This is a genomic window from Lonsdalea populi (assembly GCF_015999465.1).
GTDB lineage: Bacteria > Pseudomonadota > Gammaproteobacteria > Enterobacterales > Enterobacteriaceae > Lonsdalea > Lonsdalea populi.
Map to the genome: position 1 here is coordinate 3,748,215 of NZ_CP065534.1, position 57,671 is coordinate 3,805,885.

Consider the following 57,671-nt stretch of genomic DNA (forward strand, 5'->3'; position numbering starts at 1 on the left):
GATATCACGGCAACCTCCGACGTCTCGGAACAACCGGTACGCGGACCGCTATATATGCAACGCCTGAAAGGCGGCGTGCTGGCCAACGGCCTGAACTCCATGCTTTCAGCGGTATTTAATACCTTTCCAAACTCCTGCTTCGGTCAGAACAATGGCGTGATCCAACTGACCGGCGTCGCCAGCCGCCATGTCGGTTTCGTCGTTGCGCTAATGCTGATTGTGCTGGGGCTGTTCCCGGCCGTCAGCGGATTAGTTCAGCACATCCCGGAGCCGGTGTTGGGAGGCGCGACCATCGTAATGTTCGGAACGATCGCCGCCTCAGGCGTGCGCATCGTGTCTCGCGAATCGCTAAACCGCCGGGCTATCATGATCATCGCCCTCTCGCTGGCCGTAGGTTTGGGCGTCGCTCAGCAGCCGCTAATCCTGCAATTCGCTCCAGACTGGCTGAAAACCCTACTGTCTTCCGGCATCGCTGCGGGCGGGATCACCGCCATCGTCTTGAATCTGGTGTTCCCGCAAGAGCAAGAAGAAAAAGAATAGGGAGCCGGCTTCCAGATATTTCGTATTTACCGTGCTAATCAGGGTCCCATGATGCAACATCGGACCCTGATTCTTGTCAGGCGTATGATTACCGACTTGAGCGGCTGCAGACATTGCGGCATAACATTTCTATCCTCGACGACAGGCACGGACTGATACGATGAAATTTATCGGGAAACCCCTTATCGCACTGCTGTTACTCATCCTATTAGCTATGGCGGCGCTCTACGTCACGATACAGAGCGGATGGGGAGCCGACTGGGTCGGCAGGTGGGTCAGCCAGCATACCGAATACAGGCTATCGCTCAAACAAGCGTCTCACGACTGGTCGTCGCCCGGCCATATTCAGTTGACGGACGTCACTTTCGGCCGTGAAAACCAACCGCCGACGCTGGTCGCCAAACGGGTATCCCTCGGGCTTAGCGTCCGCCAAATCACCACGCCCTCTCATTTCGCCAGCCTGCGGCTGGAAGGCGGGACGCTCAATCTGAGTCAAACCGGTTACGCTTTGCCTTTTAAAGCTGACGTGTTGCAGCTCAAGGACATGGCGCTACAGCTGCACGACGGCGACTGGCGGCTGAACGGGCAGAAGGTCAACGGCGGCATCACGCCGTGGGAACCGCAGTCCGATCATCTGCTGGGAAACAATGCGCGTTTCCAGTTCAGCGCCCGCTCGCTGACGCTTAATGATATCCCCGCCAGTCAGGTGTTGGTTGAAGGCACATTCGACAATCGGCGCCTGACGCTGAGCAACTTCGGCGCCAATGTCGCCCGGGGGGATCTGACCGGCAGCGCGCAGCGCGCGGATGATGGCAGTTGGCAGATTAATCGACTCAGATTGAGTAACGTGAGGCTGCAAACTGCGCGTTCCCTCTCTGATTTTTGGCGGCCCGCCGCAACGCTGTCCGCCGTCAGCGTTGACCGTTTCGATCTGATAGACGCACGCATCGAAGGGCCGGGCTGGGCCGCCAGCGATCTTGACGCCACACTGCAACACGTCACATTCCGACAGGATAACTGGCAGAGTGAGGACGGCTCGCTCTCGTTCAACGCCACCGATCTTATCAACGGCGACCTGCATCTGATCGACCCGATTATCAATCTGGACCTGTCGGCTCAGGGGATCGCCATCCGCCAGTTCTCGGCCCGTTGGGAGAGAGGGCTGCTGCGGGCCAGCGGCAACTGGCTGCGCGGCGACCACCGGCTGACGCTGGATGAGCTGGTTATCGCGGGAATGGAATACACCCTGCCGGGAGACTGGCGTCAACGCTGGCAGCAGACGCTGCCTTCGTGGCTGGAAGAAGTCTCCGTCAAAAAATTTACCGCCAACCGTAACCTGCTGATCGATATCAACCCGGACTTCCCATTCCAGTTAACCGCACTTGATGGCTATGGCAGCGACCTGATGCTGGCCCGCCAGCATCAGTGGGGAATTTGGCAGGGCTCGCTAAACCTGAACGCCAGCGATGCCACTTTCAATAAAGTGGATATTCGACGCCCGTCGCTGGCGTTGACGGCCGACAACAATCGGATCACTTTTACCGATCTGAGCGCCTTCACGCAGGGTGGTCTGTTGGAAGCAAAAGCGATTATCGATCAGAACACTGCGCGTGAATTTATGCTGGATTTGAACGGCAAATCGACGACATTCGACGCATTGCTTCGCTGGGGCTGGCCGATGCCGACTCGCATGCCATCGGGGAATATCAATTTTCAGTTAAAACTGAAAGGCCAGATGGCGAATGCCGCGCCGCTGAAACCCACCCTAAACGGCGTTTTGCAGGGGACTGACAGCGCTGGGCAACCGGTTTATCAACAGTTGAATCAGGGTATCCTGCAGGAAGGGACGCCGGCGCCCTAAGGCGAATGGGCGATACCAAGAAGGAGGCCGGACTCATCATCCGGCCTTCTGTTATTCGTAGAGAGCCATTCCCAGAACCGTCAATATCTGCGCCTTATATCAGCCACTCGATAACCCCGTGGGCTCCGGAGGAGCATCCGGCGTCGGCGGTAAAACCATGTACACACCTTCAAATAATGCGCCTTTTTGCCCTTCACCGAATAATTCGACGTTCAGATGCACCCTTGCCCGACGGCCGCGAGCCAACTTGTCTAAATCTCCGCTCAGCGACCCAAGGTTCGCCACCGCGATGGGGCGGCCAGTGATTGGCGAGCTGTAACGAATATGCGCATCCGCCAGAACGATGGCGCCGCCCAGTTGACGCTCCCGCAGCAGTAGCCAAATAAGCCCCCAGCCGGTCAAGGTCGCCAGCGAAAACAAGCTGCCGGCGAAGATGGAGTGATGGGGGTTCTGATTGACGGTTTCCGGCATCGTGGTGATGAATTTCTTGCCGGTGTACTGGCTAATTCGTACACCCATCTTTTCACTCAGCGGAATGTGATCGTGCCAGGCTTGCTGTAGCTGACCACACCAGTCTGGGCGATGCAAAATATCATCCAGAGTCGCCACGGGTTTAATCATCAGGAAATGCCGAATTGGCGTCGTCTGCGGCGTCGTGATCTCGCCCTGGTCCACAAATCCCAGTTTGGCAAAAAAGGCCTTCGCCTCTTCGCGGGCGCTACACACCACGCGCTTGGCTCCCTCCTGACGCGCCACCGACTCCAGCGCCATCGCCAGCAAGGTGCCCAACCCTTTACGTCTTACATTAGGGTGGACCGCCAGAAAACGGATAGAGGCTTCGTTGTCAGCGTTGATGTAGAGCCGCCCCACAGCGACCAAACGCCCATGAACGTCGACCACGGTCTGATGATGCGCTAGCGAGTCATAAGCGTCGCGCTCGGATCCTAATGGCTGTTTCAACGGCTTACGCAGCATCTCCCAGCGAAACTGGTAGTAGGCGTCCAGCTCTTTGGCGCTTTCCGGCACTCTCAAGTGATACATAAACGGCCTCAGTTAACCAAGAGAAGCATTGCGGTCTATGCCTGTAACCAGAAGGTCACAGGGCCATCGTTGACCAATTCAACCTGCATATCGGCGGCAAAACGACCGGTTTCAGTGACGATGCCCTGTTCCCGGCATTGACCGACAAAACAGCGATACAATCGTTCGGCTTCGGCAGGCGCCGCCCCTCGAGAAAAACTGGGACGCATCCCCCTTTTTGTGTCGGCCGCCAGCGTAAACTGCGACACCACCAGCAGGCTGCCGCCCGCCTGACGCACATTCAGGTTCATCTTATCCTGCTCATCGCCGAAAATTCGGTACCCGATCACCCGTTCGCATAACCGCACGGCGTTCTTTTGGTCATCGCCCTGCTCAATGCCCAGCAATACAAGCAACCCTGCGTCGATTTTCCCGATGATTTCGTTGTCCACGGTGACGCTGGCTTTAGAGACGCGCTGAATTAACCCAATCATAAAAACGATGCTGCTCCTGTCTGATACCGAATGGAAACTGCCTGACGCTATTCACTCACCGTGGCGGAATAAGAAGAAAAGAAGTCCGTCAGAACCTGACGATCGTTGACCTGAATAGCATGGATGCCCAACGCGGATGCAGCGGTGATATTGTCCGCATTGTCATCGAAAAAGATGGCGTCTTGAGCGCGGTATCCTTCCTGTTGCAACACGTATTCGTAGATGGCCGCCTCGGGTTTACGTATGCCAAGCTCTTGCGACAGATACAAATGGTCGGCCGCCTGTTCTATCTCGGGATAAAGCAAAGACCACTGCTGATGATGCAGGCGGTTGGTGTTCGAGAGCACCACAACACGCTGCCCGTCGCGCCGTAGCTGCTGCATGATATCCAGCACTTCAGGGCGTACCCCGATAAAGATTGATTCCCAGCCTGCGGCAAACTGCTCAAAGCTGAGGGCAATCCCCATTTCGTGGCACAGCTCAGAGGCGAATGCCTCATCATCGATCTCGCCGCGCTCGTGCTGTTCAAACGCGTGCCCCATAACGAAGCGTTCGCTCAGGCTAGCCAGGGGGACACCGCTAAGGTTGCTCCATACTCCCAGCACCCGTTTGAAATCGATATCAATGACGACGTTGCCCAAATCAAAGATATACAACATAGGTCCTCCTGATGAGTGAATAGGTTTTCACTGTAACGGTAAAAGGGAGAACTGAACAGAGAAGATCGGAGGCCGAATACACCGCTTTCAGGTGTGTTCTCGATTCGAGAAATTAGGATAACCGAAGGAAAATAAAAGAAAAAAGCCAGTCAGCTTTCGCTGGCTGGCTTTAGTGAAACAAGACCGTCGTTACAGAAAAGACACTTAGTCTTCTTTGCTTGAGCGACCGGCGCGGCGACGGTCGTTTTCAGTCAGGTGACGTTTACGCAGACGAACAGACGTCGGCGTCACTTCAACCAGTTCGTCGTCATCGATAAACTCCAGAGCCTGCTCCAGCGTCATCTTGACTGGCGGTACCAGCGTCGTGGCTTCATCCGTACCGGAGGCACGCATGTTGGTCAGTTTCTTACCGGTCAGGCAGTTCACCGTCAGATCGTTAGAACGTGAGTGAATACCGATGATTTGGCCTTCATAAACTTCGGCACCGTGACCCAGGAACAACTTACCACGATCCTGCAGACCATACAGAGCAAACGCGACCGCTTTACCCTGACCGTTAGAGATCAGTACGCCGTTCTGACGCTGACCGATATCGCCCGGACGCACATCATCGTAGTGGCTGAACGTGGAGTACAGCAGACCAGTACCAGACGTCATGGTCATGAACTCGGTACGGAAACCGATCAGACCGCGGCTAGGGATAACGTAGTCGAGACGAATACGGCCCTTGCCATCTGGAACCATGTCTTTAACGTCGCCTTTACGCTCGCCCATCGCCTGCATGACGGAGCCCTGATGCTGTTCTTCGATATCCAGCGTCACGTTTTCGAACGGTTCTTGGTTGCGACCATCAATCACGCGGTTGATAACCTTCGGACGTGAAACGGCCATTTCGAAGCCTTCACGACGCATGTTTTCAATCAGAACGGACAGGTGAAGCTCACCACGACCGGATACGCGGAAAGCATCCGCATCTTCAGTCTCTTCAACGCGCAGCGCAACGTTGTGGATCAGTTCTTTGTTCAACCGCTCAAGGATCTGACGCGACGTCACGAACTTACCTTCTTTACCGCAGAAAGGAGACGTGTTGACGCAGAAGAACATGGTCACGGTCGGTTCGTCGACGCTTAGCGCAGGCAGCGCTTCAACGTTCGTCGGATCGCAAATGGTATCGGAAATGTTCAGCTCGCCCAGCCCCGTGATAGCGATAATGTCGCCCGCTTCCGCCAGCGTAGATTCGATACGCTCCAAACCCATGTGGCCCAGGACTTTACCGACTTTACCGTTGCGCGTTTTGCCTTCGCTGTCGATAACAGTCACCTGCTGATTGGGCTTAACAGTGCCACGTTTGATACGGCCGATACCGATAACACCGACGTAGTTGTTGTAGTCCAACTGAGAGATTTGCATCTGCAGCGGGCCGTCACGGTCAACTTTCGGCGCTTCGACGTGTTCGATGATCGCTTCAAACAGCGGCGTCATGTCGCTGGCCATATCGGAGTGATCCAGACCCGCGATACCGTTTAACGCAGAAGCGTAGACGATCGGAAAGTCCAGTTGCTCGTCAGTGGCATCCAGGTTTACGAACAAGTCGAACACCTGATCGACAACCCAGTCAGGGCGTGCGCCCGGGCGGTCGACCTTGTTGATGACCACGATCGGCTTCAGACCATTGGCAAATGCTTTTTTGGTCACGAAACGGGTCTGCGGCATCGGGCCATCCATTGCATCAACGACCAGTAGTACCGAGTCGACCATCGACATAACACGTTCTACCTCACCGCCGAAGTCGGCGTGCCCTGGGGTATCAACGATGTTGATGCGGTAGTCTTTCCAATTGATGGCGGTATTTTTAGCGAGGATGGTGATCCCACGCTCTTTCTCCAAATCGTTGGAGTCCATAACACGTTCGGTGGCTTCACTACGTTCATCAAACGTACCGGACTGTTGTAGCAGCTTGTCGACCAGGGTGGTTTTCCCATGGTCAACGTGCGCAATAATAGCGATGTTACGCAAATTTTCGATCACAGCTTTGCCTCAGGCATTTAGAAATAGCGCGCTATTGTACACGGATTAATCGAGGGACTAAACAGGATCACAAACATCTCTTGCAAACAACCTCACCTCGAGGAGGTTGTGATCCCTTTCACGGTGCAATTGCGCTACAAACACATTGAAGAGCACCAATCTGGTGCTAACAATGCAAAATAAAGCACTATCTTGGTGCGGGTTACTATATTGGTGCAGCCGAAGTCCACTTAGAAAACCACAGAATAGGCTCTCAGGCACAAATACTAAAGTTGGCACAGATTTAGCTATAGTTTACGGACGGTCACAACAACATTCCACAATGATATTCGTTCCACGACGATAAATGATATAACCCGGGAGAACCAAGTATGTCAGTTGAACACGTTTTGACGCTGCTGAAAGAACATGAGGTGAAATTCGTCGACCTTCGTTTCACCGATACTAAAGGTAAAGAGCAGCACGTCACGATCCCTTCCCATCAGGTAGATTCAGATTTCTTCGAAGACGGCAAAATGTTCGATGGTTCTTCTATCGGCGGATGGAAAGGCATCAACGAATCAGACATGGTGTTAATGCCTGACGTCACGACCGCCGTTCTCGACCCGTTCTACGAAGAGTCTACGCTGATCATCCGCTGTGACGTCCTCGAGCCAGGCACCATGCAGGGCTACGACCGCGATCCGCGTTCCATCGCCAAACGCGCAGAGGACTTTCTGAGTTCTTCCGGCATTGCGGATACGGTACTGTTCGGGCCAGAACCCGAGTTCTTCCTATTTGATGACGTTCGTTTCGGCAGCAGTATCTCCGGCTCTCACGTCACCATTGATGATATCGAAGGTGCCTGGAACTCCAGCAAAGAATACGAAGGCGGCAACAAAGGCCACCGTCCATCCGTAAAAGGCGGTTACTTCCCAGTTCCGCCTGTCGACTCTTCTCAGGACATCCGTTCCACCATGTGTCTGACCATGGAGCAGATGGGTCTGGTCGTTGAAGCCCATCACCACGAAGTGGCGACAGCGGGTCAGAATGAAGTGGCAACCCGCTTTAACACCATGACCAAGAAAGCCGACGAAATCCAGATTTACAAATACGTCGTTCACAACGTCGCGCACGCTTTCGGTAAAACGGCGACATTCATGCCGAAACCGATGTTCGGCGATAACGGATCCGGTATGCACTGCCACATGTCTCTGTCCAAAGACGGCGTGAACCTGTTCTCCGGCGATAAATACGGCGGCTTGTCCGAAATGGCGCTGTACTACATCGGCGGCGTGATTAAACATGCGAAAGCCATCAACGCTCTGACCAATCCGGCGACCAACTCGTACAAACGACTAGTTCCAGGCTATGAAGCGCCGGTCATGTTGGCTTACTCCGCGCGTAACCGTTCTGCATCCATCCGAATCCCGGTGGTTGCTAGCCCGAAAGCGCGTCGTATCGAAGTTCGCTTCCCGGATCCGGCAGCCAACCCATACCTGGCTTTCACCGCGCTACTGATGGCTGGCTTAGACGGCATCATCAATAAGATCCATCCTGGCGACGCCATGGATAAGAACCTCTACGATCTGCCGCCGGAAGAAGCGAGCGAAATCCCGACCGTGGCAGGCTCGCTGGAAGAAGCGCTGAATGCGTTGAACGAAGACCGTGAGTTCCTGACCCGCGGCGGCGTGTTCACCGAAGACTCTATCGATGCTTACATCGAACTGCGTCGCGCAGAAAACGACCGCGTACGTATGACTCCGCACCCGGTAGAGTTCGAACTGTATTACAGCGTGTAAGTATTCGCGCAATGACGGCAGGCCCGAATAATAATGGTGTTGAAACTGCCGTCGCTAACAAACGTTCTTGTTTATTTTGTTGCCGTGGAAACTTTTCAGCCCATCTTCGGATGGGCTTTTTTCTCCGCGCAACATCGCACGGTTGCTAAGTCACAGTAATCAATCCAGAATGTAACGCACTAAAATAGTGCAGGAGTCTGCGTTATGGCAACAGGCACGCTGCCCGATGCTGGGCAGATCCTCAATTCTTTAATCAACAGCATCCTACTGCTGGATAAAAATCTGGCGATCCACTATTCCAACCCAGCAGCGCAACAACTTCTGGCTCAGAGCTCGCGAAAACTGTCGGGAACGCCACTGCCTGAACTGCTGGGTTATTTTTCGCTTAATATTGATCTGATGCTGGACAGTCTAAATTCCGGACAGGGATTTACGGACAATGAAGTCACCATCGTGGTCGACGGCCGAGCCCATATTATGTCGCTGACGGCGCAGCGTATTCAAAATGATTTTATTTTGTTGGAAATGGCGCCGATGGATAACCAGCGCAAACTCAGTCAGGAGCAGCTGCAACACGCGCAGCAGCTTGCGGCGAGAGATCTGGTGCGCGGGCTTGCCCATGAAATCAAAAATCCGCTGGGAGGCTTGCGCGGCGCGGCGCAACTGCTGTCCAAAGCGTTGCCGGACCCATCGCTGACGGAATACACCAAAGTCATTATCGAACAGGCGGATCGCCTGCGTAATCTGGTCGATCGCCTATTGGGGCCGCAGCAGCCGGGGCTGCATGTGACGCAAAGCATTCACCAGGTTGCTGAACGGGTTTTCCAGCTGGTTTCATTGGAAAAGGCCGATAACGTCACGCTGGTCAGAGACTACGACCCCAGCCTGCCGGAGCTGATGCACGACCCGGATCAAATTGAACAGGTCCTGTTGAACATCACCCGCAATGCGTTGCAGGCGTTGGGAGAAGAAGGCGGTTCCATCACGATCCGGACTCGCACCGCCTTCCAGCTGACGCTGCACGGCGTCCGTTATCGCCTGGTGGCGCGCATAGATATTGAGGATGACGGCCCGGGCGTTCCGGCCCATTTGCAGGATACCTTGTTTTATCCGATGGTCAGCGGACGCGAAGGCGGTACCGGACTCGGACTGTCGATAGCCCGTAATCTTATCGATCAGCACTCCGGTAAAATTGAATTTAACAGTTGGCCAGGTCACACCGAGTTTTCGGTTTATCTGCCCATTCGCCAGTGAGGTCCATGATGCAACGAGGGATAGTCTGGATTGTCGACGACGATAGCTCCATCCGCTGGGTGCTCGAACGCGCTCTCACCGGAGCCGGCTTAACGTGCGCTACGTTCGATAACGGAAATCAGGCGTTGAATGCGTTATCTACGCAAACGCCTGATGTGCTGCTTTCCGATATCCGTATGCCGGGAATGGACGGCCTGGCCCTGCTTCAGCAGATTAAACAGCGCCACCCCATGCTGCCGGTCATTATCATGACGGCGCATTCCGATCTCGATGCGGCGGTCAGCGCCTATCAGCAGGGCGCCTTCGATTATCTGCCAAAACCTTTTGATATTGATGAAGCGGTCGCGCTGGTGGAACGCGCCATCAGCCACTACATGGAGCAGCAGCAGCCGGTCCGTAATCAGCCTATCAGCGGGCCGACGACGGACATCATCGGGGAAGCGCCCGCGATGCAGGACGTATTCCGGATCATCGGACGCCTTTCGCGCTCTTCCATCAGCGTCTTGATCAACGGGGAGTCCGGTACGGGTAAGGAGCTAGTCGCGCATGCGTTGCATCGCCACAGCCCTCGCGCCAAAGCCCCTTTCATCGCGTTGAACATGGCCGCGATCCCTAAGGATTTGATCGAATCAGAACTGTTCGGCCATGAAAAAGGCGCCTTCACCGGCGCTAATCAGATCCGCCAAGGCCGCTTTGAACAGGCCGATGGCGGCACGCTGTTTCTGGATGAAATTGGCGATATGCCGTTAGATGTGCAGACTCGCCTGCTGCGTGTACTGGCGGACGGACAGTTCTACCGCGTCGGCGGCTACGCGGCGGTCAAAGTCGACGTGCGTATTATTGCCGCGACCCACCAAAATCTGGAACTGCGGGTGCAGGAAGGCAAGTTTCGCGAGGATTTATTCCACCGTCTGAACGTCATCCGCGTACATTTGCCGCCGCTGCGCGAGCGCCGGGAAGATATTCCACGCCTCGCCCGCTACTTCTTGCAAGCGACCGCCAAGGAACTGGGGGTTGAACCGAAGAACCTGCATCCTGAGACCGAAGCGGCGCTGACGCGTTTGCCGTGGCCCGGCAACGTCCGCCAGTTGGAAAATACCTGCCGTTGGTTGACTGTCATGGCCGCGGGTCAGGAGGTACTGATTCAGGATTTGCCGCCAGAGCTGTTTGAAACCACCGCGCCTGACGCCACGGTACACGTCCAACCCGACAGCTGGGCGACCCTGCTGGCGCAATGGGCTGACCGGGCGCTACGTTCCGGTCATCAAAACCTGCTGGCTGAAGCCCAGCCAGAAATGGAGAGAACACTGCTGACGACCGCGCTGCGCCATACGCAGGGGCATAAACAGGAAGCCGCTCGTCTGTTGGGCTGGGGGCGTAATACGCTCACGCGCAAGCTGAAAGAGTTGGGGATGGAGTAACGCCCGAGGGCTCTCTGGCAGGCAGAGTCGTCCCCCTGCGGGAGCAGAGGAAAAAGAAGGCCTCAGCGCAGGGATGATTGTCGTAAATTTATACTTTACATGATCATAATCAGCAGTATGATCGCTGCGCTGACAGGAGAATATAACCATGCTGGAATCACTTTTTTCGGCGTTGTCACAAGGCGCTGAAATGGGCAATGCGGTGGGACACTCCCCGCAGACAGCCATCGCAGCCGTTTTGTGTGCCGCCTTGATTAACTTTTTTAACTGATCCCGCAGGCCATCACCGTGGGTTCACGCTGGCAGGAAAGATAAAAACAGCCGCAAAGCGGCTGTTTTTATTTCTATCGGGACTTATATCACCCGTGAGAACTGGCGAGTTTGCATCTTACTGCGCAGATAAATGTCGAAACACATGCAAATATTGCGGATCAGCAAGCGCCCCTTCGGCGTCACAATCAGCTCCCGAGACGTCGCCTCAATCAGACCATCAGCCACCATCGGCTCCAGCAAGGTCAGATCCTCAGAGAAATAATCTTCGAAATCAATCTGATGTTCCGCTTCTATCGCAGCATAGCTTAGCCTGAAGTTGCAGATCAGCGTTTTAATGACATCCCGACGAATGCAATCGTCATGCGTTAATTGCACGCCGCGCCACAGCGCGTTGCCCTGGGTCTGGACCTGAGTGTAGTAGTCCTTTAAGACCTTCTGATTCTGAGCATAACTATCACCGATCATACTAATCGCGGAGACACCCATCCCCAGCAAATCAGTCTCGCCCTGCGTCGTATAGCCCTGAAAGTTTCGATGCAGTTTCCCTTCGCGCTGCGCCACCGCCAACTCATCGTCGGGGCGCGCAAAATGGTCCATGCCGATGAACTGATAACCCGAGGCGGTCAGGTCATGGATCGTCTGCTGTAAAATATCCAGCTTCTGCTCAGCGCCAGGCAAATCCGCTTCCTTTATTTTCCGCTGCGCGGCAAATAATGTCGGAAGGTGGGCGTAGTTGAACACACTTAACCGGTGCGGGCCTAACTCTGCCACGCGTTGGAGCGTATAGGCGAAACTTTCCGGCGTCTGTTTCGGCAGACCGTAAATCAAATCGATATTGGTGGAGGTGAACCCGAGCGCTTTGGCCCGTTCGATTAGGGCAAAGATAAACGTTTCGTCCTGTTCACGATTGACCAATCGCTGAACCTCTTTATTGAAATCTTGTACCCCCATGCTCAGGCGATTGAACCCTTCCTGATACAGGTGATCCACGATATCCAACTCGATTTCACGCGGGTCTATCTCCAGCGACATCTCCGCATGAGCGTCAAACGTAAACTGCTCGCGCAACAGCGCCATTAAGCGGGTGATTTGTTTTGCATTCAGGAACGTCGGGGTTCCGCCGCCCCAATGCATCTGAGTGACGATTCTTCCGGCGAACAGTGGGGCTCGCTGACGGATTTCCTGTTCAAGGACATCCAGATACTCGTCCGCCTTGTGCAGCTGACGCGTCACCAGCTTGTTGCACCCGCAGAAATAGCACAGACGATGGCAAAACGGGATGTGGATATACAGGGAAAGCGGTCTCTCGGGGTAACGAGCGACCGATTGCAGAAAAGCGGATTCATCGTAGCTTTCGGTGAATTCCAGCGCGGTAGGGTAAGACGTATAGCGGGGACCGGAGTAGTTATACTTTTGTATCAGCTCCAAATCCCAATCGATGCTCGTTCCAGACATAGTGCTGCTTACTCCTTGCGGTATCGTTTATTGCCTGACCGTCTCTGCGGTATTGGCTGCTGCCGGGAAGACAGGCTGCGTCGCAGCAATCGCGTCTTCCTGTTCGACAGACACCACAGTTTAGCCAACAGACTCAGCAAAAAACACATAACCATCAAGGTTAAAATCAGAAACACCCCTTTTAACATCAATGACCGTCTGTGGGCTGGTTGCGTTTAAGCAACTGCAGCATATCTTCCTGAGGCTTTTCCTCTTCTTCGTCGTCATCCAGCTCGATGCCCAGCAGCTCCATCAGCGCATCGATACGGTCGAGTTTCTCGTCGACCCAGGATTGATCTTTCACGGAAAGCGTCTCCCCTTTTTCAAGCAGATCGAGCAGTTCGTCCAGACGCGGATCGTTTTCCAGCATCTCCAGCTCGGCTTCCGGTGACAGCGTCGCCCGTTGTTCTAGCTCAGGCTCTGCCACGGAAACCACCGGGATTTCATCCGCCGGGGTCAGCGGGATCTTTTTCTTGCTGCCGATACGCGGATCGACAACTTTTCCCAGTCCGGAAGACGTCTTGTTATCGTTTCCGCCCTGGGCGCGGCTTCCCGCAGCCAGTCCACGACGTTTTTTCTGACGCTTACGTGCACGAGCTTCGGTATCCAATTCTTCACGGGTTTTTCTTTTGATTTTAGGTTTGGCGGCCTTACCGCCCGGCCGTTTGAAGGGCTGTTTCATGGTATCGATCTCAGATGATTAAGATTGTAGGGAATTGAGGCGGAATCTAGCAGAAAGCGCACGAATAAAAAAGCACCCAACTTCACGGAAGAAGCTTTTATTTTTTCACGATATTACGCTGATGTCGTCAAAGTGACGATACAGATAAAGACCACAGCCACGGCAAGTTACAGGTATAATCGCTGAGTAACTATTAATCCAGACAGAGACGAAAATTGTGACCCATCAATACAACTACCAGGTGACCCATTTCGTTACCAGTGCCCCGGACATTCGCCATTTGCCCGCAGATATCGGTATTGAAGTCGCCTTTGCTGGACGTTCAAACGCCGGAAAGTCCAGTGCTCTTAATACGCTAACCAATCAAAAAAGCCTGGCCAGAACCAGTAAAACCCCTGGGCGTACTCAGCTCATCAACCTGTTTGAGGTGGTCGACGGCATACGGCTGGTGGACTTGCCCGGCTACGGCTACGCGGAAGTGCCGGAAGAGATGAAGCGGACATGGCAACGCGCCTTGGGCGAATATCTGCAGAAACGTCAGTGCCTGCAGGGATTGGTGGTGCTGATGGATATCCGCCATCCGCTGAAGGATCTTGACCAGCAGATGCTGGAGTGGGCTGTTGCTGCAGAACTGCCGGTGCTGGTTTTGCTGACTAAAGCGGACAAGCTGGCTCAGGGCGCGCGCAAAGCGCAACTGAACGTGGTGCGTGAAGCCATACTGCCGCTGATGGGCGATATTCAGGTGGAGACCTTCTCGTCTCTGAAAAAGAGCGGCGTTGATAAGCTGCGCGAAAAACTGGACAGCTGGTTCAACGGCACCCCCTTCGAAGACTTCCCCGAACAGGGCGAATAATGCCTGATATCATGGGTTTAATAACCCATCGAAATTGACAGCCCCGCGTTCAGAATTTCAGCACCCCGATAAAAAACGCCCCGCTCAGAAAACCGAGCGGGGCGGCTAATATTCAGCCAAATCCGATTACGTGAAGTAAAAGGTCTGAAAGATAGAACATCTTACCTCTGTACCCTACGGCAACAACTCTACCCTATTTTTTTACGGCTACAAAGATTTTTTTGTTGTTTACTTTCACGCATTGCGTAAAGCATCGCCATAAAAGTGGACATCGCCGCATAATCTTGTAGCTTAATTACAAAACGGCCCGTTTTCTGATGAACATGACTCAAGTTTGTCAATAGTTATGCTAGATAACATAATGAATTTTGGGCATTAAGTATGCAGAGATTGCCTGCCGCAAGTCATAACAGGGCAGGGCAAATAGCACCGTTTTAGAAAGAAAAAGGAGGGTGAGTTAGTGTGCCTGATCCCAGCTAATACCGGTTCCCACGTCGACACGCAGCGGCACATCCAGCTTCATGCATCCTTCCATTAAGGCTTTGATTTTCGCCTTGGATTGCTCCAGCACTGAGTCATGGACTTCAAAGACCAATTCATCGTGAACCTGCATAATCATGGTCACCAGCGGTTCATCCTGTTGTTGCAGCCAGCCGTCGATGGCAATCATCGCTTTCTTGATGATATCCGCCGCCGTCCCCTGCATCGGCGCATTGATCGCCGCACGTTCCGCCGCCTTACGGCTCATGGCATTTCGCGCGTTAATTTCCGGCAGATAAAGGCGTCGACCATCCAGCGTGGAAACATAACCCTGTTCAGCCGCCTGCTCACGCGTGCGCTCCATATACTCCAGCACGCCCGGATATCGCTCGAAATAGAGATCCATGTATTTCTGAGATTCATTGCGCGGAATATTGAGCTGTCGAGACAGACCAAAGGCGCTCATGCCGTAAATGAGACCAAAGTTGATCGCCTTGGCGCTGCGTCGCTGCTCGGACGTCACCTTATCCAACGGAGAACCAAACACTTCCGCCGCCGTGGCGCGATGAATATCCAATCCCTCAGAGAAGGCCCGCAGCAGTCCGGCATCCCGAGAAAGATGAGCCATGATACGCAATTCGATTTGTGAATAGTCCGCCGCGACGATGCTGTAGCCTTCGCTGGCGATAAACGCCTGACGGATACGCCGCCCTTCCTCGTTACGCACCGGGATGTTTTGCAGGTTGGGATCGCTGGAAGACAACCGACCGGTCGCCGTCACCGCCTGATGATAGGACGTGTGTACCCTTCCCGTCAGCGGATTGATCATCACCGGCAGCTTATCCGTATAGGTAGATTTCAGCTTCGCCAAGCCGCGATACTCCAGAATCAGCTTCGGCAACGGATAGTCCAACGCCAGTTCCGCCAGCACTTCTTCGTTGGTGGAAGGCGCCCCTTTCGGGGTTTTCTTCCTGATGGGTAGCTGCAGCTTTTCATACAGAATGTGCTGCAACTGTTTGGTAGAAGAGAGATTGAAAGGCTCGCCAGCCAGTTCATGAACTTCAACTTCAAGCTCCGCCAGTCGCTTCGTCAACTCTTTGGAGTGCTCGGCAAGAATGCTGGCGTCAATCAATACGCCGTTGCGTTCCATACGCGACAAAATCGGCACCAGCGGCATATCGATATTGTCGAAAACGTTTCGTAGCTCAGGCTCTTTTTCCAGCTTTTCCCACAGCGTCTGGTGCAAATGCAGCGTGACATCGGCATCTTCCGCCGCATACACCGCCGCCTGTTCCAACGGGATTTGATTAAAGGTAAGCTGATTTTTGCCTTTGCCAGCAATCTCTTCAAACGAGATGGTTTTATGCTGCAGGTAGCGTGATGCCATGCTGTCCATATCGTGACGGCCGCCCACACTGTCCAGCACATAAGATTCCAGCATCGTGTCGAACGCCATTCCCTGCAACTCAATGTTGTAGCGGGCCAGCACGCCGCGATCGTACTTCAGATTCTGACCGACTTTCAGTACGGCAGGATCTTCCAGCAGCGGCTTGAGCAGTTCTAACGCTCTGTCGCACGTCATCTGTGCCGGGGCATCCAAATAGTCGTGACCCAACGGCAGATAGGCGGCCTCGCCCGGCTTATCGGAGAACGAGATGCCGACCAAATTGGCGCTCAGCGTATCCAGACTGTCGGTTTCCGTATCGAACGCAAAAACGTCGGCTGACTTCAGACGGTTAATCCACGTATCAAGCGTCTTTTCATCCAGAATGATGACGTAGCCTTCCTGCGATAGAGTGCTCTCAACCGCAGGCGCACTTTTTTCTTCTATCACGAGTTTATTTTGTGCCGCAACCGGGCTCTTTTTGCCCTGCAACCAGATTCCCGATTCCAGTTCAATCTGCCAACGCCGGAACTCATAATGCCTGAACAGCTCACTCAGCTCGTCCACTTGCGGCTCGGTGACCGCCAGCTGTTCGCAGCTCAGCTCCAGCTCAACATCGGTTTTGATCGTAGCCAACTGGTAAGAGAGGTAAGCCACCTCTTTATGCTGTTCCAGTTTAGCCGCCATGGTTTTAGCGCCGCGGAAGGAAAGATCGGCGATTTTATCCAGATTGGCGTACAGCATATCTAAACCGCCCAGTCCCTGTAACAGCGCCTGCGCCGTTTTCTCGCCAATGCCCGGCACGCCGGGAATGTTATCGGAAGCGTCGCCCATCAGCGCGAGGAAATCGATGATCAGCTCCGGCGGGATACCATATTTGTCGCACACCTCCTGAGGACCCAGGATAGCGTTGTTCATGGTGTTAATCAGGGTGATATTGGGCGTTACCAACTGCGCCATATCTTTATCACCGGTGCTGATCAGAACCGGCGTCGACTTCAACTCCGCCTGCTGCGCCAGCGTGCCGATGACATCGTCCGCTTCTACGCCGGAAACCGCTAACAACGGCAGGCCCATCGCCCTGACCATTTTGTGCAACGGCTCGATCTGAGCCCGCAGGTCATCCGGCATCGGGGGTCGGTGAGATTTGTAATGTTCAAACAGCTCATCGCGAAAGGTTTTTCCTTTCGCATCAAACACAACCGCAACGTGGCTGGGATGATATTGAAGTAACAGGCTGCGCAGCATGTTTAGCACACCATACATCGCCCCGGTAGGTTCGCCCGCACTGTTCGTCAGCGGGGGGAAAGCGTGATAGGCGCGGTACAAGTAAGAGGAACCGTCGACGAGAATTAAAGGGTTGTCTGCTATTTGAGCCATAATCTGTTTCAATTGTTATTTCCAGCCATCGTATAAGCATGCCATAGGTGGCAGGAAGAGACGAATAATAACGCGTAAAGACGGCGGCGCCTTCGTAATGTATCGCAGAACCCCCTGTGGATAAGTTTGTGTGTAGAAATACTTAAATAATTAACAGGAGAATAAATATCACAAAGGGGTAATTAAATTTTCAAGTAAAATCAGTTAAATGAGATAAAAAACCGTCTTTACTGGTCGTTGATGGTAAACATAAGATTTGTGGATACCTATGAAATGAAAATACACTTTCACCAAGTCATTTTCCAAGGAAGATTCGCTTTCAGAAAAATCGACGCCACACGGCTCTCACCGCATGGCGTCGGCTTACATTACTTTTTAGAGATTAGGAATTTCACGACTTCAGTATATTGCTGGACGTAAACGTCCATTGAGCTGGTATCCAGACCGTCATTCTTAACCATATATTTTCCGTTCACAAACAGAGCCGGAACACCGCGCAGCTGCAAATCCGCCGCCGCTTTGGCCTGCTGTACCACCAGGGATTTTACGACGAAGCTGTTAAGCGCGCTGTCGTAATCTTCGCCTTTAACACCCGCAGAAATGAAGATTTTGCGGATATCTTCCGGTTTCTGGACCGTCTGATTTTTCTGTACCGCATCAAACATGAGCGGGCTGATTTTATCTTCAACGCCCAGAGCGATAGCGACGGCCCACGCTTCCGTCAGGTTTTTGCCTAAAGGTCCCAGGAAATCCACGTGATACTTAACCATCTTGGTGCCAGCCGGCAACGTTTTCTTTATCGCGTCAGGGATCTGATAAATCTGGGAAAACTGATAGCAGTGCGGGCAATAAAAAGAGAAAAACTCCAGCACCTGTGGTTCCTGCGTTGCAGGCTTATCCAGCGTAACAAACTGTTTCCCCTCGCTGAAATCTGCTGCGGAGGCACTGAACGCCATGATGACACCAATCAATGTTAGCCATACTTTCTTCATATCACTCTTTTCTCCGTTAACTTTAGTACATCGGCGTCAGCTGCAAAGGCGGTTCCTGCAACAGCTTAACCTGCTCGACAAAGGTGGAGGCCTGTTTCGACCAGAAGTCGGCATCCTGCATCCAGGGAAAACTCCTTGGAAACGCAGGATCCTGCCAACGTCGGGCAACCCAAGCCAGATAGTGAATCATTCTCATCGCCCGCAGCGGTTCGATGAGCGCCAGTTCCTTCTCTTCGAAAGAAGAAAACTCGCTGTAAGCTTCCAACAGTATATCCAGCTGGATTCGTTGCTCGCGTCGCTCGCCATGCAGAAGCATCCACAAATCCTGAATGGAGGGACCGTTACGGGCATCATCCAAATCGACGAACAAGGGGCCATCGCGCCACAGAATGTTGCCGGGGTGGCAATCTCCGTGCAGGCGGGCAGACGCCCAGTCGTCATGCCAGCAGCGCTTCACTTCCTGAATCAAGCGATCGGTCGCGTTCAGAAAAGTTTCCCGCAGCGAAGCCGGTATCAAAGCGCATCGGGATAGCTCATCAAACGGCTCATGCAGATACTCCTGTAGGCCGATAGTCGGCCGCACGACGAAATCACGCTTACGGCCAGTTTGATGAATGCGTCCCAAATAACGACCGACCCCTTCCAGTTGATCGTCGTTATCTATTTCATACTGCCTTCCTCCTACGCTTGGAAAGACGGTAAAGAAAAAGCCGTTATGCTCATGCAAGGTTTTCCCCTGCAGCGCCAAAGGAGCAACGACCGGCACTTCATCCTGCGCCAGTTCAGCGGCAAACTGATGCTCTTCGGCGATTTGAGCCTTGATCCAGCGCTGAGGACGATAAAATTTAACCACGTAACGCCGGCGATCTTCATCACTGAGCTGGTATACCCGGTTTTCGTAGCTATTCAGCGCGATTAATCCGGAGTCTACGCGGACGCCCGCAGACCATAGCGCATCCATGATGACGTCGGGCGATAGCGTATGAAAATTGAAAACAGCATCATGCATTGCGTTTAACGCTCCAGTTGCAAAAAGGCGTACCCGCGCATCGACGCGAAAAACAAGCTTTTCATTAGTCTTTGATGACTCCGCGGGCCCGCAGGATCGCCGTTTTGAAATCAACTTCAAAATCTTTCTGCAACCCAGGGATCGGTTGCTCCTGGTTAGAGCCGCGCATTTTTAAATGGTAGATAAGGATATCATCAGTCAGATCGACTAGCGCCCCCTCAAACCCTGCTTCCTGTGCAAGTTTTTGTAAAAATTCCATCAAATTCAAATCGGGCTCCAGCTGCCAGGCCGGGTGCAACAGTTCAACTAACTCATTCACGCGATGACATTTCATGGTCGGTTCTCCATACTCAATTCGAATAGTAGTGTACTTAGTATGAGGAAAGCGCTTGGCGTTATGCCGTTGCTTTCACTCAGTCAGCATCATTTATATTTAGGTCGAAACATTATGATCACGGGAATTATTCTAGCTGGCGGACAATCCTCACGGATGGGTGGTCACGACAAAGGTCTGCTCCTGTTGGATGGCATACCGCTGTATCGACACGTTTTAACACGGCTGGCAAGCCAGGTGGATAACCTACTTATTAATACCAACCGTCATCATGAACGTTACCAGCAAAGCGGTTATCCGGCGATCGGTGATATAAACCGCCAGTTTGCCGGACCTTTAGCGGGGATGTATACAGGGTTGACCATTATGGAGACCGAATGGGCGCTTTTTGCTCCCTGTGATATGCCAGCGTTACCGTTGAATCTCGTCTCTCGCTTACAACAGCACATCGGTCTTCATCCTGCGGCCTATGCGACTGACGGCGAACGCGACCATCCGGCGTTACTTCTCATCAATAAAAGCCAGACCCAAGCGCTTAAGGCCTTCCTGTCCAAGGGCGACCGCAAACTAATGCTGTTTCTCAAACACATTGATGCTCAGCCCGTATCGTTCAGCGAACAACCTCAGGCATTTCGAAATCTTAATACGCCAGAAGAACTTACTGAGTGGCGAGAGGAGAGAAAACATGACTAGCACGGTGCCGCTTCTGGTGGTCGCCGCATACAGTGGTACAGGAAAAACGACGTTGTTAACGCAGTTAATCCCCTTGATCCAAGAATCCGGCATTCGCGTCGGCATGATTAAACATACTCACCACGAGATGGATATCGATACACCGGGCAAAGATAGCTATCGTCTCCGCAAAGCGGGTGCTGAGCAGACGCTGGTCGCCAGCGCCAAACGCTGGGCATTGATGACGGAAACACCGGATCAGTCGGAACCCGATATTGCGTGGCTGGCTGGCAGAATGGATCTCACAAAGCTCGATCTAGTGCTAGTCGAAGGCTTTCACCACGAGAAAATCCCAAAAATTATTCTGTATCGGCAGGAGACAGGCTATAACGTGGCTGACTTGATCGATGAAAACACTCTGGCGATCGCCAGCGATGTTCCGTTAAACGTCTCAGTTCCCCAACTCGATCTCAATTATCCTCCCGCCATAGCCGCATTTATATGCCAATGGCTTGAAGCCCAGTAGTCATGGACCGGCATCATCCGGCTTACATTCACCGTATGGCGACCTTTTCCCTGGTCGGCGCTTCTCGCGACGCCTCATTGACGCTGCCGGATCATCGTCGGATGGGCGTGTCGCCGGTTGTCGCGTCGCTCAGAGCGATAGGATAAGTACAGGGTCAGGCTCAGCGAAAGCGCAGAAAGCCAAGGAGAGAAAAAGAGTCGGGAGTTTCACGCTGACGCGAAATCATGGGCGACCGTGCTCTCAGGTGCAACAGCCTCAGCATTTTAGGGGGACATAGTCTGGTCTGGCGTGGGCCGCAGGCTCTGAGTGATTTGCCGGCCGTTTTCACCGCCCCAACGCAAAAACCCCCAGCTCTCGCTGAGGGTCTCTACTTTAATTAATGCCTGGCAGTTCCCTACTCTCGCATGGGGAGACCCCACACTACCATCGGCGCTACGGCGTTTCACTGCTGAGTTCGGCATGGGGTCAGGTGGGACCACCGCGCTATCGCCGCCAGGCAAATTCTGTTTCATTCCAATCGTTACACACGCTCTCCGTGCAACCACCAGAACCAATCTGCAAACAAGCTGAACTTCTTCTCGTCTCTCTAAAACACCTTCGGTGTTGTAAGGTTAAGCCTCTCGGGTCATTAGTACTGGTTAGCTCAACGTATCGCTACGCTTACACACCCAGCCTATCTACGTCGTCGTCTTCAACGGCCCTTCAGGGGACTCGAAGTCCCAGGGAAGACTCATCTCGGGGCAAGTTTCCCGCTTAGATGCTTTCAGCGGTTATCTCTTCCGCACTTAGCTACCGGGCAATGCAATTGGCATCACAACCCGAACACCAGTGGTGCGTTCACTCCGGTCCTCTCGTACTAGGAGCAACCCCCCTCAATCTTCCAACGCCCACGGCAGATAGGGACCGAACTGTCTCACGACGTTCTAAACCCAGCTCGCGTACCACTTTAAACGGCGAACAGCCGTACCCTTGGGACCTACTTCAGCCCCAGGATGTGATGAGCCGACATCGAGGTGCCAAACACCGCCGTCGATATGAACTCTTGGGCGGTATCAGCCTGTTATCCCCGGAGTACCTTTTATCCGTTGAGCGATGGCCCTTCCATTCAGAACCACCGGATCACTAAGACCTGCTTTCGCACCTGCTCGAGCCGTCACTCTCGCAGTCAAGCTAGCTTATGCCTTTGCACTAACCTCCTGATGTCCGACCAGGATTAGCTAACCTTCGTGCTCCTCCGTTACTCTTTGGGAGGAGACCGCCCCAGTCAAACTACCCACCAGACACTGTCCGCAACCCCGTTCAGGGGCCCACGTTAGAACATCAAACATTAAAGGGTGGTATTTCAAGGTCGGCTCCATGCAGACTGGCGTCCACACTTCAAAGCCTCCCACCTATCCTACACATCAAGGCTCAAGGTTCAGTGTCAAGCTATAGTAAAGGTTCACGGGGTCTTTCCGTCTTGCCGCGGGTACACTGCATCTTCACAGCGAGTTCAATTTCACTGAGTCTCGGGTGGAGACAGCCTGGCCATCATTACGCCATTCGTGCAGGTCGGAACTTACCCGACAAGGAATTTCGCTACCTTAGGACCGTTATAGTTACGGCCGCCGTTTACCGGGGCTTCGATCAAGAGCTTCGCCTTGCGGCTGACCCCATCAATTAACCTTCCGGCACCGGGCAGGCGTCACACCGTATACGTCCACTTTCGTGTTTGCACAGTGCTGTGTTTTTATTAAACAGTTGCAGCCAGCTGGTATCTGCGACTGGTATCAGCTCCGGGAGCCAGTCCCTTCACCAACGCCAGCGTGCCTTCTCCCGAAGTTACGGCACCATTTTGCCTAGTTCCTTCACCCGAGTTCTCTCAAGCGCCTGGGTATTCTCTACCTGACCACCTGTGTCGGTTTGGGGTACGATTTCGTGTTACCTGGAGCTTAGAGGCTTTTCCTGGAAGCTTGGCATCGGTTACTTCATCACCGTAGTGACTCGTCGTCACGCCTCAGTGTTAACGGTGTTCCGGATTTACCAAAAACACCCACCTACACGCTTAAACCGGGACAACCGTCGCCCGGATAACCCAGCCTTCTCCGTCCCCCCTTCGCAGTAACACCAAGTACAGGAATATTAACCTGTTTCCCATCGACTACGCCTTTCGGCCTCGCCTTAGGGGTCGACTCACCCTGCCCCGATTAACGTTGGACAGGAACCCTTGGTCTTCCGGCGTGCGGGTTTTTCACCCGCATTATCGTTACTTATGTCAGCATTCGCACTTCTGATACCTCCAGCAGCCCTCACAGGCCACCTTCGCAGGCTTACAGAACGCTCCCCTACCCAACAACGCCTAAGCGTCGCTGCCGCAGCTTCGGTGCATGGTTTAGCCCCGTTACATCTTCCGCGCAGGCCGACTCGACCAGTGAGCTATTACGCTTTCTTTAAATGATGGCTGCTTCTAAGCCAACATCCTGGCTGTCTGGGCCTTCCCACATCGTTTCCCACTTAACCATGACTTTGGGACCTTAGCTGGCGGTCTGGGTTGTTTCCCTCTTCACGACGGACGTTAGCACCCGCCGTGTGTCTCCCGTGATAACATTCTTCGGTATTCGCAGTTTGCATCGAGTTGGTAAGCCGGGATGGCCCCCTAGTCGAAACAGTGCTCTACCCCCGAAGATGACTTCACGAGGCGCTACCTAAATAGCTTTCGGGGAGAACCAGCTATCTCCCGGTTTGATTGGCCTTTCACCCCCAGCCACAAGTCATCCGCTAATTTTTCAACATTAGTCGGTTCGGTCCTCCAGTTAGTGTTACCCAACCTTCAACCTGCCCATGGCTAGATCACCGGGTTTCGGGTCTATACCCTGCAACTTAACGCCCAGTTAAGACTCGGTTTCCCTGCGGCTCCCCTATGCGGTTAACCTTGCTACAGAATATAAGTCGCTGACCCATTATACAAAAGGTACGCAGTCACACCCCGAAGGATGCTCCCACTGCTTGTACGTACACGGTTTCAGGTTCTATTTCACTCCCCTCGCCGGGGTTCTTTTCGCCTTTCCCTCACGGTACTGGTTCACTATCGGTCAGTCAGGAGTATTTAGCCTTGGAGGATGGTCCCCCCATATTCAGACAGGATAACACGTGTCCCGCCCTACTCGTCGAACTCACAGCTCATGCCTCTTCGTGTACGGGACTATCACCCTCTGTCGTGCGACTTTCCAGACGCTTCCACTAAGACTCAAACTGATTCAGGTTCTGGGCTCCTCCCCGTTCGCTCGCCGCTACTGGGGGAATCTCGGTTGATTTCTTTTCCTCGGGGTACTGAGATGTTTCAGTTCCCCCGGTTCGCCTCATGCCACTATGTATTCATGACATGATAGTGCAACGGATTGCACTGGGTTTCCCCATTCGGGTATCGTCGGGTATAACGGTTCATATCACCTTGCCGACGCTTTTCGCAGATTAGCACGCCCTTCATCGCCTCTGACTGCCTAGGCATCCACCGTGTACGCTTAGTCACTTAACCTCACAACCCGAAGGTGTCTCGTAAGACACCCTTCACGCTGCGATTATTTGAGAGACTCTGACGCAACCAAATCACCGCTCAATACTGCACGCAGAGAGATGTTCAGCCGCATCGTTTCAAATTTCAGCTTGTTCCAGATTGTTAAAGAGCAATATCTTAAACACGACTCGTTAAAGTCATCTTTAAGATATTCAGGTGATAATGCCTTTCACTCATTATCGGTATGGCGTCCCCAAGGGGATTCGAACCCCTGTTACCGCCGTGAAAGGGCGGTGTCCTAGGCCTCTAGACGATGGGGACACGAAATCCGACTCAACCCTCAGGCTCAATCGTTCCGCATCAGCATGAGTCAGAGACTCATCATCAACAGGTGCGCTTTTGCTCTTGCTTCTTCATCAGACAATCTGTGTGAGCACTTCACTAGCACTTCACTTCGGTAAGGAGGTGATCCAACCGCAGGTTCCCCTACGGTTACCTTGTTACGACTTCACCCCAGTCATGAATCACAAAGTGGTAAGCGCCCTCCCGAAGGTTAAGCTACCTACTTCTTTTGCAACCCACTCCCATGGTGTGACGGGCGGTGTGTACAAGGCCCGGGAACGTATTCACCGTAGCATTCTGATCTACGATTACTAGCGATTCCGACTTCATGGAGTCGAGTTGCAGACTCCAATCCGGACTACGACGCACTTTATGAGGTCCGCTTACTCTCGCAAGTTCGCTTCTCTTTGTATGCGCCATTGTAGCACGTGTGTAGCCCTACTCGTAAGGGCCATGATGACTTGACGTCATCCCCACCTTCCTCCGGTTTATCACCGGCAGTCTCCTTTGAGTTCCCACCATTACGTGCTGGCAACAAAGGATAAGGGTTGCGCTCGTTGCGGGACTTAACCCAACATTTCACAACACGAGCTGACGACAGCCATGCAGCACCTGTCTCAGAGCTCCCGAAGGCACCAAGGCATCTCTGCCAAGTTCTCTGGATGTCAAGAGTAGGTAAGGTTCTTCGCGTTGCATCGAATTAAACCACATGCTCCACCGCTTGTGCGGGCCCCCGTCAATTCATTTGAGTTTTAACCTTGCGGCCGTACTCCCCAGGCGGTCGACTTAACGCGTTAGCTCCGGAAGCCACAGTTCAAGACCGCAACCTCCAAGTCGACATCGTTTACAGCGTGGACTACCAGGGTATCTAATCCTGTTTGCTCCCCACGCTTTCGCACCTGAGCGTCAGTCTTTGTCCAGGGGGCCGCCTTCGCCACCGGTATTCCTCCAGATCTCTACGCATTTCACCGCTACACCTGGAATTCTACCCCCCTCTACAAGACTCTAGCCTGCCAGTTTCAAATGCAGTTCCCAAGTTAAGCTCGGGGATTTCACATCTGACTTAACAAACCGCCTGCGTGCGCTTTACGCCCAGTCATTCCGATTAACGCTTGCACCCTCCGTATTACCGCGGCTGCTGGCACGGAGTTAGCCGGTGCTTCTTCTGCGGGTAACGTCAATCAGCGAACGTATTAAGTTCACTGCCTTCCTCCCCGCTGAAAGTACTTTACAACCCGAAGGCCTTCTTCATACACGCGGCATGGCTGCATCAGGGTTTCCCCCATTGTGCAATATTCCCCACTGCTGCCTCCCGTAGGAGTCTGGACCGTGTCTCAGTTCCAGTGTGGCTGGTCATCCTCTCAGACCAGCTAGAGATCGTCGCCTAGGTGGGCTCTTACCCCGCCTACTAGCTAATCCCATCTGGGTTCATCCGATGGTGTGAGGCCCTGAGGTCCCCCACTTTGGTCTTGCGACGTTATGCGGTATTAGCTACCGTTTCCAGTAGTTATCCCCCTCCATCGGGCAGATCCCCAGACATTACTCACCCGTCCGCCGCTCGCCGGCAAGGGAGCAAGCTCCCTTCCGCTGCCGCTCGACTTGCATGTGTTAGGCCTGCCGCCAGCGTTCAATCTGAGCCATGATCAAACTCTTCAATTAAAAGCTTGATTTGCTAACTTAATAGCGATGCTCAAAGAATTTTACTGTTGATTCGTAATGAATTAACTGTTGTTCACTCTTCAAGACTTTTTCGTATCTTTTGCGATAGTGTCTTGTGAGTGCCCACACAGATTGTCTGATTATATTGTTAAAGAGCGTTTCGTTTCCGCCTAAGCGGCTAACGTGAGGCCGCGTATATTACGCTTACCTCGTTCAGAGTCAACGACTTTCTTCGTCTTTCTCCGACTGTCACCGCGCCGCGTTGTCCGCTTCGCCGTGTCAGTGGGAGCGCATTATAGGGCGTTATTTCGGGCTGACAAGCGTTAATACGAAAAATATTATCGAGTGGATTCTTTTTGTCCAGAGCGTATGCAAAACCCGCAATTTACCGCTAATTTGTCTAGAAAAACCGCACCGTCAGAAACAATAACGGTATTTCCCGACTGATTCCCGGATAGCCAGCTCCGGCGTCAGCGTCAAAACACTCGGTGGAGAGTCCGGATCCGCCATTCGGTACAGCAGCGTATCGATGGCAAGTTCCCCCAATTCATCCTTAGGTTGATGAATGGTGGTTAAAGGCGGAGAGAGATAGCGTGCCAGCTCTATATCGTCGTATCCCATCACGGCCATATCCCCGGGTATAGACAACCCGGCCTGATGCAACGCACGGTAAACGCCCACCGCCATGGCATCGTTGCAGGCAAAGACGGCTTCAGGAGGTTGCTCTAGCGACAATAACTGCTGCATCGCGCGATAACCGGAGGCAAATTCGAAATCGCCAGAGATCTCATAGAAAGGAAGACGGGGCAGTCCTGCATCGTCCATCGCTTTACGGTACCCCTCCAGACGATTATGCGCCGTGGTTTTATCCAGCGGCCCGGTGATGCAGGCAATACGGCGATAGCCTTGTGCTATCAGGTACCGTGTTGCGATCTCACCGCCCTGCAGCGAATTGTCTTTAATCACCCCGCCGCATCCTTCAAAAGGCGCCCAGTCCATCATGACCGTTGGCAATGAAGGGTATCGGCTCATGATATCCGGAGAGAGCTCGCTGCTCTCCGAGCACATCAATAGCAGACCATCCACCCGTTTTTGCAACAGCGTCTCCAGACTGCGGCTCATACGTTCGGGGTCACCTTCCGTATTGCACAGAATAAGACTGTAGCCGCGTTCATAGCAGCTGCGCTCCACGCCGCGCACCACCTCTGCATAAAAGGGGTTGCTGCTCGCCGTCAGCAGCATGCCGATGGTGCGGGTTTGATTGATTTTCAGACTACGGGCCAGCGCGGACGGCGCATAGTTCAACTGCTTAACCGCCTGCAAGACTTTCCCACGCACGGCTTCGCTGACAAAACGATCGCCATTAATAACGTGAGATACCGTCGACGTGGATACGCCCGCCACTCTGGCGACGTCTTTCATCGTTGCCAAAAATCACTCCTGTTCCTGCAAAAAAGCCTCTATTTCATTACGCCAAGGTACTGATGGCTGACCGCCGCTTCGCGTTACTGCAATCGCAGCAGCGGCATGCGCGAAACGAACGGCGGCCAGCATCGGCATCTCTTCCAGCAACGCGGTCAGCAAAGCGCCGTTAAAGGTATCGCCGGCAGCAATAGTATCGACAGCCTCCACCTGAAAACCGGGGATCAACTGCCCGCGTCCCTGTTCGCTCACCCATGCGCCGCGACGCCCCAACGTAATAATCACGCTACCCACTCCTTTATCATGCAGCGCCTGCGCTGCACGCCGGGCGTCGTCGTCGGTTTCCACGCGAATACCGGTGAGATGCTGCGCCTCGGTTTCATTAGGCGTCATTATATCCACCAGCGACAGCAGTTTGTCCGGCAGAGGGCGCGCAGGCGCGGGATTGAGGATGACTCGGGTGCCATGCCGCCGCGCTAACTGAGCGGCCGCCGTCACGGTTTCCAACGGGGATTCCAGCTGCATTAACAGCGCAGACGCCTCCGCTATCTTCTGCTGAAACCGCGCCATCACTTCAGGACTTAAGGCCGCGTTCGCCCCCGAGTGAATGGCAATCATATTTTCAGCATCATCGTTGACCCAAATCAGCGCCACGCCGGTCGTCTGGCCGGGAACCGCTTCCACGGCGGAGACGTCGACGCGGTCGTCCGCCAGTTGCTGGCGAATACGTTGACCGATATCGTCGGCCCCCACGCAGGCGATAAAAGCGATATCCGCCCCGCAGCGACCGGCCGCGACGGCCTGATTGGCCCCTTTGCCGCCAAAGGCCACGTTATAATGCTTACCGATCACCGTTTCACCGGGCGAAGGGAACTGTTTCAGATTGAGAATATGATCCGCATTGATGCTACCTAGCACCGCCAGTCTTCCGGCTTTCATAACAGGCTCTCCGAATAAATGCGCCGCGTTGAATCGTGGCGCATCGTCAACACGCTATGGCTTGGTGACTAATTTCAAATCGACAGGGATCACCGCAGGCACCTGTTCGCCTTTCAGGACCTTATCCGCCGTCTGAACGCCGATGATACCGATCTGGTCCGGTCGCTGAGCCACCGTCGCAGCCAGCTTGCCGCCGTTGACCGCTTTTATCCCGTCCGTCGTGCCATCGAATCCTACGACCAGTACATCGTCTCTGCCCGCTGTCTGTAAGGCGCGCAGCGCGCCCAGCGCCATTTCATCGTTTTGCGCGAATACCGCTTTCACCGCAGGATGCGCCGTCAGCAGATTTTGCATGACGTTTAGCCCTTTAGTGCGGTCAAAATCCGCCGGCTGGCTGGCCAGAATGTCGAATTGGTGTTGCTTTGCCGACGTCATAAAACCGCGACCGCGTTCGCGGGCCGCCGATGTTCCCGCCAGTCCTTCCAACTGGATAACCTTCGCGCCTTCGCCCAGCTTACCGGAGATAAAGTCTGCCGCGGCGGCTCCGCCAGCGGTATTGTCCGACGCCACGTGGCTCGCGACCTTGCCGCTGCTGGCGACGCGATCCAGCGTAATCACCGGGATGTTAGCCTGATTGGCCATTTTGATGGCATTTACCACGGCGTCGGAGTCCGTGGGGTTAATCAGCAGCAGCCGGGCGCCGCGAACGGTCAGGTCCTGCACGTTAGATAGCTCTTTCGCCGGGTTATTCTGCGAATCCAGCACAACCAGGTTGTAGCCCTGTCTATCCGCCTCTTTCTGAACCCCGTCCTTCAGTGAAACAAAAAAGGGATTGTTCAGCGTCGACACCACCAGCGCGATGGTCTCTTTGGCCGCAACCTGAGCGGAGAGCGTTGCGCTTAAGGCAACGGCGGAGATTAACGTCACAAGCGTTTTGATTTTCATCTTTAAGATTCCTGTATCAATGACGGTTATTTACTGCTTTTGTTGTCTACCAGAACCGCCAGCAGAATCACGGCCGCCTTGACGATCATTTGGTAGTAAGACGATACGCCCAGCAGATTCAGCCCATTGTTCAAAAACCCAAGAATCAATGCGCCGATCAGCGTACCCATGACACGCCCTTTTCCGCCCGCCAGGCTGGTGCCGCCCAGAACGACGGCGGCGATGGCATCCAGCTCATAGCCCGACCCCGCCGTAGGCTGAGCAGACGACAGACGAGCCACTTCAATAATGCCCGCCAGCGCCGAGAGCAGACCGCATAGCGCGTATACCGCAATTTTGACCTTATCCACGCTGATGCCGGAGAGGCGAGTCGCCGCCTCATTACCGCCCAATGCATAGATGTAGCGTCCGAAGCGGGTGTGGTGGAGCACGTACCACGCCGCCAGAAATACGCCGGCCATTAACCAGATAGGCGTCGGCACGCCCAGCGGACGCCCAATGCCGAACCAGCCCAAGACGTCCGCCGACGCTGAAAAGCCCGCGTTAATCGGGCTGCCGTTGGTGTAAACCATGGTGACGCCGCGCAAAAGCAACATCATGACCAACGTCGCGATAAAAGCCTGCACACGACCTTTGGCGACAATGAAGCCGGTGCTGGCGCCGACAGCCGCTCCCAAACCCAGCGCGGCGAACACCGCCACCAGCGCATTGACCTCCATCCCCACCAGGGACGCCGCCACCGCGCCGGTCAGCGCCAGCAGCGATCCGACGGACAAATCAATGCCCGAGGAGAGGATAACCAACGTCATCCCCACGGCCATAATGGCGTTGACCGACGTCTGTTGGAGAATGTTGAACACATTGTTCAGAGTGAAAAAATTGGGGCTTAGCGCCGACACCACAGCAATAAGCATCAGCAGCGCGATCAACGACTTTTGCTCCAGCAGCCACGCTTTGCCGAAGCGGCGCTTTGAGATAATTGTGTGAGTGCTCATATCGGCCTTACTCCTGCTCTATGCTGTATTGTGGTTTTCCAACGGCGGCCGCCATCAACGCTTCCTGCGTCGCTTCATCGCGGGAGAACTCGCCGCTCAGCCGCCCTTCGTGCATCACGATGACGCGGTCACTCATTCCCAGAACTTCGGGCATTTCCGACGACACCAGAATGATGCTCAGCCCTTCCTGCTTAAACTGGTTAATCAACTGGTAGATTTCCTTTTTGGCGCCGACGTCCACGCCGCGGGTCGGTTCGTCAAGAATCAACACCTTCGGCCGCGTCATCAGCCCGCGTGCTATCGCCACTTTTTGCTGATTGCCGCCGGAAAGCAGTCCGATAGGCTGCTCCATCGACGGGGTTCGGATATGAAACAGACGGATGAAATCGCTCACGGCCTGCGCTTCTTCGCCGTGTTTCAGCGTTCCGCCGACATGGCTGAAATAACGCAGCGCAGTCAGAGACATGTTTTCCTTTACCGACATGCCGAGCACCAGTCCGTCGCGCTTGCGGTCCTCGGAGATATAAACGATGCCGTTCGCCAAACCGTCTTGCGGTGAATGAGTCACCACATCCCGACCATCCAGCGTTACCGTGCCGCCGGTGCGGGGCAGGGCGCCGTAGAGGATTTTCATTAGCTCCGTGCGGCCTGCGCCCATCAGACCGGAAACACCAAGAATCTCGCCTAGGCGCAAGGTAAAGCTGACCGGCCATACGCCCGGGCCGCAGACCCTATCGACTATCATCCTGACGGTACCCGGCGCCTGAGCGAGGCGGGGATATTGATCTTCGAGCTTGCGGCCCACCATCATCTCGATCAGCCGCTCTTCCTGCAGATCGCCCACTGGAAGCTCGCCGATAAACTGCCCGTCGCGCATCACCGTCACGTCGTCGCAGACCTCAAAGATCTCCTTCAGGCGATGAGAGATGTAGACCAGTCCGCAGCCCTGCGCTTTCAACTCGCCGATGACGCTAAATAAAGAGGCGGTTTCGGTATCGGTCAACGCGTCCGTAGGCTCATCCATGACGATGACCTGCGATTCAAAGCTGAGCACCTTGGCGATCTCCACCATTTGCTGATCGCCGATAGACAGCTCCCCCACCGGACGACGGCTGTCATAACGCAGGTTCAACCGCTGTAGTAATCGATCCGCTTCGGCATACATGCGTTTCCAGTCGATGCGGCCCAGCGGCGTGGTGAATTCACGCCCCAGGAAGATATTTTCTGCGATGGTCAGCTGCGGGATCAGGTTCAGTTCCTGATGGATGATGCCGATCCCCGCCTCCTGCGACGCCTTGGGTCCGCTAAAGGCGACTTCTTCGCCGAGGAAACGCAGGCTTCCGGCGTCTTTGCGGTAAATCCCGGTCAACACCTTCATCAGGGTGGATTTGCCCGCGCCGTTCTCGCCCACCAGCGCCATGACTTTGCCCGGATAGACGTTTAGCCCCGCGCCGGATAACGCTTTGACGCCTGGAAAGGATTTGGTGATGCCGTGCAGTTGCAGTAAAGGTTGCATAGCGGCCTCAGAAAGTGACGCCCGCGCACAGGATGACGTTCGCATAAGGGGAGCACTCCCCGCTGCGGATCACGGCCCGGCTTTGAGCGCTTTGCTGTTTGAAGTCGTCATGGGTGAAATAATGCAGCGAAATCGTATTGCCCTGACGTTGTTCAAGCTGCAGCAAATGCTGCAACAGCGCATCGTGAATACGAGGATTTTTCTCGACGATCTCGTTGGCCAGAATGGCCGCTTCCACCTGCATTTCCGCCGTCACCGCCGCTACGACCTGCATAAACTCGGGCACATTGTGGGTGAGCGCCAGATCGATGCGGGGTGTATTCTCCGCCACCGGCAATCCGGCATCCGCAATAACCACGCTGTCGGTATGCCCCAGACGGGCTATCACCTCGGAAATCGCGGTATTCAGCAACACACCTTTTTTCATCATTCCCCCTGAGCGAAACGTTTCGCGTGCCGGGATAATGAGCAAACAGGAGAGGGAAGACAATCAATATGTAGCCGAAATGTGATCGCTATCGAAACGTTTCGCTCGCACGATAAAAAACAAGGGGGAAGAACATATTAAAGGATGGAGAAAGCAAAAAAACAGGAACTGGGGCGGGCAAACCCGCCCGGAAAAGAGGAGTGTTAAAGACGTGTCAATTCTGTATTTTCTTTACCTGTTTCACATCCAGCTCTGCGGAGTTGAAGCCTTTATCCAGCTCGCCTTGCAGCTCCACCTTGTCGGTCGGCGTCACGCTCTGGCCGTTCCAGTATTTGTCGTCGATCTCGACCGTTATCGTGCCGCTTTCGTCGCGGAACAGGTAATCCTCGCTGCCGACGCGGCGTTCAATATGTCCGCGCACCGTCACCCAACTGTCGTCCTTCATCTCTTTGGCTTTCGCCACAGTCGTTACGCTCCCGTCGGGACCGGAAAACCCGCCGGCGGAATGCGACGGGGACGCATTAGGCTCCACAAATCCGCCGGTCTGAGCGGCAAAAACCGAGGCGGAACACAGGGCGGTGATAGCGAATATTGCTGCTGTTTTTTTCATAGAATACTCCTTAATACCTTTAATTGCCGTAGGGTAAAACTGCGTTTGATTTGCCTTACAGCACCACTAAAACAAAAAGTTCTTAACAGGATCTTAAGGATAGCCAATCATCCGTTATTTTTATCAATAGGGTGGTTATCGCCACATTCCGGGACCGTTGAACTGTTCTCCCTGTACCGTCCCCCGCTAACATCCCCTCAACGCAAGGTGGGAGAAAATGAGAATACTGCTGATAGAAGACGACCGGCTGATAGGCGACGGCATTAAGGCTGGGTTGAGCAAACTGGGGTTTAGCGTCGACTGGTTTCTGCAAGGCGAACAGGGCATGCAGGCGTTGCACGCCGCCCCTTACGACGCGGTAGTGCTGGACCTGAGCCTGCCGGAAATAGATGGTCTGGTCATCCTGCGACGCTGGCGGGAGGCCGGAGAGTCAATCCCCGTGCTGATTCTGACCGCGCGCGACGCGCTGGAAAATCGGGTTCAGGGATTACAGGACGGCGCAGACGACTACCTGTGCAAACCATTCGCCCTCACTGAAGTGGCCGCGCGGTTGCAGGCGTTGATCCGCCGCCGTCACGGCGAGCTGCGGCCAAAGCTCGTCTACGACAACGTGGCGTTAGAGCCGGGAACGCGCACCGTCACCGTCGACGATCGTCCGGTCGAGCTGAAGTCGCGCGAACTGGCGCTGCTGGAGCTGTTCATGATGAACGCCGGTCGGATTCTGACGCGCGCGCAGTTGGAGGAAAAGCTGTACGGCTGGGACGATGACGTTTCCAGCAACGCCGTGGAAGTCCACATTCATCATTTGCGCAAAAAGCTGGGCAGCCACGTCATCCGTACCGTCCACGGCGTGGGTTACCGGCTGGGAGACGCCCTATGAAACGATTGAATCTGAGCCTGCGGCTGCTGCTGGGCTTCATGCTGCTGACGCTGCTGTGCTGGGGCGCGGCCGCCTTACTTGCCTGGCAACAGACGCGGCATAACATCAACGAGCTGTTCGATACCCAGCAACTGCTGTTCGCCAAACGGCTGGCCACCCTCACGCCTCAGGATCTCCAACCTCAGGCGCTACCGGCCGCCCGGCAAATCACGAAAAAGGCGCGAGGCGAACAGGATGAGGATGCGCTGGCCTTCGCCATTTTCCGGACCGACGGACAGCGAATACTGAGTGACGACGACAACGGCAAACGATTTCTGTTCTCCGACTATCGACACGATGGCTTCACCACCGGCCAATTACACGACGACGACGATCTCTGGCGGCTGGTATGGCTGACCACGCCGGATAAACGCCATGTGGTGGCCGTCGGACAGGAGGTGGAATATCGTCACGATATGGCGCTCAATATCGTAAAAACCAATCTCATGCCCTGGCTGGCCGCCCTGCCCGTGATGCTGATCTTGCTGTTCCTGCTGGTCACCTACGAGCTGCGGCCGCTGACGCATATCGCACGCCAGCTCGGACAGCGCCGCCCGGATGATGAGTCGCCTATCGCCACGCCGAGACTGCCGCCAGAAGTGCGCCCGCTGGTGGACGCCCTGAACGGCCTGTTAGCCCGCATCAGCGCCATGCTGACGCGGGAGCGTCGTTTCACCTCCGATGCCGCCCATGAACTGCGCAGCCCGTTAGCCGCGCTGAAGGTGCAAGCCGAGGTCGTCCAACTGGCTCATGACGATGAAGAGATGCGCCGACGCGCGCTCGGCCAACTGGACGCAGGCATCGACCGGGCGGCCCGGCTGGTCGATCAACTGCTGACCCTCTCTCGTCTCGACGTCGACAAAGATCTCACATCATCGGAGACGGTGCATTGGCAGCCGCTGCTTCAGCAGGCCGTCGCCGCTCAGACGGAGGAAGCCCAGCGTCAGGGCGTGACGCTAAACCTCAACATGCCAGAAACGTCCGTGGTCACGCCGGGCAATGCGCTGCTGTTGACGCTGCTGGTGCGCAATCTGCTGGATAATGCCATTCGTTACGGCAATCACGGCGCAAGCGGCGTCGTACGCATCCTGTTGACGAGGGAGGGATTGGAAGTGGCCGACGAAGGACCGGGCGTACACGAGGGGATATTGCAGCGGTTGGGCGAACGCTTCTTTCGTCCGCCCGGTCAGGAAGCATCGGGCAGCGGACTGGGCCTGTCGATAGTGAACCGGATCGCCCACCAGCATGGTATGACGACACGGTTCGCCAATCTGCCGGGCGGCGGATTCTCCGCCCAACTGACCTGGACGCTAACCGAGGCCACTAGATTTCTACCTGAATCCCCAACTCAATCAGTCGGTTAGGCGGAATTTCAAACTGTTCGGCGGCTCTCAGCGCGTTGCGGCTCAGCATCATGAACAGCTTGCCTCGACCGCGCAGATACCACGGACGTTTGCCCATAATCAGCGATTCGTTGGACATGAAGAAGGTGGTTTCCAGCATCTGACAGGCCAGGCCGTCCTGCCAGCAGCGGTGGAAAACCTCTTCCACGTTGGGCGTTTCCCGCCACCCGTAGCGGGCGATGACCCGCCAGAACGAGGGGGAAAGCTGTTCGACCGTCACCCGGCGAGCGTTATGCACATATGGCGCATCTTCGGTCCGCATCGTCAGCAGAACCACGCGCTCATGCAATACCTTGTTATGCTTCAGGTTGTGCAGCAGCGCAAAGGGGATGACGTGCGTCGCGCGGGAGAAGTAAACCGCCGTGCCCGGCACCCGCACCGGCGGGTTTTTCTCCAGCGAAGCGATCATCGCCTCCAACGAGTTGCCGTGTTCATTCAGCCGCCTCATCAGACGGAAACGCTCGCTCTTCCAGGTGGTCATGATGACGAACATCACCATGCCCAGCGCCAGAGGCAACCAACCGCCGGAGAAAATTTTCATGGCGTTGGCCAGGAACATCGGCACGTCGATCATCAGCAGTACCGCCAACAATAGATAGACCACATAACGATACCAGCGCCAGTTTTTGACCGCGACGATACACACCAGAATACTGGTCAGCACCATCGTCCCGGTCACCGCAATCCCATACGCCGCCGCCAGTCGGCTCGAGTGCTCAAAGCTGACGATCACCAGTACCACCGCCACATACAGCAGCCAGTTAATCACCGGAATATAGATTTGCCCGGACTCCATATCGGAGGTATGCACAATCTTCATCGGCGGCAAATAACCGAGACGAACCGCCTGACGGGTGAGGGAGAACACGCCGGAGATTACCGCCTGCGAAGCGATGATAGTCGCTAAAGCGGCCAGCACCAGCAGCGGGATCAGCGCCCAGTCGGGTGCCAACAGGAAGAACGGGTTTTTAATGGCGTCGGGATTTTTCAGCAGTAGCGCGCCCTGACCGAAGTAGTTGAGCACCAGCGACGGCAGCACCACCAGGAACCAGGCGATGCGGATAGGCAATTTGCCGAAGTGCCCCATGTCGGCGTACAAGGCTTCAACCCCGGTAATGGCCAGCACCACCGCGCCCAGCGCGAAGAAGGACATCATCTTATATTTGATGAAGAAGTTCACGGCCCACACCGGGTTCAGCGCCTGCAATACCAGCGGATTGTCGATCACGCTGCGCGCGCCGAGAATGCCGAGCGTCAGGAACCAGACCAGCATCACCGGCGCGAACAGACTCCCAACGCGTCCGGTGCCGTGTTTTTGGATCATGAACAACAGCGTCAGAACGGCGATGGAGACGGGGATGATATAAGATTCCAACGAGGGCGCGACGATATCCAACCCCTCTATCGCCGACATCACTGAGATAGCCGGTGTTATGACGACTTCGCCGTAAAAAAAGCTGCCGCCGATCAACCCCATAATAACGACTATCGCCGTGACTCGGTCCGAGGTATTGCGCCCGGCCAGAGACATTAATGTCAGTATGCCCCCTTCCCCGGCGTTGTCCGCCCGCATGACGTAACTCAGGTATTTCATTGAAACGACTAATACCAACAGCCAGAAAATCAGCGACAGAAAACCGTATACAGACTCCGCCCCTACGCCGAAACCAAACTGCCCGGACAAACATTCCCTAAGGGTATAAAGCGGGCTAGTACCGATATCGCCATATACCACCCCTATTGCTGCCAGCGTAATGGCTGGCAATGGACGTTTATGTTCTGAATTCATAAACTCTATCTTCTGTAGTCCATTGACATGTTGAACGCCCCATGAATTGGCCCGCCCCAAAAAAGCTCAGTATGCACAAATCGCGCTAAAAGCCCATTGTTAAAACCCGCCGTCCTGTTTCATCGACAGGACAACGATTGATTAACGCCGCTAACAATGCCCATAATCAGCTAATAATTCTTCAGCCGGACTGTTAATCTCAAACGGTGACTGACGGCAATGATGGATAAATAATGATACGACCCACCGCGCTGGCTGACCGAATCGCCCGCCTGAGCCAAGCCCTCGAACACGGCCTGTACGAAAGACAACACGCCATACGCTTATGCCTGCTGGCCGCGCTGAGCGGTGAAAGCGTCTTTTTACTTGGACCGCCGGGGATTGCAAAAAGCCTTATCGCCCGCCGTCTGAAATATGCGTTCAGAGATTCCCGGGCTTTTGAATATCTGATGACGCGCTTTTCCACGCCGGAAGAGGTCTTCGGACCGTTATCGATTCAGGCGCTAAAAGATGAAGGGCGCTACCAGCGTCTGACCTCCGGCTATCTGCCGGAAGCGGAGATCGTGTTTCTGGATGAGATCTGGAAGGCGGGCCCGGCGATACTGAATACCCTGCTGACCGCCATCAATGAACGGCGCTTTCGCAACGGCGACAGCGAAGAGCCGATTCCCATGCGCCTGCTGGTTACCGCCTCCAACGAACTGCCTGAAGCCGACAGCAGTCTGGAAGCGCTCTACGACCGAATGTTGATCCGCCTGTGGCTCTGCCGCGTGCAGGACAAACAGAACTTCCGGGCCATGCTGACTACCAGCGGCGGAGAACGCGATAATCCGGTCAGCGACGCCTTGAGCGTCAGCGGCGAAGAGTATGTGCTGTGGCAGTCGCTCATTAACCAGATAACGCTGCCGGATGCGTGTTTCGATTTGATTTTCCAACTGCGCCAACGACTGGACTCGCAGGAAAATGCGCCCTATGTCTCCGATCGCCGCTGGAAGAAAGCCATTCGTCTGCTTCAGGCCTGCGCCTTCTTCAGCGGGCGGGACAACATTACGCCGGTGGATATCATACTGCTTAAAGATTGCCTCTGGCACGACAACACCTCGTTCGATCTGGTGAAACAGTTGATGAATCAGCTGATGACCGAGCACGCCTACCAGCAGCAGACTCTGCTTTTCCGGCTCCAGCAGCTTAATCTCGAACGGCAACAGTACGAGCAGCAGCAGAGTGAGCGACAGGCCTTCCGAGTGGAAAAACGGGGCAATATCTTCGCTCGCAAACCGCACTACACACTGCCTGAAACCCTCGCCGACGAGCAACTGACGCTGGTGCTGCAAACTCCGCTGGTGCTGAACGATCGCACGGTCACTCATCTGGTCTTCGAGACCAAGGCGTTGTCTCACTGGTTGAACGCCGGAGGAGAAATCCGCGCGAAACTCAACGGCCTAGGATACGGGCAACGCATCGATATGAAAGTCAACGAATCTCAGCACTTGGTGGTCCATGACATCAGCCTACAGAGCACCACGCTTTCGTTACCGGACAAAAACAACATCAAGCTGCCCGAGTCTTTGTTGCAGCAATACGACACATTGAAATTACAGCTTAAAGAGCAGCAGCGCCGCTTCTCACAGCATCAGCCTTGCCTGTTCATCCCAAAAGAGTGGTTCGCGCGGATTGAGGAAAGCCTGCGGCTGGTCGATGAACAGATAGAACAGTCTCGACAGGAGTAACCCCCAATGCTGACGCTGGAATCGCTGGAGCTCCTGCTTTCTATTGATGAAAACCATCTCCTGGACGATATGCTCGTCACGCTGCTGTCGACGCCGCAACTGGCGATGTTCTTCGAAAAGCATCCGCGACTAAAATCCGCCGTCATGAACGATCTCCCCAAGTGGAAAACGCTTTTGCAGCAGCGGATCCATACCACGGCGGCCCCGGAAGAACTCGAAAAGGAAGTGGCGGGCTACCAACAGGCGCTGGCCACCAGCCGCCATACTTTGCCATCCCGCATGCCGGAGCTGATGATGCTGCTGAAAGAAGTCAATTCGCCGTTTCTGGCTCAGGCGGACAAACTACGCCACTCGCCGGATACCTCCGACCATGAGATGAGCCAGGGATTACATGCGCTGTTTATCCAGCGCTGGCGCGCCAGCCTGACGCAGCAGACGCTGGAGCTGCATCACCGGATCGTCGAGCAGGAGCGGGATACTCTGCTAGAGGAGTTGCAGCAGCGTCTCACCGTCACCCAATCACTCATTCCGGTATTGGCGGAAAACGATACCGCTTCAGGTCGATTATGGGATCTCAGCGCAGGGAAGCGTCTGCTCCCGGATCTGCAACCGTTGCTCGCCACCAGCGCCTTCTTGCAGCAACAGCCTGAACTCCAGCAATTGGCCGAACGCCTGGGCCGCAGCAATGAAACCAAAACGGTACTCAGTCACACGGCGCCGCTCGAAACGTTCAAGGTGATGATTCGCGAGCCGTCCCTGACGCCGGAACAGGTCAGCGGCATTCACCAGAGCGATGATATTCTGCGATTGATCCCGACTGAGCTGTCAACGCTTGGCGTTGACGAACTGGAGTACGAGTTCTATCGCCGGCTGGCGGAACATCGCCTGCTTACTTACCGCCTGCAGGGCGAAGGCTGGCGAGAAAAGATTCAGAAGCGTCCGGTCGTTCGTCAAAATCAGGAGCAGCAGCCGCGCGGGCCGTTCGTCCTCTGCGTCGATACCTCCGGCTCGATGGGCGGCTTCAATGAGCGATGCGCCAAAGCATTCTGTCTGGCATTAATGCGCATCGCGCTGGAAGATAATCGCCGCTGCTACATCATGCTGTTCTCGACGGGCGTCGTGAGCTACGAGCTGACATCCGCCAACGGTCTGGACGAAGCGATTCGCTTCCTTAATCAGTCGTTTCGCGGCGGTACGGACGTGGCGGACTGCGTCGCCGCGCTGCTGGATATCATGATCAGTCAGCAATGGCAGGACGCGGACGCCGTCATGATCTCGGATTTTATCGCCCAGCGTCTTCCGGAGTCGCTGATCGCGGAAGTCCGGCGGCGTCAGCGCCAGTATCATCATCGTTTTCACGCGGTAGCGATGTCCGATCACGGGAAACCAGGCATCTTGCATATTTTTGACCATATCTGGCGCTTCAACACTGGGCTGAAAAGCCGTTTGCAGCGTCGTCTGCACCACTCGAAAAGCTGAGCGGCCGCTCGGCTTTTTCCAACATCGCCGTGATAGACGTTGCTTCAACCCGCCATTCGCAGTAAAACGCAGAAACAGACAACAATAGAGACGTGTTATGGCCGACAGCTATTCAATGGACGAACTCGACCGCAGTATCCTCGGCGCGCTGATGGAAAATGCGCGGACACCTTATGCGGAACTCGCCAAGCAGTTCGCGGTCAGCCCCGGCACCATCCATGTCCGGGTAGAAAAAATGAAGCAGGCTGGCATTATCGTCGGCACGCGTCTGGACGTGAATCCCAAGCAGCTGGGTTACGACGTATGCTGTTTTATCGGCATTATCCTGAAGAGCGCCAAAGATTACCCCTCCGCGCTCGAAAAGCTGAATAACCTCGAAGAAGTGGTGGAAGCCTATTACACCACCGGGCACTACAGCGTGTTCATCAAGGTGATGTGTCGCTCTATCGATGCGTTGCAGGATGTACTTATCAACAAGATCCAGACCATTGATGAAATTCAGTCCACGGAGACGCTGATCTCCCTGCAAAACCCCATCATGCGGACTATCACGCCCTGAGTCTTTTTTTCTATCCCCCTATTATCCACAGGTAGATCCCACCAAAATCACAGCGTACAATGGCCGTCTTTTCATCCGACGGGATCGTGTATGACCCATATCACTCTTATTAGCGGTAGCACGCTTGGCAGCGCGGAGTACGTCGCAGAGCATCTGGAAACCCTGCTGCAACAGGCTAACTTTTCCACCACGCTGTTGCATGGCCCCGAACTCAGCGAGGTTTCTACGCAAGGGTTATGGCTGGTGATCACCTCTACGCATGGCGCTGGTGACTTGCCAGACAACTTGAAAACGTTGTTTGAGGAAATAGAAGCGAATAAGCCCGATTTATCGGAGATCCGTTTTGGCGCTATCGGGATAGGCAGTAAAGAGTACGACACATACTGTGGTGCGATCCTGACGGTCGATCGCATTTTGCAGGATCGTGGAGCCAAAAGGATCGGCGAAATCCTTAAGATCGACATTACCCAACACGAAATACCGGAGGATCCAGCGGAAGAATGGCTGGGATCGTGGACTAATTTACTCAGATAATGCCTTTTTTCATCCTTTTATCTGTGGATAAAGTGCCTTACAACAAGGGTAAAACCGGTAGTTATCCCAATAACAACTGCCGCTCGTTTTCTGACCTGTGCATAACTCCCCATTCGGATCCCAGCTTATACTGTGTGGGATCACCGTTCTTTCACAGCTAATGATCCCGATCAAAGGGTTGATCTTTCTTACGAATTTTGGGTTATCCACAGATAACGTCGATCCTAATAAGAGATCTAATAAAGAGATCTTTAAATAAAAAGATCTTTCTTTAATTACCTGACGATCAACCGCGCTTGGTCGTTCGAACAAACTTGAGTAGAATCCCCCACCCCAGGGCCGTAACGATCGTTCGCAACCACGCGAGGTGCAGTACCATGTTTTATCCAGATCCTTTTGACGTCATTGTGATCGGCGGAGGTCACGCCGGCACAGAAGCCGCGATGGCTTCTGCTCGAATGGGACGTCAAACCCTTTTACTGACGCATAACATTGATACGCTGGGACAAATGTCATGCAACCCAGCGATTGGCGGAATCGGAAAAGGACATCTGGTCAAAGAGATCGACGCCATGGGCGGCCTGATGGCCAGCGCTATCGACCAGGCGGGTATTCAGTTTAGGATACTAAACATCAGCAAAGGGCCAGCGGTTCGCGCAACCCGTGCTCAGGCAGACCGCGTTCTGTATCGGCTGGCGGTGAGAACGGCGCTGGAGAATCAAGAGAACCTGACGATCTTCCAGCAGGCCGTTGATGATCTGATAGTGGAAAACGATCGCGTAGTGGGCGTCGTCACCCAGATGGGGCTGAAATTCCGCTCTAAATCCGTCGTTCTAACCGTCGGGACTTTCCTGGACGGCAAAATTCATATCGGAATGGATAACTACAGCGGTGGCCGTGCTGGCGATCCGCCGTCCATTCCGCTGGCCAGACGTCTGCGGGAACTGCCGCTGCGCGTCGGCCGTCTGAAAACAGGGACACCGCCGCGTATCGACGCACGCACTATCGATTTCAGCGTGCTGGGCCAACAGCATGGCGACAACCCGATGCCGGTCTTCTCCTTCATGGGAAACACCAGTCAGCATCCGGCGCAGATGCCGTGCTACATCACGCATACCAACGAACATACGCATGAGGTGATCCGTAATAATTTGGATCGCAGCCCGATGTACGCCGGCATTATCGAAGGCATCGGTCCCCGTTACTGCCCGTCTATCGAAGACAAAGTCATGCGCTTCGCCGACCGCAATGCTCACCAGATCTTCCTGGAGCCGGAAGGACTGACCAGCAACGAAATATACCCGAACGGTATCTCGACCAGCCTGCCGTTCGACGTGCAATGGCAGATTGTTCGCTCGATGGTCGGGATGGAAAATGCACGCATTGTTCGTCCGGGCTACGCGATCGAATATGACTTTTTCGATCCCCGCGATCTCAAACCGACGCTGGAAAACAAATTTATCCACGGCTTGTTCTTCGCCGGCCAGATCAACGGCACCACCGGTTATGAAGAGGCCGCGGCTCAAGGCATGCTGGCAGGACTTAATGCAGCACGGCTGGCTTTCGAGCAGGAAGGATGGACTCCTCGCCGCGATCAGGCCTACATCGGCGTGCTGGTGGACGATCTCTGCACGCTGGGCACCAAAGAGCCGTACCGCATGTTCACCTCGCGCGCGGAATACCGGCTGATGCTGCGGGAAGACAATGCGGACCTGCGTCTGACCGAGCAAGGTCGACAGCTTGGGATGGTGGACGATGCTCGCTGGGCGCATTTCAACGACAAGCTGGAAAGCATCGAGAAAGAGCGGCAGCGCCTGCGCGATGTATTCGTCCACCCACATTCGGAACAGGTTGCCGAGATTAACTCGCTGCTGAAAGCGCCGCTGTCGCGTGAAGCCAATGGTGAAGATTTGCTGCGTCGCCCTGAAATCGACTATGCGCTGCTAACCCAGCTGCCGATGTTCGCTCCGGCGCTGACCGATGACAAAGCGGCGGAACAGGTCGAGATTCAGGTCAAATACGAAGGCTATATCGCCCGTCAGTTGGAAGAGATCGAAAAACAGCAGCGTAATGAAAATACCTTGCTGCCGGCCGATCTGGACTATCGTCAGGTCAGCGGGCTCTCAAACGAAGTGGTCGCCAAGCTCAACGATCACAAGCCGGGCTCGATCGGCCAGGCATCCCGTATCTCCGGCGTCACGCCTGCCGCCATCTCCATTTTGCTGGTGTGGTTGAAGAAACAAGGGATGCTGCGCCGCAGCGCCTAAAAGAGCGCGGCCGAACGCCGCGCTGCATGATGTCTATCGAGCTAACAGAACGAAAAATCAGGATTTTGCGTGCTTACGAAACTAAACCTCCTGCTGGACAGCGCAGGTATAACGTTGACCGATCGCCAGAAAACACAGCTGATACAGTATGTTGAACTGCTGAATAAGTGGAACAAGGCCTATAATCTGACTTCGGTGCGCGAGCCCGGCCAAATGCTGGTGCGCCACATCATGGATAGCCTGGTGGTGGAACCGCATCTGAAAGGACTGCGTTTTATCGATGTCGGCACCGGTCCGGGCCTGCCCGGCATTCCGTTGGCCATCATTCGTCCTGACTCCCATTTCGTCCTGTTAGACAGCTTGGGCAAGCGTGTACGTTTTCTCCGTCAGGTGCAGCATGAGCTGCAGTTGGAAAATATCGAACCGGTGCAGAGCCGCGTTGAGGACTTCCCCGCGGATCCTGCGTTTGACGGTGTCATCAGCCGCGCCTTCGCTTCTCTGCAGGATATGGTCGAATGGTGTCACCATCTTCCGTCGCGTCCTCAGGGGCGTTTTTACGCGCTTAAAGGCGTACTTCCCGATGATGAGCTGAATGCCTTGCCGGAGGGCAGTTCCGCTGAGTCTATCGTCAAATTGAGCGTACCCGAGCAGGAGGGGGAGCGTCATTTGGTCATCTTGCGTCAGCTTTAATGTTGTTTTTTATCAAATAAGCACGAAGTAATCGCACTTATCGCCCGATAGTCAGGGGCGTGCACGTGATAAATTAGCGGCCTCAGTAATTTTAATGTGATGTTACACAGCGGTGTCTTTAATGCATTTTGACGAGAGTGTGGGGGGGTGTTTTTTTAAACAGCCTGGCAATTTCGGTGCCGTTTTAAGTGACGGATACGTGTTAATGATGTGAGATAAAATCATTCGGAATGTCAATAACCGGTTTTCGCTGTGGTTTTGTTATGTTTGCTGAGTGTTGGTTTTTAACTATTTGAAATTAAATAAATAAAAATAGCTATTTTTGCTAAAGACAAAAAAAAAGCCGATCGTATATAAAACGCTGTAACGCGTTTTATGTGAGTGATATCACACAATGTAGCCGATTTAGTGCCGGTTTTATTAAAGTCGTGTTAACAGCATAGCGAGTAAAAATAAGGCTTCTGAAATAAATTTAAATAATCGTTCACCTTTTGGCTACTTATTGATTGAATTCGCATGGCTGAAACGTATAATTTGCTCGTTTTTTGCTGCTTGACTCGATGCGCTAAAGGCAGTTTTATACGACTTTGTTCAGGATACCTATTAGAAAAGGTACGGGGAGAGCAAGCGTCATGTCTGTACCCCTTTACAATGGGAAGGTCGCGCTGCATTCGTTGCTGATACAATGTGTGGTGCTGTTGGCGTTGAGCGCTATTTTCGCCACGGTAAGCCACCAAGCCGCGGTTTCCGCATTAGGCGGGGGATTGGCAGCCTGGTTGCCGAATATGGTGTTTATGCTGTTAGCCTTACGGAACGTGCAGACACCGTCGGCAGGACGCATTGCCTGGTCATTTGCTGTGGGCGAAGCGCTGAAAATGCTCTTCACCATTGCATTGTTGGTGGTGGCGTTAGGCGGGTTCCATGCGGCGTTCCTTCCGCTTGGCCTGACATACTTGTCTGTGTTGGTCATCCAGATCGTGGCACCCGCTGTCATTAACCGTTACCGTAGTTAACAACATAAAGGGTAAGAGACATCATGTCTGCTTCAGGAGAAATCTCTACTCCGCAAGAGTATATCGGCCATCATCTGACGCATTTACAGGTGGGTTCAGGCTTCTGGGCTATCAACATCGATTCGATGTTTTTCTCAGTCGCTCTTGGCATACTCTTTCTGGTCATCTTTCGTTCAGTCGCTAAAAACGCAACCAGCGGCGTGCCTGGCAAGCTGCAAACCGCAGTTGAGCTGGTCGTCGGTTTCGTTGATAGCAGCGTGCGTGACATGTATCACGGCAAGAGCAAGTTGATTGCTCCTTTGGCGCTGACCATTTTCGTCTGGGTTTTCCTGATGAACTTTATGGACCTGCTGCCGATCGATTTGCTGCCGCAAATTTGGGCGAAGATTTATAGCGCCGCCGGGTACGATCCTGCTCATGCCTATTTGCGCGTGGTGCCTTCCGCCGATGTAAACATTACGCTGTCGATGGCGTTAGGCGTTTTCATTCTGATTCTGTTCTACAGCATCAAAATGAAAGGCGTGGGCGGCTTTGTCAAAGAGCTGACACTGCAGCCGTTTAATCATCCTGTCTTTATTCCTGTCAACCTGATTCTTGAAGGTGTCAGCCTGCTGTCCAAACCGGTTTCACTGGGTTTGCGACTGTTTGGCAACATGTATGCGGGTGAGTTGATCTTCATCCTGATTGCCGGTTTGTTGCCGTGGTGGTCTCAATGGTTGTTGAATGTCCCATGGGCCATTTTCCACATCCTGATCATCACGCTTCAGGCCTTTATTTTCATGGTTCTGACGGTTGTTTATCTCTCGATGGCATCTGAAGAGCATTGATTTTCTTTCAACACAATAACGTTTTAACTGAAACAAACTGGAGACTGTCATGGAAAACCTGAGTGTGGATCTGCTGTACATGGCTGCCGCGTTGATGATGGGTTTGGCGGCTATCGGTGCTGCGATCGGTATCGGCATTCTGGGTGGTAAATTTTTGGAAGGCGCTGCACGTCAGCCCGATCTGATTCCTCTGCTGCGTACACAGTTCTTTATCGTAATGGGTCTGGTGGATGCAATCCCGATGATCGCTGTTGGTTTGGGTCTGTATGTGATGTTTGCGGTCGCCTAAACAAGTTTGCGCTTGTCAGGTGGTGGAACATCAACCATTTAACTTACGAAGAGGCATTGTGCTGTGAATATTAACGCTACAATCCTCGGCCAGGCCATTGCGTTTGTCCTGTTTGTCCTGTTCTGCATGAAGTACATATGGCCGCCGATTATGGCTGCCATTGAGAAGCGTCAAAAAGAAATTGCTGACGGTCTGTCTTCTGCAGAACGCGCCAAGAACGATCTGAACCTAGCGCAGGCCAATGCGACCGATCAACTGAAGAAAGCTAAAGCGGATGCTCAGGTCATTATTGAGCAGGCGAATAAGCAACGCGCTCAGATTCTGGAAGAAGCGAAAGTGGAAGCAGAAACGGAACGCAACAAAATTGTGGCGCAGGCCCAGGCTGAGATTGACGCTGAACGCAAGCGCGCTCGTGAAGAGCTGCGTAAGCAGGTCGCCTCGCTGGCCATTGCGGGTGCCGAGAGAATTATTGAACGTTCCGTGGATGAAGCTGCCAACAGCGACATCGTCGATAAACTGGTCGCTGAACTGTAAGGAGGAAGGGGCTGATGTCTGAATTTGTCACGGTAGCTCGCCCCTACGCCAAAGCAGCTTTTGACTTTGCCGCAGAACACCAGGCGGTTGAACACTGGCAGTACATGCTGGCATTTGCTGCGGAAGTAAGCCGAGATGAACTGATCGCCGAACTGCTTTCCGGCGCTGTTGCGCCGCAAACGCTGGCGAATACCTTCATCGAGGTATGCGGTGATCAACTGGATGATGCGGGCCAAAACCTAATTCGGGTTATGGCCGAAAACGGGCGTTTACCGGTGCTTACTGAAGTGCTGGAACAGTTTGTTCAACTTCGTGCGGCACAGGAATCGACAGTTAATGTCGAGGTGATTTCCGCCGCGACGTTGAGCGAGCAGCAGCTATCCAAGATAGCGGTTGCGATGGAACAACGTCTGTCACGTAAAGTGAAGCTGAATTGCAAAATTGATAAGTCTGTTATGGCCGGCGTGATCATTCGCGCAGGCGATATGGTGATAGACGGCAGTATTCGTGGTCGTCTGGAGCGTCTGGCAGACGTCTTGCAGTCTTAAGGGGACTGGAGCATGCAACTGAATTCCACCGAAATCAGTGAACTGATCAAGCAGCGGATTGCTCAGTTCAATGTTGTGAGTGAAGCTCACAACGAAGGTACTATCGTTTCCGTCGGTGACGGGATCATCCATGTACACGGTCTGGCCGACGTCATGCAGGGGGAAATGATTTCTCTGCCCGGCAACCGTTATGCCATCGCACTGAACCTGGAGCGCGACTCCGTGGGGGCAGTGGTTATGGGTCCCTATACGGACCTGGCCGAAGGCATGAAAGTCAAATGTACCGGCCGTATTCTGGAAGTGCCGGTAGGCCGTGGCCTGCTAGGCCGAGTGGTCAACACTCTGGGTGCGCCTATCGACGGTAAAGGTCCGGTAGAGCACGACGGCTTCGCGGCCGTTGAAGCGATTGCGCCGGGCGTAATCGAACGTCAGTCTGTCGACCAGCCAGTGCAAACCGGTTACAAATCCGTCGACGCGATGATTCCTATCGGCCGCGGTCAGCGTGAGCTGATCATCGGCGACCGTCAGACCGGTAAAACCGCGCTGGCCATTGACGCCATCATCAATCAGCGTGATTCCGGCATCAAATGTATCTATGTCGCTATCGGTCAGAAAGCGTCCACTATTTCCAACGTGGTTCGCAAACTGGAAGAGCATGGCGCGCTGGCTAATACCATCGTGGTGGTAGCTACGGCATCCGAATCTGCCGCTTTGCAATACCTGGCGCCTTATGCCGGTTGTGCGATGGGTGAATATTTCCGTGACCGCGGCGAAGACGCGCTGATCATTTACGATGACCTGTCCAAACAGGCTGTCGCTTATCGTCAGATTTCTCTGCTGCTGCGCCGTCCGCCGGGCCGTGAAGCATTCCCGGGCGATGTGTTCTATCTGCACTCCCGCCTGCTGGAACGTGCTGCGCGTGTTAACTCGGAGTACGTAGAAAAATTCACCAATGGTGAAGTGAAGGACAAAACGGGTTCTTTGACGGCGCTGCCTATCATTGAAACTCAGGCTGGTGACGTTTCCGCGTTCGTTCCGACCAACGTTATTTCCATTACCGATGGTCAGATTTTCCTGGAATCCACCCTGTTCAACGCCGGTATTCGTCCTGCTGTTAACCCGGGGATCTCCGTATCCCGTGTGGGTGGTGCGGCTCAGAGCAAGATCATGAAGAAACTGTCCGGGGGGATTCGTACCGCGCTGGCACAGTATCGTGAACTGGCGGCGTTTTCTCAGTTTGCTTCCGATCTGGATGATGCAACGCGTAAACAGCTGAATCACGGTCAGAAAGTGACTGAACTGCTGAAACAGAAACAGTACGCGCCGATGTCCATCGCGCAGCAGTCTCTGGTGCTGTTCTCCGCAGAGCGCGGTTATCTGGAAGACGTTGAGCTGTCTAAAGTGGGAAGCTTCGAAGCGGCGCTGCTGGCTTATGCTAGCCGTGAGCACGGCGAACTTCTGCAGCAGATCGACCAGACGGGTGCTTATAACGATAAAATCGAGGGTCAATTCAAAACTATCCTCGATACCTTTAAAGCAACCCAGTCCTGGTAATTGCCGCGGTCTGCCGAGAGGCGGACCGCTAGGCTATTGAGGAGAAGCTAAGATGGCCGGCGCAAAAGAGATACGTAGTAAGATCGGAAGCGTCCAGAATACGCAGAAGATCACTAAAGCGATGGAGATGGTCGCCGCTTCCAAAATGCGTAAATCGCAGGATCGTATGGTGGCCAGCCGTCCTTATGCTGAAACTATTCGCAAAGTGATTGGTCACCTTGCGTTAGGTAATTTGGAGTACAGACATCCATACCTGGAAGAGCGCGAAGTTAAGCGCGTCGGGTATTTTGCGGTGTCTACAGACCGTGGCCTGTGCGGCGGCTTGAATATTAACCTGTTCAAAAAGCTTCTGGCCGAGATGAAAGAGTGGGGCGACAAGGGCGTAGAAAGCGATCTGGCGCTGGTCGGTTCGAAAGGCGTCTCTTTCTTCAATTCCGTTGGCGGAAACGTTGTCGCTCAGGTTACTGGTATGGGCGATGCCCCCAGCCTGTCCGAATTGATCGGGCCGGTAAAAGTCATGCTGCAGGCCTATGACGAAGGTCGTCTGGACAAGCTGTATGTGGTGAGCAACAAGTTTATCAATACCATGTCTCAGGAGCCTCAGGTTGTTCAATTACTGCCTCTGCCCCCGGCGGAAGACAGTACGCTGAAGAAAAAATCCTGGGATTATCTGTATGAACCGGATCCTAAGTCGCTGCTGGATACACTGTTGCGCCGTTATGTGGAGTCTCAGGTTTATCAGGGCGTCGTAGAGAACCTGGCCAGCGAGCAGGCCGCGCGAATGGTTGCGATGAAGGCCGCCACCGATAACGGCGGTAATCTGATTAAAGAGCTGCAGTTGGTATACAACAAAGCTCGTCAGGCCAGCATCACTCAGGAACTCACCGAGATCGTCGGGGGAGCCTCCGCGGTTTAAGCTAGGTTTACGAATTACGTATTGTCGAATTACGTAGAGGATTCAAGATGGCTACTGGAAAGATTATCCAGGTAATCGGCGCCGTGGTGGACGTCGAGTTCCCTCAGGATGCCGTACCGAAGGTGTACGATGCGCTTGAGGTTGAAAACGGTGCTGAAAAACTGGTGCTGGAAGTACAGCAGCAGTTAGGCGGCGGCGTTGTTCGCTGTATTGCAATGGGTTCTTCAGACGGTCTGCGTCGCGGCCTGGACGTTGCTAACCTTGGTCACCCTATCGAAGTGCCGGTAGGTAAAGCGACGCTGGGTCGTATCATGAACGTACTGGGCGAGCCGGTCGACATGAAGGGCGATATCGGCGAAGAAGAGCGTTGGGCTATCCACCGCGAAGCGCCGGATTACGAAGATCTGTCCAACTCCCAGGAACTGCTGGAAACGGGTATCAAGGTTATCGACCTGATGTGTCCGTTCGCCAAGGGCGGTAAAGTCGGCCTGCTTGGCGGCGCCGGTGTGGGTAAAACCGTCAACATGATGGAACTGATTCGTAACATCGCTATCGAGCACTCCGGTTACTCCGTGTTTGCGGGGGTGGGGGAACGTACTCGTGAAGGTAACGACTTCTACCACGAAATGAACGAATCCAACGTTCTGGATAAAGTGTCCCTGGTGTATGGCCAGATGAACGAGCCGCCGGGTAACCGTCTGCGCGTGGCATTGACCGGTCTGACCATGGCGGAGAAATTCCGTGATGAAGGTCGCGATGTTCTGCTGTTCATCGATAACATCTACCGTTACACGCTGGCCGGCACCGAAGTGTCCGCACTGCTGGGCCGTATGCCTTCCGCGGTAGGCTACCAGCCGACGCTGGCGGAAGAAATGGGTGTGCTGCAGGAACGTATCACTTCTACGAAAACCGGATCCATCACGTCCGTACAGGCCGTTTACGTCCCAGCGGATGACTTGACCGACCCGTCGCCAGCCACCACCTTTGCTCATTTGGATGCAACCGTGGTACTGAGCCGTCAGATCGCGTCTCTGGGTATCTACCCGGCCGTTGACCCGCTGGATTCCACCAGCCGTCAGCTGGATCCGCTGGTTGTCGGTCAGGAACACTATGATGTGGCTCGTGGCGTGCAGTCCATTCTGCAGCGTTACCAGGAACTGAAAGACATCATCGCGATTCTGGGTATGGACGAACTGTCTGAAGAAGACAAACTGGTCGTATCCCGTGCTCGTAAGATCCAGCGCTTCCTGTCTCAGCCGTTCTTCGTGGCAGAAGTGTTCACGGGTTCTCCGGGTAAATTCGTCTCTCTTAAAGAGACCATCCGTGGCTTTAAAGGCATCATGGACGGAGAATACGACCACCTGCCGGAACAGGCGTTCTACATGGTGGGTTCCATTGACGAAGCCGTGGAAAAAGCCAAGAAACTGTAACGCCTTGATAGGAGGGTGACATGGCTGCTATGACTTACCATCTGGATGTCGTGAGTGCGGAACAGGCAATGTTCGCCGGCCTGGTACAGAAAATTCAGGTGACCGGTAGCGAAGGCGAGCTGGGGATTTACCCTGGTCACGCCCCCCTGCTGACGGCCATTAAGCCTGGTATGGTGCGTATTGTTAAGCAACACGGTGATGAAGAGTTCATCTACCTGTCCGGTGGTACCCTTGAGGTACAGCCGAACGCGGTCACCGTTTTGGCTGATACCGCCATCCGTGGGCAGGATCTTGATGAAGCGCGGGCTTTGGAAGCGAAACGCAAGGCTGAAGAGCATATCCGTAGTTCACATGGTGACGTGGATTATGCTCAGGCCTCTGCTGAACTGAGCAAAGCCATTGCTAAACTGCGCGTTATCGAGCTGACCAGAAAATCGATGTAACAGAGACAGTCTCCAAAAAGCCGGCCGGTTTTTACCTGCTGGCTTTTTTTATACCCGTGATCCGGGCGATGTTGAGGGGAGCAACACCTGAAAGCGTCGCAAAATGGACACATTCGAGGAGGAATATGCCATTTAGTCGGTGTTATCTCGCAAAATGAGACCAAGCAGGATTTTTCGCTGAAAAATATGTAGTAATCCGGTGTAATAATAGGGTTAACTTTCATTCGTCCCACTTAGTGGGCACCAATCAGTTTCAGTCAGGATACCTATGTCGAACAGTGCTATCAGCGTCGTTATTCTTGCCGCCGGCAAGGGGACGCGCATGTATTCCGATCTTCCCAAAGTTCTCCACCCGCTGGCCGGTAAACCGATGGTTCAACACGTGATTGATACCGCCATGAAGGTGGGTGCCGAGCGCGTTCATCTGGTCTATGGCCACGGCGGCGATCGCCTGAAAAAGACGCTGTCCGGCGAAGCGCTGAACTGGGTGTTGCAGGCCGAACAACTGGGGACGGGACATGCGATGCAGCAGGCGGCGCCAGCGTTTACCGATGACGAAGATGTCCTGATGCTGTATGGCGATGTGCCGTTGATCTCCGAAGCGACGCTGAAGCGTCTGGTGCAGGCGAAGCCCGAGGGCGGTATCGGCCTGCTAACCGTAAATGTGACCGATCCTACGGGATACGGCCGGATCGTGCGGCAGGATCAAGAGGTGGTCGGCATCGTGGAACATAAAGATGCCAGCGAGGCGCAGCGTGAAATCGGCGAAATCAATACCGGTATTCTGGTGGCGGGCGGACGCGATCTGAAGCGCTGGTTGAGCCAGCTGACCAATAACAATGCCCAGGGCGAGTACTACATCACCGATATCATCGCGTTGGCCGCTCAGGAAGGACGCTGCGTTGCAGCGGTACACCCTGAGTGTGCCAGCGAGGTGGAAGGCGTCAATAACCGTCTCCAGCTGGCGCGTCTGGAGCGCATCTATCAGCAGGAACAGGCGGAGAAGCTGCTGCTGGCAGGAGTGATGCTACAGGATCCGGCGCGCTTCGATCTGCGCGGCAACGTGACGTTTGGCCGCGACGTCACCATTGACAGCAACGTCATCCTGGAAGGTCAGATCACGCTGGGCGATCGCGTCACGATCGGCGCAGGCTGCGTGATCAAAAACAGCGTCATTGGTGATGACTGCGAAGTCAGTCCATACTCCGTGCTAGAAGACGCCGTGCTGGAAGCGAAATGCACTATCGGTCCTTTTGCGCGTCTGCGACCTGGCGCCGAGCTGGCGGAAGGCGCTCATGTCGGCAACTTCGTTGAAATGAAAAAAGCCCGCTTGGGTAAGGGTTCCAAAGCGGGTCACCTGACTTATCTGGGCGATGCCGATATCGGCTCGAACGTGAATATCGGCGCCGGCACCATCACCTGTAATTATGACGGAGCCAACAAACATCAAACCATCATCGGCGACGACGTGTTCGTGGGCTCTGATACCCAACTGGTAGCGCCGGTTCGCGTCGGCAAGGGAGCGACCCTCGGCGCCGGCACCACGGTGACTCGCGACGTCGGCGAGAACGAGCTGGTGCTCAGCCGTGTCCAGCAGACTAATATTGCGGGCTGGCGGAGGCCGGTGAAAACACAGTAAATCGCAGCAGCAATGGCGGCTGATGTGCGCCATTGTCGAACAGAGCATCCCGTCTGAACAGGGGCGGGATGGGTAATGTCTTGATGAAAGACGGTTTTGTCCTGCATTTTCACGTTGATGCGCGAACTCGCAGGCCAAAACATAATAATTCCCCACTCTACAAGGCTCGGGGAGCCCGGAATGAACCGGATTAATCAGGTCAAAGACTTCATCGGTGACACAGTATGTCGCCTTAATAGGAATACCATTGTATGTGTGGAATTGTAGGCGCAGTCGCGCAACGAGATATTGCTGAAATCCTGCTGGAAGGGTTACGCCGTCTGGAATACCGAGGCTACGATTCGGCCGGTCTGGCGGTGGTCGATAACGAAGGGCATCTGACCCGTCTGCGTCGTCTGGGTAAAGTTCAGATGCTGGCCCAGGCGGCGGATGAACATCCGCTGCACGGCGGCACCGGGATCGCCCATACGCGCTGGGCGACGCATGGCGAACCATCGGAAGCGAATGCGCATCCGCATGTGTCTGAAAACATCGTCGTGGTGCATAACGGCATCATTGAAAACTATGAGCCGCTGCGTGAAACGCTGATCGATCGGGGCTTTCAGTTCGTTTCCGAAACGGATACGGAAGTCGTCGCGCATCTAGTGCGCTGGGAGCAGAAAGAGAAGGGCGGTTCGCTGATTGATATCGTCAAGCGCGTCATTCCTCAGCTGCGCGGCGCTTACGGCATGGTGCTCATGGACCGCCGCGATCCCAACGTTCTGGTGGCCGCGCGTTCCGGCAGTCCGCTGGTCATTGGCCGCGGCGTAGGAGAAAACTTCATTGCTTCCGATCAGCTGGCGTTATTGCCGGTGACGCGTCGCTTTATCTTTCTGGAAGAGGGAGATATCGCCGAAATCACTCGCCGTAAGGTACGTATTTTCGATCGTCACGGTGCGGAAGTGACGCGCGATGAGATTGAATCCAACGTGCAGTACGACGCCGGCGACAAGGGTACCCACCGGCATTACATGCAGAAAGAGATTTATGAACAGCCTCTGGCGATCAAAAACACGCTGGAAGGCCGTTTCAGCCACGGCGAGATCGATCTATCCGAACTGGGAGCGCATGCAGACGAACTGCTGTCGAAAGTCGAGCATTTGCAGATTATCGCCTGTGGAACCTCCTACAACTCTGGAATGGTGTCCCGCTACTGGTTTGAGTCGCTGGCCGGTATTCCGTGCGATGTTGAAATCGCTTCCGAATTCCGTTATCGCAAGCCGGCGGTGCGGCGTAACAGCATGATGATTACGCTGTCCCAGTCTGGGGAAACCGCCGATACGCTGGCGGCGCTGCGTTTGTCGAAGTCGCTTAGCTATCTGGGCTCGCTGGCGATTTGTAACGTGGCCAGCTCGTCGCTGGTTCGCGAGTCCGATTTGGCGTTGATGACCAAAGCCGGCACTGAAATTGGCGTGGCGTCGACCAAGGCTTTCACCACTCAGCTGACGGTATTGCTGATGCTGGTGGCGCGCATCGGGCGTCTGCGCGGTATGGATCCTCAGGTCGAGCACGACATCGTACACGCGCTACAGGCCTTGCCTGCGCGTCTGGAGCAGATCTTATCCCAGGATAAGCTGATTGAATCGCTGGCGGAAGGCTTCTCCGACAAGCACCACGCGCTGTTTCTGGGGCGTGGCGACCAGTATCCGATAGCGATGGAAGGGGCGCTCAAGCTCAAAGAGATCTCCTATATTCACGCGGAAGCCTACGCTGCCGGTGAGTTGAAACATGGTCCGCTGGCGTTGATCGATGCGGATATGCCGGTTGTGGTGGTCGCGCCCAACAACGATTTGCTGGAAAAACTCAAATCCAACATTGAGGAAGTCCGTGCTCGAGGCGGCGAACTGTATGTCTTCGCGGATGAAGAAGCGGGATTCACCTCGGACAGCGACATGATGAAAATCATTTCTCTGCCGCATGTGGAAGATGTGATTGCCCCTATCTTCTACACCGTGCCGCTTCAGCTGCTGGCTTACCACGTTGCCTTAATAAAAGGGACGGATGTCGACCAGCCGCGTAACCTGGCTAAATCCGTCACCGTTGAGTAATTAAGCCTGCCTCGTCGGCCAGAGAAATCATGTTCATATTCTCTGGCTGACGTTATTTTCCCCTTTTATTTTATTCCGTTATAAATATTTCCGCCCCGCCGCCGTTTTAATCCTTACTGCCTTGATGACTTTTTTTATTTACGTTTGGCCGGTTGTTTAGTGAGCGCTCGTTCGACTGAATTATGATAATTTTTGTAAAAAAGTTACATTTTTGGGTAATATGTGCGCAGTGATGCGTGTTCTTTTTTTCGGCTTCGCATCCATGACTGCCGTTTTGAATCAGGCAGACCAAATGGTGAAATTCTTACAGGGATTCTATGAAAAAGTTTCGTATTTTAGCCGCGTGTCTGGTGTGTCTCTTTACATTAGTGGGTTGTTCATCCAGGAGCGCTTATATTCTGAATGTGAATAAACCCATTACCGGCCATTACACCATCGACCAGGTAAAAACAGCCATTCTTCAGGCGGGTCAGCAGCGTGAATGGATTATGACGCCGGTCTCTCCTGGCGTGATTAATGGTCATATCGACCAGCGCGGTCATATTGCGGATATTCGCATCAACTATTCGACCAGTAGCTACTCCATCAACTATGTCAGCAGCCAGAATCTTAAAGCGGGCAATGGTAAAATCCATCGTAATTACAACCGCTGGATAAATAATCTGGATCGGGAAATTCAATTGCGTCTGTCAGCTCAACTTATTAAATAATCATCTGGGCCGGACAAATTTATTCGGCCTGTTATTTTTATTTATTTTCAGGGGAATGCTGTGTCTTACGGATACGATAAAGATAATCTCAGCGCCTTAGACGCAATTACCGAAGCTCAGCGTATCGCCTTTGCCCCCCTGTTGTTTCAGGCGGCGGTCAATTTGCGAGATTACGGCATTTTGCCTTTTCTGGACGAACGCGGACAGACAGGCGCCTCGCTGAATGACATTATTTCCGCCGTCGATTTAAATCGTTATGCTGTGGAGCTTTTGCTGGACGCAGGATTGAGCGGTCGCCTCGTTTACCTGAAAAATGATCATTATTTCCTGACCAAAACAGGGCATTACCTTATTCGTGATCGTATGACGCGGGTGAATATGGATTTTACCCAGGACGTTTGTTATCAGGGCATGTTCTATCTCGATAAGGCCTTATCAGAAAACAAGCCGGCGGGATTACGCGTTTTTGGCGATTGGCCGACGATCTATCCGGCTTTGAGCGTGTTACCACCGAAGGCGCGGGAAAGTTGGTTTGCTTTCGATCACTTTTACTCGGATGCGGCGTTTAAAGCTGCGTTGCCCTACGTGTTTCAGTATGGTCCCCGGCAGTTGTATGACGTGGGTGGCAATACCGGTAAATGGGCGATGTTGTGCCATGACTACAATCCGGATGTCCACATCACTCTGGTCGATTTACCTGAACAGATAGCGTTAGCGAAAACGGCCGTGGCGCAAGCCGGTAAGTCCGGCCGCATCAGCGGCATGGCCGCCGACATCCTTTCTGACGATGCTTTGCCGACAGAGGCCGATATCTGGTGGATGAGCC

General features: G+C 54.1%; 49 protein-coding genes, 1 tRNA gene and 3 rRNA genes (2 of these 53 cut by a window edge). 30 read left to right on the top strand and 23 right to left on the bottom strand.

The window, feature by feature from the left end; all coding sequences use genetic code 11:
- Together I6N93_RS16635 and I6N93_RS16640 are read left to right on the top strand one after the other, a co-directional pair.
- Positions 1-540, top strand: partial view of a nucleobase:cation symporter-2 family protein gene (locus I6N93_RS16635; protein ID WP_085686583.1) — the 3' end only. The gene continues 864 nt to the left of window position 1, outside the view; only the last 540 of its 1,404 coding nucleotides appear in the window; its start codon lies off the left edge, out of view; the stop codon is at positions 538-540.
- A gap of 160 nt (positions 541-700) precedes the next feature.
- Entirely contained in the window at positions 701-2,401 is a 1,701-nt protein-coding gene (locus I6N93_RS16640) for an AsmA family protein (protein ID WP_085686581.1), read from the top strand.
- Positions 2,402-2,500: 99 nt separating this feature from the next.
- On the opposite strand, the gene fabY is transcribed toward I6N93_RS16640, so the two are convergent.
- The 4 genes from fabY to typA form a co-directional block, all read right to left on the bottom strand.
- Positions 2,501-3,442 carry a fatty acid biosynthesis protein FabY gene (gene fabY, locus I6N93_RS16645; RefSeq protein WP_085686579.1) on the bottom strand — a complete coding sequence of 314 codons (942 nt, stop codon included), beginning with the start codon at positions 3,440-3,442 and terminating at the stop codon, positions 2,501-2,503.
- A gap of 35 nt (positions 3,443-3,477) precedes the next feature.
- Positions 3,478-3,915, bottom strand: a complete 438-nt coding sequence (gene dtd, locus I6N93_RS16650) for a D-aminoacyl-tRNA deacylase (RefSeq protein ID WP_085686577.1) — start codon at positions 3,913-3,915, stop codon at positions 3,478-3,480.
- Between the two features lie 47 nt (positions 3,916-3,962).
- Positions 3,963-4,574, bottom strand: a complete 612-nt coding sequence (yihX, locus tag I6N93_RS16655) for a glucose-1-phosphatase (RefSeq protein ID WP_085686575.1) — start codon at positions 4,572-4,574, stop codon at positions 3,963-3,965.
- 204 nt (positions 4,575-4,778) lie between these two features.
- Positions 4,779-6,602 carry a ribosome-dependent GTPase TypA gene (typA, locus tag I6N93_RS16660; protein ID WP_085686573.1) on the bottom strand — a complete coding sequence of 608 codons (1,824 nt, stop codon included), beginning with the start codon at positions 6,600-6,602 and terminating at the stop codon, positions 4,779-4,781.
- Positions 6,603-6,973: 371 nt separating this feature from the next.
- On the opposite strand from typA, the gene glnA reads away from it, so the two are divergent.
- The 4 genes from glnA (at position 6,974) to I6N93_RS16680 (ending at position 11,329) form a co-directional block, all read left to right on the top strand.
- A complete protein-coding gene (glnA, locus tag I6N93_RS16665) occupies positions 6,974-8,383 on the top strand; it encodes a glutamate--ammonia ligase (protein ID WP_085686571.1) in 1,410 nt (469 codons plus the stop codon).
- Between the two features lie 204 nt (positions 8,384-8,587).
- Positions 8,588-9,637: a nitrogen regulation protein NR(II) gene (glnL, locus tag I6N93_RS16670; RefSeq protein ID WP_085686569.1), complete on the top strand. Its 1,050-nt coding sequence runs from the start codon at positions 8,588-8,590 to the stop codon at positions 9,635-9,637.
- Positions 9,638-9,645: 8 nt separating this feature from the next.
- On the top strand, positions 9,646-11,058 hold the full coding sequence (glnG, locus tag I6N93_RS16675) for a nitrogen regulation protein NR(I) (protein WP_026743683.1): 1,413 nt from the start codon (positions 9,646-9,648) through the stop codon (positions 11,056-11,058).
- Between the two features lie 148 nt (positions 11,059-11,206).
- A complete protein-coding gene (locus I6N93_RS16680; protein ID WP_139829920.1) occupies positions 11,207-11,329 on the top strand; it encodes a YshB family small membrane protein in 123 nt (40 codons plus the stop codon).
- Between the two features lie 83 nt (positions 11,330-11,412).
- Here I6N93_RS16680 and hemN read toward each other — a convergent pair whose 3' ends face one another.
- Together hemN and yihI are read right to left on the bottom strand one after the other, a co-directional pair.
- The gene (gene hemN, locus I6N93_RS16685; protein ID WP_085686567.1) at positions 11,413-12,786 is read right to left on the bottom strand and encodes an oxygen-independent coproporphyrinogen III oxidase; all 1,374 of its coding nucleotides are present in this window, start codon (positions 12,784-12,786) and stop codon (positions 11,413-11,415) included.
- Positions 12,787-12,973: 187 nt separating this feature from the next.
- Positions 12,974-13,507, bottom strand: coding sequence for a Der GTPase-activating protein YihI (gene yihI, locus I6N93_RS16690; protein WP_085686565.1), 534 nt, complete (start codon positions 13,505-13,507; stop codon positions 12,974-12,976).
- Between the two features lie 214 nt (positions 13,508-13,721).
- Between yihI and yihA the strand changes: the two genes are divergently transcribed.
- Positions 13,722-14,360 carry a ribosome biogenesis GTP-binding protein YihA/YsxC gene (gene yihA, locus I6N93_RS16695; protein ID WP_085686564.1) on the top strand — a complete coding sequence of 213 codons (639 nt, stop codon included), beginning with the start codon at positions 13,722-13,724 and terminating at the stop codon, positions 14,358-14,360.
- A gap of 112 nt (positions 14,361-14,472) precedes the next feature.
- Here the strand turns inward: yihA and I6N93_RS17510 are convergent, their stop codons facing one another.
- The 5 genes from I6N93_RS17510 to I6N93_RS16715 form a co-directional block, all read right to left on the bottom strand.
- On the bottom strand, positions 14,473-14,520 hold the full coding sequence (locus tag I6N93_RS17510) for a spot 42 RNA, inhibition of DNA synthesis (protein ID WP_071892919.1): 48 nt from the start codon (positions 14,518-14,520) through the stop codon (positions 14,473-14,475).
- A gap of 297 nt (positions 14,521-14,817) precedes the next feature.
- Positions 14,818-17,604 (bottom strand): DNA polymerase I, encoded by a 2,787-nt coding sequence (gene polA / locus I6N93_RS16700; RefSeq protein WP_085686711.1) that lies wholly within the window; start codon positions 17,602-17,604, stop codon positions 14,818-14,820.
- A 368-nt stretch (positions 17,605-17,972) separates the two neighbouring features.
- On the bottom strand, positions 17,973-18,596 hold the full coding sequence (gene dsbA, locus I6N93_RS16705) for a thiol:disulfide interchange protein DsbA (RefSeq protein ID WP_085686562.1): 624 nt from the start codon (positions 18,594-18,596) through the stop codon (positions 17,973-17,975).
- 22 nt (positions 18,597-18,618) lie between these two features.
- Entirely contained in the window at positions 18,619-19,605 is a 987-nt protein-coding gene (locus I6N93_RS16710) for a serine/threonine protein kinase (protein ID WP_085686560.1), read from the bottom strand.
- 64 nt (positions 19,606-19,669) lie between these two features.
- Entirely contained in the window at positions 19,670-19,939 is a 270-nt protein-coding gene (locus I6N93_RS16715) for a YihD family protein (protein ID WP_085686559.1), read from the bottom strand.
- 114 nt (positions 19,940-20,053) lie between these two features.
- Between I6N93_RS16715 and mobA the strand changes: the two genes are divergently transcribed.
- On the top strand, positions 20,054-20,632 hold the full coding sequence (gene mobA / locus I6N93_RS16720; RefSeq protein ID WP_085686709.1) for a molybdenum cofactor guanylyltransferase MobA: 579 nt from the start codon (positions 20,054-20,056) through the stop codon (positions 20,630-20,632).
- On the top strand, positions 20,625-21,137 hold the full coding sequence (gene mobB / locus I6N93_RS16725) for a molybdopterin-guanine dinucleotide biosynthesis protein MobB (RefSeq protein WP_085686557.1): 513 nt from the start codon (positions 20,625-20,627) through the stop codon (positions 21,135-21,137). Before mobA ends, mobB begins: the two co-directional genes overlap by 8 nt.
- Before the next feature lie 381 nt (positions 21,138-21,518).
- Here the strand turns inward: mobB and rrf are convergent.
- The 11 genes from rrf to I6N93_RS16780 all read right to left on the bottom strand — a co-directional run bounded on the left by rrf (position 21,519) and on the right by I6N93_RS16780 (position 33,485).
- Positions 21,519-21,634, bottom strand: a 5S ribosomal RNA gene (rrf, locus tag I6N93_RS16730).
- A 110-nt stretch (positions 21,635-21,744) separates the two neighbouring features.
- Positions 21,745-24,651 (bottom strand): 23S ribosomal RNA (locus I6N93_RS16735).
- Between the two features lie 224 nt (positions 24,652-24,875).
- Positions 24,876-24,951, bottom strand: a tRNA-Glu gene (locus I6N93_RS16740).
- A 137-nt stretch (positions 24,952-25,088) separates the two neighbouring features.
- A 16S ribosomal RNA gene (locus tag I6N93_RS16745) occupies positions 25,089-26,631 on the bottom strand.
- The 16S, 23S and 5S rRNA genes sit together here with 1 tRNA gene alongside, the layout of an rRNA operon.
- Before the next feature lie 417 nt (positions 26,632-27,048).
- A complete protein-coding gene (rbsR, locus tag I6N93_RS16750) occupies positions 27,049-28,062 on the bottom strand; it encodes a ribose operon transcriptional repressor RbsR (protein ID WP_197669176.1) in 1,014 nt (337 codons plus the stop codon).
- Between the two features lie 3 nt (positions 28,063-28,065).
- Positions 28,066-28,992, bottom strand: a complete 927-nt coding sequence (gene rbsK / locus I6N93_RS16755) for a ribokinase (RefSeq protein ID WP_085687796.1) — start codon at positions 28,990-28,992, stop codon at positions 28,066-28,068.
- Positions 28,993-29,046: 54 nt separating this feature from the next.
- Positions 29,047-29,937, bottom strand: coding sequence for a ribose ABC transporter substrate-binding protein RbsB (gene rbsB, locus I6N93_RS16760; RefSeq protein ID WP_085687794.1), 891 nt, complete (start codon positions 29,935-29,937; stop codon positions 29,047-29,049).
- 26 nt (positions 29,938-29,963) lie between these two features.
- Positions 29,964-30,932, bottom strand: a complete 969-nt coding sequence (rbsC, locus tag I6N93_RS16765; protein WP_085687792.1) for a ribose ABC transporter permease — start codon at positions 30,930-30,932, stop codon at positions 29,964-29,966.
- Positions 30,933-30,939: 7 nt separating this feature from the next.
- Entirely contained in the window at positions 30,940-32,448 is a 1,509-nt protein-coding gene (gene rbsA / locus I6N93_RS16770; RefSeq protein WP_085687790.1) for a ribose ABC transporter ATP-binding protein RbsA, read from the bottom strand.
- Positions 32,449-32,455: 7 nt separating this feature from the next.
- Complete coding sequence (gene rbsD / locus I6N93_RS16775; protein WP_085687788.1) at positions 32,456-32,875, bottom strand: D-ribose pyranase; 420 nt, start codon at positions 32,873-32,875, stop codon at positions 32,456-32,458.
- A gap of 214 nt (positions 32,876-33,089) precedes the next feature.
- Positions 33,090-33,485, bottom strand: coding sequence for a YgiW/YdeI family stress tolerance OB fold protein (locus I6N93_RS16780; protein WP_085687786.1), 396 nt, complete (start codon positions 33,483-33,485; stop codon positions 33,090-33,092).
- Positions 33,486-33,702: 217 nt separating this feature from the next.
- On the opposite strand from I6N93_RS16780, the gene qseB reads away from it, so the two are divergent.
- Both qseB and qseC read left to right on the top strand, forming a co-directional pair.
- A complete protein-coding gene (gene qseB, locus I6N93_RS16785; RefSeq protein ID WP_085687784.1) occupies positions 33,703-34,365 on the top strand; it encodes a quorum sensing response regulator transcription factor QseB in 663 nt (220 codons plus the stop codon).
- Positions 34,362-35,768 (top strand): quorum sensing histidine kinase QseC, encoded by a 1,407-nt coding sequence (gene qseC / locus I6N93_RS16790; RefSeq protein ID WP_085687782.1) that lies wholly within the window; start codon positions 34,362-34,364, stop codon positions 35,766-35,768. The genes qseB and qseC overlap by 4 nt, the downstream gene beginning before the upstream one ends.
- Here the strand turns inward: qseC and kup are convergent.
- On the bottom strand, positions 35,728-37,596 hold the full coding sequence (kup, locus tag I6N93_RS16795) for a low affinity potassium transporter Kup (protein ID WP_085687780.1): 1,869 nt from the start codon (positions 37,594-37,596) through the stop codon (positions 35,728-35,730). The genes qseC and kup overlap by 41 nt on opposite strands.
- A gap of 233 nt (positions 37,597-37,829) precedes the next feature.
- On the opposite strand from kup, the gene ravA reads away from it, so the two are divergent.
- The 19 genes from ravA to I6N93_RS16890 form a co-directional block, all read left to right on the top strand.
- Positions 37,830-39,326, top strand: a complete 1,497-nt coding sequence (gene ravA, locus I6N93_RS16800) for an ATPase RavA (protein ID WP_085687778.1) — start codon at positions 37,830-37,832, stop codon at positions 39,324-39,326.
- Positions 39,327-39,332: 6 nt separating this feature from the next.
- Entirely contained in the window at positions 39,333-40,805 is a 1,473-nt protein-coding gene (gene viaA / locus I6N93_RS16805; RefSeq protein WP_085687776.1) for an ATPase RavA stimulator ViaA, read from the top strand.
- 97 nt (positions 40,806-40,902) lie between these two features.
- On the top strand, positions 40,903-41,364 hold the full coding sequence (asnC, locus tag I6N93_RS16810) for a transcriptional regulator AsnC (RefSeq protein WP_085687774.1): 462 nt from the start codon (positions 40,903-40,905) through the stop codon (positions 41,362-41,364).
- Between the two features lie 90 nt (positions 41,365-41,454).
- Entirely contained in the window at positions 41,455-41,898 is a 444-nt protein-coding gene (mioC, locus tag I6N93_RS16815; RefSeq protein WP_085687773.1) for an FMN-binding protein MioC, read from the top strand.
- 377 nt (positions 41,899-42,275) lie between these two features.
- Positions 42,276-44,165, top strand: coding sequence for a tRNA uridine-5-carboxymethylaminomethyl(34) synthesis enzyme MnmG (mnmG, locus tag I6N93_RS16820; protein ID WP_085687771.1), 1,890 nt, complete (start codon positions 42,276-42,278; stop codon positions 44,163-44,165).
- Between the two features lie 69 nt (positions 44,166-44,234).
- Positions 44,235-44,855: a 16S rRNA (guanine(527)-N(7))-methyltransferase RsmG gene (gene rsmG, locus I6N93_RS16825; RefSeq protein ID WP_085687769.1), complete on the top strand. Its 621-nt coding sequence runs from the start codon at positions 44,235-44,237 to the stop codon at positions 44,853-44,855.
- 632 nt (positions 44,856-45,487) lie between these two features.
- Positions 45,488-45,868: a F0F1 ATP synthase subunit I gene (atpI, locus tag I6N93_RS16830; RefSeq protein ID WP_085687767.1), complete on the top strand. Its 381-nt coding sequence runs from the start codon at positions 45,488-45,490 to the stop codon at positions 45,866-45,868.
- 23 nt (positions 45,869-45,891) lie between these two features.
- A complete protein-coding gene (gene atpB / locus I6N93_RS16835; RefSeq protein ID WP_085687765.1) occupies positions 45,892-46,695 on the top strand; it encodes a F0F1 ATP synthase subunit A in 804 nt (267 codons plus the stop codon).
- A 49-nt stretch (positions 46,696-46,744) separates the two neighbouring features.
- A complete protein-coding gene (atpE, locus tag I6N93_RS16840) occupies positions 46,745-46,984 on the top strand; it encodes a F0F1 ATP synthase subunit C (RefSeq protein ID WP_005976545.1) in 240 nt (79 codons plus the stop codon).
- Between the two features lie 63 nt (positions 46,985-47,047).
- Complete coding sequence (gene atpF, locus I6N93_RS16845; RefSeq protein ID WP_026738608.1) at positions 47,048-47,518, top strand: F0F1 ATP synthase subunit B; 471 nt, start codon at positions 47,048-47,050, stop codon at positions 47,516-47,518.
- Between the two features lie 14 nt (positions 47,519-47,532).
- Positions 47,533-48,066: a F0F1 ATP synthase subunit delta gene (gene atpH, locus I6N93_RS16850; RefSeq protein WP_085687763.1), complete on the top strand. Its 534-nt coding sequence runs from the start codon at positions 47,533-47,535 to the stop codon at positions 48,064-48,066.
- A 12-nt stretch (positions 48,067-48,078) separates the two neighbouring features.
- Positions 48,079-49,620, top strand: coding sequence for a F0F1 ATP synthase subunit alpha (gene atpA / locus I6N93_RS16855; RefSeq protein WP_085687761.1), 1,542 nt, complete (start codon positions 48,079-48,081; stop codon positions 49,618-49,620).
- Positions 49,621-49,672: 52 nt separating this feature from the next.
- Positions 49,673-50,536 (top strand): F0F1 ATP synthase subunit gamma, encoded by an 864-nt coding sequence (gene atpG / locus I6N93_RS16860; protein WP_085687759.1) that lies wholly within the window; start codon positions 49,673-49,675, stop codon positions 50,534-50,536.
- A 47-nt stretch (positions 50,537-50,583) separates the two neighbouring features.
- Positions 50,584-51,966, top strand: a complete 1,383-nt coding sequence (gene atpD / locus I6N93_RS16865) for a F0F1 ATP synthase subunit beta (protein WP_085687758.1) — start codon at positions 50,584-50,586, stop codon at positions 51,964-51,966.
- A 29-nt stretch (positions 51,967-51,995) separates the two neighbouring features.
- A complete protein-coding gene (locus tag I6N93_RS16870; protein ID WP_026738603.1) occupies positions 51,996-52,409 on the top strand; it encodes a F0F1 ATP synthase subunit epsilon in 414 nt (137 codons plus the stop codon).
- Between the two features lie 268 nt (positions 52,410-52,677).
- A complete protein-coding gene (glmU, locus tag I6N93_RS16875; protein WP_085687756.1) occupies positions 52,678-54,048 on the top strand; it encodes a bifunctional UDP-N-acetylglucosamine diphosphorylase/glucosamine-1-phosphate N-acetyltransferase GlmU in 1,371 nt (456 codons plus the stop codon).
- Between the two features lie 251 nt (positions 54,049-54,299).
- Positions 54,300-56,135 carry a glutamine--fructose-6-phosphate transaminase (isomerizing) gene (gene glmS / locus I6N93_RS16880; protein ID WP_085687754.1) on the top strand — a complete coding sequence of 612 codons (1,836 nt, stop codon included), beginning with the start codon at positions 54,300-54,302 and terminating at the stop codon, positions 56,133-56,135.
- Between the two features lie 317 nt (positions 56,136-56,452).
- Complete coding sequence (locus I6N93_RS16885; RefSeq protein ID WP_085687753.1) at positions 56,453-56,845, top strand: hypothetical protein; 393 nt, start codon at positions 56,453-56,455, stop codon at positions 56,843-56,845.
- Positions 56,846-56,905: 60 nt separating this feature from the next.
- On the top strand, positions 56,906-57,671 hold the 5' portion of the coding sequence (locus I6N93_RS16890; protein WP_085687751.1) for a methyltransferase. It continues 317 nt past the right edge of the window; only the first 766 of its 1,083 coding nucleotides appear in the window; its start codon is at positions 56,906-56,908; its stop codon lies beyond the right edge, outside the window.

Excerpts from the sequence above, each read along its gene's own strand:
- I6N93_RS16715 (WP_085686559.1), bottom strand. The coding sequence starts at position 19,939 with ATGAAATGTCATCGCGTGAATGAGTTAGTTGAACTGTTGCACCCGGCC.
- mnmG (WP_085687771.1), top strand. The coding sequence starts at position 42,276 with ATGTTTTATCCAGATCCTTTTGACGTCATTGTGATCGGCGGAGGTCAC.
- yihX (WP_085686575.1), bottom strand. The coding sequence starts at position 4,574 with ATGTTGTATATCTTTGATTTGGGCAACGTCGTCATTGATATCGATTTC.
- atpG (WP_085687759.1), top strand. The coding sequence starts at position 49,673 with ATGGCCGGCGCAAAAGAGATACGTAGTAAGATCGGAAGCGTCCAGAAT.
- glnL (WP_085686569.1), top strand. The coding sequence starts at position 8,588 with ATGGCAACAGGCACGCTGCCCGATGCTGGGCAGATCCTCAATTCTTTA.
- fabY (WP_085686579.1), bottom strand. The coding sequence starts at position 3,442 with ATGTATCACTTGAGAGTGCCGGAAAGCGCCAAAGAGCTGGACGCCTAC.
- rbsK (WP_085687796.1), bottom strand. The coding sequence starts at position 28,992 with ATGAAAGCCGGAAGACTGGCGGTGCTAGGTAGCATCAATGCGGATCAT.
- glnG (WP_026743683.1), top strand. The coding sequence starts at position 9,646 with ATGCAACGAGGGATAGTCTGGATTGTCGACGACGATAGCTCCATCCGC.
- I6N93_RS16885 (WP_085687753.1), top strand. The coding sequence starts at position 56,453 with ATGAAAAAGTTTCGTATTTTAGCCGCGTGTCTGGTGTGTCTCTTTACA.
- glmU (WP_085687756.1), top strand. The coding sequence starts at position 52,678 with ATGTCGAACAGTGCTATCAGCGTCGTTATTCTTGCCGCCGGCAAGGGG.
- dsbA (WP_085686562.1), bottom strand. The coding sequence starts at position 18,596 with ATGAAGAAAGTATGGCTAACATTGATTGGTGTCATCATGGCGTTCAGT.
- atpD (WP_085687758.1), top strand. The coding sequence starts at position 50,584 with ATGGCTACTGGAAAGATTATCCAGGTAATCGGCGCCGTGGTGGACGTC.
- I6N93_RS16870 (WP_026738603.1), top strand. The coding sequence starts at position 51,996 with ATGACTTACCATCTGGATGTCGTGAGTGCGGAACAGGCAATGTTCGCC.
- atpB (WP_085687765.1), top strand. The coding sequence starts at position 45,892 with ATGTCTGCTTCAGGAGAAATCTCTACTCCGCAAGAGTATATCGGCCAT.
- rbsC (WP_085687792.1), bottom strand. The coding sequence starts at position 30,932 with ATGAGCACTCACACAATTATCTCAAAGCGCCGCTTCGGCAAAGCGTGG.
- atpH (WP_085687763.1), top strand. The coding sequence starts at position 47,533 with ATGTCTGAATTTGTCACGGTAGCTCGCCCCTACGCCAAAGCAGCTTTT.
- ravA (WP_085687778.1), top strand. The coding sequence starts at position 37,830 with ATGATACGACCCACCGCGCTGGCTGACCGAATCGCCCGCCTGAGCCAA.
- kup (WP_085687780.1), bottom strand. The coding sequence starts at position 37,596 with ATGAATTCAGAACATAAACGTCCATTGCCAGCCATTACGCTGGCAGCA.
- I6N93_RS16640 (WP_085686581.1), top strand. The coding sequence starts at position 701 with ATGAAATTTATCGGGAAACCCCTTATCGCACTGCTGTTACTCATCCTA.
- qseC (WP_085687782.1), top strand. The coding sequence starts at position 34,362 with ATGAAACGATTGAATCTGAGCCTGCGGCTGCTGCTGGGCTTCATGCTG.
- atpA (WP_085687761.1), top strand. The coding sequence starts at position 48,079 with ATGCAACTGAATTCCACCGAAATCAGTGAACTGATCAAGCAGCGGATT.
- asnC (WP_085687774.1), top strand. The coding sequence starts at position 40,903 with ATGGCCGACAGCTATTCAATGGACGAACTCGACCGCAGTATCCTCGGC.
- glmS (WP_085687754.1), top strand. The coding sequence starts at position 54,300 with ATGTGTGGAATTGTAGGCGCAGTCGCGCAACGAGATATTGCTGAAATC.
- I6N93_RS16710 (WP_085686560.1), bottom strand. The coding sequence starts at position 19,605 with ATGCATGATGCTGTTTTCAATTTTCATACGCTATCGCCCGACGTCATC.
- rbsD (WP_085687788.1), bottom strand. The coding sequence starts at position 32,875 with ATGAAAAAAGGTGTGTTGCTGAATACCGCGATTTCCGAGGTGATAGCC.
- I6N93_RS16780 (WP_085687786.1), bottom strand. The coding sequence starts at position 33,485 with ATGAAAAAAACAGCAGCAATATTCGCTATCACCGCCCTGTGTTCCGCC.
- dtd (WP_085686577.1), bottom strand. The coding sequence starts at position 3,915 with ATGATTGGGTTAATTCAGCGCGTCTCTAAAGCCAGCGTCACCGTGGAC.
- rbsA (WP_085687790.1), bottom strand. The coding sequence starts at position 32,448 with ATGCAACCTTTACTGCAACTGCACGGCATCACCAAATCCTTTCCAGGC.
- I6N93_RS16680 (WP_139829920.1), top strand. The coding sequence starts at position 11,207 with ATGCTGGAATCACTTTTTTCGGCGTTGTCACAAGGCGCTGAAATGGGC.
- viaA (WP_085687776.1), top strand. The coding sequence starts at position 39,333 with ATGCTGACGCTGGAATCGCTGGAGCTCCTGCTTTCTATTGATGAAAAC.
- polA (WP_085686711.1), bottom strand. The coding sequence starts at position 17,604 with ATGGCTCAAATAGCAGACAACCCTTTAATTCTCGTCGACGGTTCCTCT.
- qseB (WP_085687784.1), top strand. The coding sequence starts at position 33,703 with ATGAGAATACTGCTGATAGAAGACGACCGGCTGATAGGCGACGGCATT.
- atpE (WP_005976545.1), top strand. The coding sequence starts at position 46,745 with ATGGAAAACCTGAGTGTGGATCTGCTGTACATGGCTGCCGCGTTGATG.
- mobA (WP_085686709.1), top strand. The coding sequence starts at position 20,054 with ATGATCACGGGAATTATTCTAGCTGGCGGACAATCCTCACGGATGGGT.
- mioC (WP_085687773.1), top strand. The coding sequence starts at position 41,455 with ATGACCCATATCACTCTTATTAGCGGTAGCACGCTTGGCAGCGCGGAG.
- glnA (WP_085686571.1), top strand. The coding sequence starts at position 6,974 with ATGTCAGTTGAACACGTTTTGACGCTGCTGAAAGAACATGAGGTGAAA.
- yihI (WP_085686565.1), bottom strand. The coding sequence starts at position 13,507 with ATGAAACAGCCCTTCAAACGGCCGGGCGGTAAGGCCGCCAAACCTAAA.
- mobB (WP_085686557.1), top strand. The coding sequence starts at position 20,625 with ATGACTAGCACGGTGCCGCTTCTGGTGGTCGCCGCATACAGTGGTACA.
- rbsB (WP_085687794.1), bottom strand. The coding sequence starts at position 29,937 with ATGAAAATCAAAACGCTTGTGACGTTAATCTCCGCCGTTGCCTTAAGC.
- hemN (WP_085686567.1), bottom strand. The coding sequence starts at position 12,786 with ATGTCTGGAACGAGCATCGATTGGGATTTGGAGCTGATACAAAAGTAT.
- atpI (WP_085687767.1), top strand. The coding sequence starts at position 45,488 with ATGTCTGTACCCCTTTACAATGGGAAGGTCGCGCTGCATTCGTTGCTG.